The organism is Paenibacillus gallinarum, assembly GCF_014836635.1.
Lineage (GTDB): Bacteria > Bacillota > Bacilli > Paenibacillales > Paenibacillaceae > Paenibacillus > Paenibacillus gallinarum.
Genome location: NZ_JACSQL010000001.1, coordinates 516,425 through 574,095 on the forward strand (window position 1 = coordinate 516,425; position 57,671 = coordinate 574,095).

General features: G+C 41.8%; 55 protein-coding genes (2 of these 55 running past the window's edge). 37 read left to right on the forward strand and 18 right to left on the reverse strand.

Annotation, left to right across the window (positions count from 1 at the left end):
- Positions 1 to 30: the final stretch of a delta-lactam-biosynthetic de-N-acetylase gene (pdaA, locus tag H9647_RS02530; RefSeq protein WP_225229074.1), read on the forward strand. The gene continues 711 nt to the left of window position 1, outside the view; the window shows 30 of its 741 coding nt (coding positions 712-741); the start codon falls outside the window, past its left edge; the stop codon is at positions 28 to 30.
- A gap of 75 nt (positions 31 to 105) precedes the next feature.
- Here pdaA and H9647_RS02535 read toward each other — a convergent pair whose 3' ends face one another.
- A complete protein-coding gene (locus tag H9647_RS02535) occupies positions 106 to 954 on the reverse strand; it encodes a DegV family protein (protein WP_191797891.1) in 849 nt (282 codons plus the stop codon).
- Between the two features lie 94 nt (positions 955 to 1,048).
- Complete coding sequence (locus H9647_RS02540; RefSeq protein ID WP_191797893.1) at positions 1,049 to 1,477, reverse strand: hypothetical protein; 429 nt, start codon at positions 1,475 to 1,477, stop codon at positions 1,049 to 1,051.
- A gap of 190 nt (positions 1,478 to 1,667) precedes the next feature.
- On the opposite strand from H9647_RS02540, the gene H9647_RS02545 reads away from it, so the two are divergent.
- Positions 1,668 to 2,042, forward strand: a complete 375-nt coding sequence (locus H9647_RS02545; RefSeq protein ID WP_191797895.1) for a DUF423 domain-containing protein — start codon at positions 1,668 to 1,670, stop codon at positions 2,040 to 2,042.
- A gap of 42 nt (positions 2,043 to 2,084) precedes the next feature.
- Here the strand turns inward: H9647_RS02545 and H9647_RS02550 are convergent, their stop codons facing one another.
- The gene (locus H9647_RS02550; protein WP_191797897.1) at positions 2,085 to 2,576 is read right to left on the reverse strand and encodes a hypothetical protein; all 492 of its coding nucleotides are present in this window, start codon (positions 2,574 to 2,576) and stop codon (positions 2,085 to 2,087) included.
- A gap of 263 nt (positions 2,577 to 2,839) precedes the next feature.
- On the opposite strand from H9647_RS02550, the gene H9647_RS02555 reads away from it, so the two are divergent.
- The gene (locus tag H9647_RS02555; protein ID WP_191797899.1) at positions 2,840 to 3,142 is read left to right on the forward strand and encodes a YunC family protein; all 303 of its coding nucleotides are present in this window, start codon (positions 2,840 to 2,842) and stop codon (positions 3,140 to 3,142) included.
- Between the two features lie 200 nt (positions 3,143 to 3,342).
- On the opposite strand, the gene mtnA is transcribed toward H9647_RS02555, so the two are convergent.
- Positions 3,343 to 4,434 (reverse strand): S-methyl-5-thioribose-1-phosphate isomerase, encoded by a 1,092-nt coding sequence (mtnA, locus tag H9647_RS02560; protein ID WP_191797901.1) that lies wholly within the window; start codon positions 4,432 to 4,434, stop codon positions 3,343 to 3,345.
- Positions 4,431 to 5,654: an S-methyl-5-thioribose kinase gene (gene mtnK / locus H9647_RS02565; protein WP_191797903.1), complete on the reverse strand. Its 1,224-nt coding sequence runs from the start codon at positions 5,652 to 5,654 to the stop codon at positions 4,431 to 4,433. Before mtnK ends, mtnA begins: the two co-directional genes overlap by 4 nt.
- Positions 5,655 to 5,953: 299 nt before the next feature.
- On the opposite strand from mtnK, the gene H9647_RS02570 reads away from it, so the two are divergent.
- The 6 genes from H9647_RS02570 (at position 5,954) to sufB (ending at position 11,971) form a co-directional block, all read left to right on the forward strand.
- Positions 5,954 to 6,418, forward strand: a complete 465-nt coding sequence (locus H9647_RS02570) for a Dps family protein (RefSeq protein WP_191797905.1) — start codon at positions 5,954 to 5,956, stop codon at positions 6,416 to 6,418.
- A 383-nt stretch (positions 6,419 to 6,801) separates the two neighbouring features.
- Positions 6,802 to 7,584: a Fe-S cluster assembly ATPase SufC gene (sufC, locus tag H9647_RS02575; RefSeq protein WP_191797906.1), complete on the forward strand. Its 783-nt coding sequence runs from the start codon at positions 6,802 to 6,804 to the stop codon at positions 7,582 to 7,584.
- 26 nt (positions 7,585 to 7,610) lie between these two features.
- Entirely contained in the window at positions 7,611 to 8,912 is a 1,302-nt protein-coding gene (gene sufD, locus H9647_RS02580) for a Fe-S cluster assembly protein SufD (protein WP_191797908.1), read from the forward strand.
- On the forward strand, positions 8,909 to 10,132 hold the full coding sequence (locus tag H9647_RS02585; protein WP_191797910.1) for a cysteine desulfurase: 1,224 nt from the start codon (positions 8,909 to 8,911) through the stop codon (positions 10,130 to 10,132). The genes sufD and H9647_RS02585 overlap by 4 nt, the downstream gene beginning before the upstream one ends.
- The gene (gene sufU / locus H9647_RS02590; protein ID WP_160032916.1) at positions 10,122 to 10,553 is read left to right on the forward strand and encodes a Fe-S cluster assembly sulfur transfer protein SufU; all 432 of its coding nucleotides are present in this window, start codon (positions 10,122 to 10,124) and stop codon (positions 10,551 to 10,553) included. The genes H9647_RS02585 and sufU overlap by 11 nt, the downstream gene beginning before the upstream one ends.
- A gap of 20 nt (positions 10,554 to 10,573) precedes the next feature.
- Positions 10,574 to 11,971, forward strand: coding sequence for a Fe-S cluster assembly protein SufB (gene sufB, locus H9647_RS02595; RefSeq protein WP_191797912.1), 1,398 nt, complete (start codon positions 10,574 to 10,576; stop codon positions 11,969 to 11,971).
- Between the two features lie 237 nt (positions 11,972 to 12,208).
- Here sufB and H9647_RS02600 read toward each other — a convergent pair whose 3' ends face one another.
- From H9647_RS02600 to moaD, 4 genes are all read right to left on the reverse strand, one after another.
- Entirely contained in the window at positions 12,209 to 12,841 is a 633-nt protein-coding gene (locus tag H9647_RS02600; protein ID WP_191797914.1) for a DUF1648 domain-containing protein, read from the reverse strand.
- 46 nt (positions 12,842 to 12,887) lie between these two features.
- The gene (locus H9647_RS02605) at positions 12,888 to 13,145 is read right to left on the reverse strand and encodes an autorepressor SdpR family transcription factor (RefSeq protein ID WP_191798625.1); all 258 of its coding nucleotides are present in this window, start codon (positions 13,143 to 13,145) and stop codon (positions 12,888 to 12,890) included.
- A 243-nt stretch (positions 13,146 to 13,388) separates the two neighbouring features.
- The gene (locus tag H9647_RS02610) at positions 13,389 to 14,444 is read right to left on the reverse strand and encodes an HD-GYP domain-containing protein (protein WP_191797916.1); all 1,056 of its coding nucleotides are present in this window, start codon (positions 14,442 to 14,444) and stop codon (positions 13,389 to 13,391) included.
- Positions 14,445 to 14,529: 85 nt separating this feature from the next.
- The gene (gene moaD / locus H9647_RS02615; protein WP_191797918.1) at positions 14,530 to 15,261 is read right to left on the reverse strand and encodes a molybdopterin converting factor subunit 1; all 732 of its coding nucleotides are present in this window, start codon (positions 15,259 to 15,261) and stop codon (positions 14,530 to 14,532) included.
- Between the two features lie 132 nt (positions 15,262 to 15,393).
- On the opposite strand from moaD, the gene H9647_RS02620 reads away from it, so the two are divergent.
- The 3 genes from H9647_RS02620 (at position 15,394) to yfkAB (ending at position 19,254) form a co-directional block, all read left to right on the forward strand.
- Positions 15,394 to 16,842, forward strand: coding sequence for a bifunctional metallophosphatase/5'-nucleotidase (locus H9647_RS02620; protein ID WP_191797920.1), 1,449 nt, complete (start codon positions 15,394 to 15,396; stop codon positions 16,840 to 16,842).
- Between the two features lie 45 nt (positions 16,843 to 16,887).
- Positions 16,888 to 18,003: an HD-GYP domain-containing protein gene (locus H9647_RS02625; RefSeq protein ID WP_225229006.1), complete on the forward strand. Its 1,116-nt coding sequence runs from the start codon at positions 16,888 to 16,890 to the stop codon at positions 18,001 to 18,003.
- Positions 18,004 to 18,111: 108 nt separating this feature from the next.
- Positions 18,112 to 19,254, forward strand: coding sequence for a radical SAM/CxCxxxxC motif protein YfkAB (gene yfkAB, locus H9647_RS02630; protein ID WP_191797922.1), 1,143 nt, complete (start codon positions 18,112 to 18,114; stop codon positions 19,252 to 19,254).
- A 98-nt stretch (positions 19,255 to 19,352) separates the two neighbouring features.
- On the opposite strand, the gene H9647_RS02635 is transcribed toward yfkAB, so the two are convergent.
- Positions 19,353 to 22,013, reverse strand: coding sequence for a cation-translocating P-type ATPase (locus H9647_RS02635; protein WP_191797924.1), 2,661 nt, complete (start codon positions 22,011 to 22,013; stop codon positions 19,353 to 19,355).
- Positions 22,014 to 22,395: 382 nt separating this feature from the next.
- On the opposite strand from H9647_RS02635, the gene H9647_RS02640 reads away from it, so the two are divergent.
- A complete protein-coding gene (locus H9647_RS02640) occupies positions 22,396 to 23,082 on the forward strand; it encodes an HAD family hydrolase (protein ID WP_191797926.1) in 687 nt (228 codons plus the stop codon).
- A 141-nt stretch (positions 23,083 to 23,223) separates the two neighbouring features.
- Here the strand turns inward: H9647_RS02640 and H9647_RS02645 are convergent, their stop codons facing one another.
- The 5 genes from H9647_RS02645 to H9647_RS02665 form a co-directional block, all read right to left on the reverse strand.
- A complete protein-coding gene (locus H9647_RS02645) occupies positions 23,224 to 24,327 on the reverse strand; it encodes a YheC/YheD family endospore coat-associated protein (RefSeq protein ID WP_191797928.1) in 1,104 nt (367 codons plus the stop codon).
- Positions 24,328 to 24,343: 16 nt separating this feature from the next.
- Positions 24,344 to 25,453, reverse strand: a complete 1,110-nt coding sequence (locus H9647_RS02650; RefSeq protein ID WP_404822579.1) for a YheC/YheD family endospore coat-associated protein — start codon at positions 25,451 to 25,453, stop codon at positions 24,344 to 24,346.
- Positions 25,453 to 26,826 (reverse strand): YheC/YheD family endospore coat-associated protein, encoded by a 1,374-nt coding sequence (locus H9647_RS02655; RefSeq protein WP_191797930.1) that lies wholly within the window; start codon positions 26,824 to 26,826, stop codon positions 25,453 to 25,455. The genes H9647_RS02650 and H9647_RS02655 overlap by 1 nt, the downstream gene beginning before the upstream one ends.
- Positions 26,827 to 26,934: 108 nt before the next feature.
- A complete protein-coding gene (locus H9647_RS02660; RefSeq protein ID WP_191797932.1) occupies positions 26,935 to 28,050 on the reverse strand; it encodes a YheC/YheD family endospore coat-associated protein in 1,116 nt (371 codons plus the stop codon).
- 31 nt (positions 28,051 to 28,081) lie between these two features.
- Positions 28,082 to 29,449, reverse strand: a complete 1,368-nt coding sequence (locus tag H9647_RS02665; RefSeq protein WP_191797934.1) for a YheC/YheD family endospore coat-associated protein — start codon at positions 29,447 to 29,449, stop codon at positions 28,082 to 28,084.
- Positions 29,450 to 29,643: 194 nt separating this feature from the next.
- Here H9647_RS02665 and H9647_RS02670 point away from each other — a divergent pair, with 194 nt between their 5' ends.
- The 3 genes from H9647_RS02670 to H9647_RS02680 all read left to right on the forward strand — a co-directional run bounded on the left by H9647_RS02670 (position 29,644) and on the right by H9647_RS02680 (position 31,905).
- A complete protein-coding gene (locus tag H9647_RS02670; RefSeq protein ID WP_160032930.1) occupies positions 29,644 to 29,991 on the forward strand; it encodes a YlbF family regulator in 348 nt (115 codons plus the stop codon).
- A gap of 106 nt (positions 29,992 to 30,097) precedes the next feature.
- Positions 30,098 to 30,412, forward strand: a complete 315-nt coding sequence (locus tag H9647_RS02675; protein ID WP_191797936.1) for a hypothetical protein — start codon at positions 30,098 to 30,100, stop codon at positions 30,410 to 30,412.
- A 155-nt stretch (positions 30,413 to 30,567) separates the two neighbouring features.
- A complete protein-coding gene (locus H9647_RS02680; protein WP_191797938.1) occupies positions 30,568 to 31,905 on the forward strand; it encodes a DRTGG domain-containing protein in 1,338 nt (445 codons plus the stop codon).
- A 21-nt stretch (positions 31,906 to 31,926) separates the two neighbouring features.
- Here the strand turns inward: H9647_RS02680 and H9647_RS02685 are convergent, their stop codons facing one another.
- From H9647_RS02685 to H9647_RS02695, 3 genes are all read right to left on the reverse strand, one after another.
- Positions 31,927 to 32,238, reverse strand: a complete 312-nt coding sequence (locus H9647_RS02685) for a YtpI family protein (RefSeq protein ID WP_191797940.1) — start codon at positions 32,236 to 32,238, stop codon at positions 31,927 to 31,929.
- Between the two features lie 103 nt (positions 32,239 to 32,341).
- Positions 32,342 to 32,827, reverse strand: a complete 486-nt coding sequence (locus tag H9647_RS02690; RefSeq protein WP_191797941.1) for a hypothetical protein — start codon at positions 32,825 to 32,827, stop codon at positions 32,342 to 32,344.
- Positions 32,828 to 32,845: 18 nt separating this feature from the next.
- The gene (locus H9647_RS02695) at positions 32,846 to 33,172 is read right to left on the reverse strand and encodes a YtrH family sporulation protein (protein ID WP_191798628.1); all 327 of its coding nucleotides are present in this window, start codon (positions 33,170 to 33,172) and stop codon (positions 32,846 to 32,848) included.
- A gap of 154 nt (positions 33,173 to 33,326) precedes the next feature.
- Here H9647_RS02695 and H9647_RS02700 point away from each other — a divergent pair, with 154 nt between their 5' ends.
- The 21 genes from H9647_RS02700 to H9647_RS26110 form a co-directional block, all read left to right on the forward strand.
- Positions 33,327 to 37,034, forward strand: a complete 3,708-nt coding sequence (locus H9647_RS02700) for a DNA polymerase III subunit alpha (RefSeq protein ID WP_191797942.1) — start codon at positions 33,327 to 33,329, stop codon at positions 37,032 to 37,034.
- Between the two features lie 197 nt (positions 37,035 to 37,231).
- Entirely contained in the window at positions 37,232 to 37,723 is a 492-nt protein-coding gene (locus H9647_RS02705; RefSeq protein ID WP_191798629.1) for a phosphatidylglycerophosphatase A family protein, read from the forward strand.
- Between the two features lie 171 nt (positions 37,724 to 37,894).
- On the forward strand, positions 37,895 to 38,083 hold the full coding sequence (locus tag H9647_RS02710) for a glutamate decarboxylase (RefSeq protein WP_191797943.1): 189 nt from the start codon (positions 37,895 to 37,897) through the stop codon (positions 38,081 to 38,083).
- 211 nt (positions 38,084 to 38,294) lie between these two features.
- Entirely contained in the window at positions 38,295 to 39,185 is an 891-nt protein-coding gene (gene accD / locus H9647_RS02715) for an acetyl-CoA carboxylase, carboxyltransferase subunit beta (RefSeq protein ID WP_191797944.1), read from the forward strand.
- Position 39,186: 1 nt separating this feature from the next.
- Complete coding sequence (locus tag H9647_RS02720) at positions 39,187 to 40,152, forward strand: acetyl-CoA carboxylase carboxyltransferase subunit alpha (RefSeq protein WP_191797945.1); 966 nt, start codon at positions 39,187 to 39,189, stop codon at positions 40,150 to 40,152.
- Positions 40,153 to 40,292: 140 nt separating this feature from the next.
- Positions 40,293 to 41,708 (forward strand): pyruvate kinase, encoded by a 1,416-nt coding sequence (pyk, locus tag H9647_RS02725; RefSeq protein ID WP_191797946.1) that lies wholly within the window; start codon positions 40,293 to 40,295, stop codon positions 41,706 to 41,708.
- Between the two features lie 107 nt (positions 41,709 to 41,815).
- Positions 41,816 to 42,334, forward strand: coding sequence for an acyl-CoA thioesterase (locus tag H9647_RS02730; RefSeq protein WP_404822580.1), 519 nt, complete (start codon positions 41,816 to 41,818; stop codon positions 42,332 to 42,334).
- Between the two features lie 6 nt (positions 42,335 to 42,340).
- Positions 42,341 to 42,736, forward strand: coding sequence for an FxsA family protein (locus tag H9647_RS02735; RefSeq protein WP_191797949.1), 396 nt, complete (start codon positions 42,341 to 42,343; stop codon positions 42,734 to 42,736).
- 307 nt (positions 42,737 to 43,043) lie between these two features.
- On the forward strand, positions 43,044 to 44,156 hold the full coding sequence (citZ, locus tag H9647_RS02740; RefSeq protein ID WP_191797951.1) for a citrate synthase: 1,113 nt from the start codon (positions 43,044 to 43,046) through the stop codon (positions 44,154 to 44,156).
- 124 nt (positions 44,157 to 44,280) lie between these two features.
- Positions 44,281 to 45,576, forward strand: coding sequence for an NADP-dependent isocitrate dehydrogenase (gene icd / locus H9647_RS02745; protein WP_160032942.1), 1,296 nt, complete (start codon positions 44,281 to 44,283; stop codon positions 45,574 to 45,576).
- A 12-nt stretch (positions 45,577 to 45,588) separates the two neighbouring features.
- Positions 45,589 to 46,530: a malate dehydrogenase gene (gene mdh / locus H9647_RS02750; protein ID WP_191797953.1), complete on the forward strand. Its 942-nt coding sequence runs from the start codon at positions 45,589 to 45,591 to the stop codon at positions 46,528 to 46,530.
- A 210-nt stretch (positions 46,531 to 46,740) separates the two neighbouring features.
- A complete protein-coding gene (locus H9647_RS02755; protein WP_191797955.1) occupies positions 46,741 to 47,160 on the forward strand; it encodes a hypothetical protein in 420 nt (139 codons plus the stop codon).
- Between the two features lie 327 nt (positions 47,161 to 47,487).
- Positions 47,488 to 48,351: an SDR family oxidoreductase gene (locus H9647_RS02760; RefSeq protein WP_191797957.1), complete on the forward strand. Its 864-nt coding sequence runs from the start codon at positions 47,488 to 47,490 to the stop codon at positions 48,349 to 48,351.
- Positions 48,352 to 48,511: 160 nt separating this feature from the next.
- Positions 48,512 to 49,477 (forward strand): bile acid:sodium symporter family protein, encoded by a 966-nt coding sequence (locus H9647_RS02765; RefSeq protein ID WP_191797959.1) that lies wholly within the window; start codon positions 48,512 to 48,514, stop codon positions 49,475 to 49,477.
- Positions 49,478 to 49,524: 47 nt separating this feature from the next.
- Complete coding sequence (gene pnpS, locus H9647_RS02770) at positions 49,525 to 51,342, forward strand: two-component system histidine kinase PnpS (RefSeq protein ID WP_191797960.1); 1,818 nt, start codon at positions 49,525 to 49,527, stop codon at positions 51,340 to 51,342.
- Positions 51,343 to 51,448: 106 nt separating this feature from the next.
- Positions 51,449 to 52,180, forward strand: coding sequence for a response regulator transcription factor (locus H9647_RS02775; protein WP_191797962.1), 732 nt, complete (start codon positions 51,449 to 51,451; stop codon positions 52,178 to 52,180).
- Positions 52,181 to 52,454: 274 nt separating this feature from the next.
- Positions 52,455 to 53,213, forward strand: a complete 759-nt coding sequence (gene pstB, locus H9647_RS02780; RefSeq protein ID WP_191797963.1) for a phosphate ABC transporter ATP-binding protein PstB — start codon at positions 52,455 to 52,457, stop codon at positions 53,211 to 53,213.
- Between the two features lie 55 nt (positions 53,214 to 53,268).
- Complete coding sequence (phoU, locus tag H9647_RS02785) at positions 53,269 to 53,928, forward strand: phosphate signaling complex protein PhoU (protein WP_191797966.1); 660 nt, start codon at positions 53,269 to 53,271, stop codon at positions 53,926 to 53,928.
- 274 nt (positions 53,929 to 54,202) lie between these two features.
- Positions 54,203 to 55,360 carry an ABC transporter ATP-binding protein gene (locus H9647_RS02790; protein WP_191797968.1) on the forward strand — a complete coding sequence of 386 codons (1,158 nt, stop codon included), beginning with the start codon at positions 54,203 to 54,205 and terminating at the stop codon, positions 55,358 to 55,360.
- Positions 55,347 to 56,015, forward strand: a complete 669-nt coding sequence (locus H9647_RS02795) for an ABC transporter permease (protein ID WP_225229008.1) — start codon at positions 55,347 to 55,349, stop codon at positions 56,013 to 56,015. Before H9647_RS02790 ends, H9647_RS02795 begins: the two co-directional genes overlap by 14 nt.
- A gap of 82 nt (positions 56,016 to 56,097) precedes the next feature.
- A protein-coding gene (locus H9647_RS26110; RefSeq protein WP_318245248.1) for a glycine betaine ABC transporter substrate-binding protein crosses the window boundary here: on the forward strand, positions 56,098 to 57,671 show its 5' portion. 25 nt of this gene lie beyond the right edge of the window; only the first 1,574 of its 1,599 coding nucleotides appear in the window; its start codon is at positions 56,098 to 56,100; its stop codon lies beyond the right edge, outside the window.

Genomic DNA, 57,671 nt, shown 5'->3' on the forward strand with positions numbered 1-57,671 from the left:
TTGGACGAACTCAAAACAAAAACTTATTAACATTGATTCGTAGTTTCTTTAGGTTATCTCTAAATACAAAAAAAGAAGACCGTTTCCAAGGTCTTCTTTTTTGTCTTACGCTCTTACATAAACGAGTCCAATCGTTTTAGGTCCACAATGACTCGAAACAACACAACCTGCTGTAGCCATTTCAATATGTTTTGCTTTGGTCTTTTCGTGTAAAGTCTTCTGAATGACAATTGCATCTTCCTCGCACATCGAATGTACAACGATAATGGTATCATTATCCATTTCATTGACATTGCTAAGTGCATTATTCAGCATTTGGTCAATGGCTTTTTCACGTTTGCCTCTAACTTTATATGCGGGCGTCATCTTTCCACCAATCACCTTGATTACAGGCCTGATTTTGAGAAGACTGCCGATTAAATTTTGCATTCCTGAACAGCGGCCGCCCATATATAGATAATCAAGTGTATCAATGACAAACTCGATTTCTACTTTGGGTCTCATCTCAGTCAGTAGATCAACAATTTCAGTGACGGTTTTCCCTTGTTCCGCAGCTTGAACTGCTTTCATCACCAATACGCCAATTCCGGATGATAAATTAAGTGAATCAAACACAGTAACGCTACCATCTGGAAATTCGCTTGAAGCGATGAGTGCATTTTGATACGTAGAAGAAAGCTCAGATGAAAGGCTAATAAATAAAACATGATAGCCCTGATCTATGTAAGGACCAAAAGAAGCCATAAAATCAGCAGGAGAAGGTGCTGCCGTTTTTGGAAGGCGGCCTTCACGATCTACCCTTGCATACAACTGTTCGGGGCTAATTTCAACACCATCTTTTAACGATTCATCGCCAAACACGGCATAAAGTGGAACAATACCAACCTCATGTTGCTGGACCCAAGTCTTAGGTAAATCACTGGTGCTGTCCGCAAAAATTTTAATTCGCGACATCTTAATCCCCTTTTTAGAAAAAATTCATTTATAACATACTGTTCTATTATAATGCATATAGACATTTGTAGCAAAATGATACTTCATATCCCGATTAAATTAAACTTAGACTAAAAAAACCGATAATCACAAGTAATATGATCCCATGAATAACCATTCCGATAATCGGGAAAATTTTCTTTCGATTCTTAAGGGTTAGTCCAATAATTGATAAAATCATACCAATAAGATTAAGAAGTAACCCAATAAGTATTAGAACGCCGATTATCATTACATAAATACTCTCAAGTATTGCCTCAGAAGAAGGATTCTGCAAAATATCTTCTGCTGCTGCCGGTGCTAAGGCAAGAATAGCAATGTAGGTGATAAGAGATAGGATTCCCAGTATAAGAGAAGTTAGCCCTGGACCCGAATGTCTCAGAGGGGTTACGGGAGGTTGAAAGGTTCCATAAGGATTATTTACTTCGATTACCTCTTCATTTTTAGTGTTATTCATTTCATGAACCGGCTCAATTTTATCCATTTCCATACTCCTTATATTTTGTTTTCTCACTTACTTTTTCATAATTCTTTCAAAAATGCAAGAGAAAGGAGTGGTTAAGTAACGGTTCTGAATGTTGCAGTTTAGTGACAAACCTCACTTTAGATAGCGTAGGGGAAACCAATTGAGGTAAGATAATAGAAAGACAACAGGAACAAGGAGTGAAATGGAAGTGGCAAAAAAATGGATAGGCATCGGTTCAATTCTAGTCATGCTTTCTGTTATGATTGGTGCATTTGGTGCACATATGCTAGAACCTATCATTGGTGAGGACAAGATTTCAGTATATGAAACAGGTGTTCAGTATCACATGATCCATGCACTCGGTATCATTTTAATTGGAATTATTATGAAAGTTTTCGGTGAAGCTAAGTTACTTGTCTGGTCAGCTAGGTTATTATTCATTGGTATTATATTATTCTCTGGAAGTTTATATGCGCTTAGTATAAGTGGTCTTGGTCCATTAGGAGCCATAACACCTCTCGGCGGTGTATGTTTTATTGCTGGCTGGATCTGTTTAGCGACTACCGCTTTTAAGAAAGAATAAAAGAAACGGCTTCTCTCTATTGCTGAGAGAAGCCGTTTGCTTTTACACGTATTTTTCGATTTCGGAAGTATGAATAGAGTACACCTGTTTCTCGTCAACGTGATAAATGCTTACTAATTTGGTTCCTTGATCATAATTTAATATACGACAGGGGATGCTTTTTTGTTGTCCCTTATTGTCTCTAATATGGATCCGGATGAGTCTGCCTGCTTGCATCGCAGAATTGATCCACTCGTCAGAAGGACACGTGGAAGCAGGTATAGAATACGGTTGAGTTGCCGCCTTGGATTGCGGTTTATCTGCCATTCTCATGGCTCTAGGATTCGATGAAGGGTACTCATGTAAAGCTTCTTTGATTCTTGCACCCAGCTCGATGCCGGACTGTATTCGGAAGTCACTGATTCCTTCCGGTTCATTAAGAATCTCAAGCAAAGTTTGCAAGGCAAGGGCATTAGTACGGCTATGAATCATGATATCTACATTAAATAAAAAAGCTTGTTCATGATTTATGTTTGATGATATGGACTTGTTCATGTTTTTAATTACCCCACACTGCAGATTTCTGTTACAATTTTTGGATATGTATTTTCTTAACTATATCATTAAAATGCAAGGATGAATAGTACATTAGACGTATGAGATCACAAAAAACGAATAGTAAGATATCGAATTTGGGAGTTTTATAGGTTGTAGGACATGCTTGATCAATAAATTGGTGCTCCGCTACTGTCCACACCGTTTATAAGACCTAGGAATATGATGTCGAGACGTAAAAGCGAAGGGGGTGTTTTACGCAAATGGTAACATTAGAACCGGTTCAAGTTGGAGAATATACCCTTACTGCAGTGGAAGTGAAGTTACCTAAAACAACGCTCATTACTGTTTCGACATCTAAGGGATATATTATGTGCGGAGCGCTCGATGTAGGATTACTTAATGACCGATTAGGGCAACGACAGATTATTGCAGCTAGAGCAGTAGGGGTTAAAACCATTGCAGAACTGCTGGCAGCACCAATGGAATCTGTTACACATGAAGCTGAGAGGTTAGGAATCGTTCCTGGTATGACGGGAGTAGAAGCCCTGATTAAAATGATGTGAGTGTAAGCAGCAGAGTCTCATAACACTTTAAAAAAACAAAGCAGCCCCTTCAAACAAGGGGCTGCTTATCAATAGAATTCGACGTTAACAGAGTGTATCAAATTCATAATTCAATAACGAATAGCGATGAATTTGAAACTATATAGACAAACTAAATCGTTTTGATCTATACATTCTCTTGATTAAAGCTACTCTAGCTATTATGAAATTGATTCAGAGTACAAAGCTTTTAAATTTTGGTCGAAAGGAGCGCGGACGATTCCTTTTTCCGTAATAATAGCTGTTACATAATCGTTTGGTGTCACATCAAAAGCGGGATTAAATACTTTGATTCCTTGGGGTGCAGTTCGCTTGCCAAATCCTTCAGTCACTTCTTCCGGTGCGCGCTCTTCAATTGGGATATGTGCGCCTGTTGGCGTATTAAGGTCAATAGTTGACATCGGACAAGCGACATAAAATGGAATCCCATGTGCTTTAGCGAGAACAGCGACACTATAAGTACCAATCTTATTCGCAACATCCCCATTAGCGGCCACACGGTCTGTACCTACAATAACGGCTTGGATCCAGCCTTTAGACATCACCATTCCAGCCATATTGTCGGTAATGAGTGTTACATTAATTCCGGCTTGTTGCAGTTCAAATGCCGTTAAACGAGCACCTTGGAGAACGGGCCGCGTCTCATCTGCAAAAATTTTAAGGTGAATTCCTTGTTCTTTGGCAAGATACATAGGAGCTGTAGCGGTGCCGTATTTTGCTGTTGCTAATCCGCCTGCGTTACAGTGAGTAAGGACTCCCATTCCATCTTCAAATAAAGGCAGAGCATGTTCACCGATCTGTCTGCATACTTCCTCATCCTCTGCACGGATTGCAATGGCTTCTTGAGCTAGACCTTCATTCAATGCAGAGATAGAGAGTTGATTCGAATCTTCGCTGAGCTGTACAGCTGCTCCATACATACGGTCAAGCGCCCAAAATAGATTAACCGCCGTAGGTCTTGACGTCGCGAGATAATCGCATACTTCCTTCACTTTTTCAAGCCATCCTGCCCTATCCTCCTTCTGATACTGCGCAGCACCAAGCACAACGCCAAAGGCTGCCGCGATACCGATAGCCGGAGCGCCGCGTACCTTCATGGAATGTATGGAATCCCAAATCTCTTCCGGAGTATAGAGGTCTAGCATAACAATGGATTCTGGGAGTAGTCTCTGATCGAGAAGCTCAAGGTAACTTCCTCTCCAGTTAAGTGAAATTAATGGATTAAACTCTGTATTCGTGCTGGAATTGCTCATCGTTGTCCTACCTTTCCTTTGCTAGCGTCTATAACGAGATTCATAAAATCCGTAATGGATGTAATTTTGCGGTGATTTTTCACCAAGTTCTTGCCTATAGAGAGTGCTTTACGTTCAGCTTGTTCTCTTATTGTCTCGTCGTTGATGGTATCGATGTCCGCTACATGAGCAAGTCCGACAATCCGGCGAATCATTTTGCTTCCTGCATATCCGGCGCTATCCTGAAGGAGTTTAGCTACATAGAACTCCTGGTAACCTTTCGTACGAGCCATATAGTCCTGAACATCTTGATCCCATAGTTCGCAGAAACTGCGTTCAAACTCGGTCCATACATTCTGAACCATAAGGAGCAGTTCCTCTTCACGCGCAGAGACAGCAGCTTCACCTCTAACCCATCCGGGTACAGAAACATAGTGTAGAAGCAGGTTTGCAAGAATTGCACCGATATCAAAGCCTATGGGGCCATAATAAGCGAATTCCGGGTCGATTACTTTTGTAGATTCTGGTGTGATAAAAATACTTCCTGTATGAAGATCCCCGTGAAGCAGGGCTTGGGCTTGAGTGAGAAACTTTTCTCGTAAAATCGCAATTTCCAAATGTAACTCGTGATCCGTGCGAAGCGCTTCTGCTTCATCCTCAATGGAAGGAGAATAATTGTTTCGTTCAGAGAAACGATAAGGCTCTTCAAAAATAAGATCTTCCGTAATTTTACATTGGTCTGGGTTTACGAATTTCTTGACTTTTTCTTTCTTAAGAGATTGATCCATAGCTAGATCGGACGTATAAAAAAGCGTCCGTGCCATAAATTCTCCAATATGTTTGGAAAACAGAGGATAATGGTTTCCTTCAATTAATCCTTTTCTCATGATGACATGATCGCTTAGATCTTCCATGATGGTTAGGGCAAGTTCATCATCATAATAATATACTTGCGGAACAGAGCCAGGGCAGATTCTATACTCTTCCTGCAGGATCTCACGTTCAATTCTTGCGCGGTCTAGCGATAGGGGCCATGATTCACCAACAATTTTGGCATAAGGCAAAGCTTGTTTAACGATCACACTGTTGCGGGAATTCGTATCTGTAATATGAAAAACGAGATTCAGATTACCGTCACCAATTTCCTGGCAAGTCAGTTCACTGTTTGCGTCAAATAAATCCAGTACGGTTCGAGACAATTGCATTGCTTCATCAAGAGTTAAAGGATGATATGAAGACAAGGTAGGCACCTCCGCTAAAGTATATGATAAAGAATAAACCCAACTTCTTTACTTGGTATATCAGTATATCGGATTACTCTTCAATTTTGTAGCATTTTTTTGGAACAATTATCCGATTAGGGAAACTATTTATATTAGAGGTCAGTAGAGAGATTTGTTTCATTAACTAGGCTAAAGGGTAAATTTAAAATAGCAGCGAAGAGAGGAACATTAACATCTGATCTTCACCAAATAGAAGGATTTCTGATCTACATAAGATTGGAAAGTTACATTAAACTCAATAAAAGGATGGGATATTAATGGCTAAATCAACCAATAAAACACAGACTAAAGCAGGGGTAGAACAAATTCTGAACCGTCAGGTTGCGAACCTGAACGTGATGTATGTGAAAATTCATAACTATCACTGGTATGTTAAGGGTCCAAACTTCTTTTCACTTCATGTAAAATTTGAAGAATTGTATAATGCAGTTACTCTTCAAATGGATGAAATTGCGGAACGTCTCCTTACTATTAAAGGTAGCCCTGCCGCAACAATGAAAGAATATCTTGAGATTGCTTCCATTCAAGAAGCAGCTGGCGGCGAAGATACAAAAACAATGGTGCAAAATATTATCGAAGATTTTGCTACCTTGTCCGAAGAGTATGCTGAGGGCATAGAAGCAGCAGACGAAGCAGGCGATCAGCCTACAGCAGACATGCTAACTGGATTCCAAGCAGAGCTTGAGAAACATATGTGGATGCTTCGTTCTTATCTTGCTTAATTATAAAGGAAAAATAAAGATTACAAAAAGGCTGACCTTATAAGGTCAGCCTTTTTGGTTAACGATGAAGGAATCATAATGAAATTGTGAAAAAAGCCAATCTCATTTGATTCGGTACCCTATTTAATATAGAATTCATATGTATCAGTGGTTGCAGTGTAGTATTGCTGTCATGTTATGCAGAGTTTTAGTGGGAGAAGGGTATTTTGTTTCCGCAGTCTGTAAACTTTTTAACATAAATGACTTGAGAATCATTGAGAATCAGTTTAGAATTATTATAAAGTGATGCTTTGAAAGCGAAACTGGAAATCAAGGGGCGACCCTATTTAGATAAACAATATGATTTCGACTATGAAATTATTTTATTGGAGGTTAAGGCACATATGGCTACAAATTTCGTCATTGAAGGACTTAAAGCAGAAATAGAAGGTAAGGAAATTCTGAAAGGAATTAACCTTAGCATGAAGGGTGGAGAAATCCACGCAATTATGGGTCCTAACGGTACAGGTAAAAGTACTTTAGCTTCCGCACTTATGGGCCACCCGAAATATGAAGTTACTAGCGGTTCGGTAACATTGAACGGTGAAGATGTACTTGAAATGGAAGTTGATGAGCGTGCACGTGCAGGAATGTTCTTGGCTATGCAGTACCCAAGTGAGATTGCCGGTGTAACAAACTCTGACTTCTTGCGTAGTGCGATTAATGCACGTCGTGAAGAAGGTAGCGAAATTTCTCTAATCAAATTCATTCGTCAAATGGAAGGTAAAATGAAAGAACTCGAGATGAATCCTGAGTTTGCTCATCGTTACCTGAACGAAGGCTTCTCCGGCGGCGAGAAGAAACGTAATGAAATTTTGCAAATGATGTTGCTTGATCCAACTCTTGTTATTCTTGATGAAATTGACTCCGGTCTTGATATCGATGCACTTCGCATTGTAGCAAATGGGGTAAATGCAATGAAGAGTGAAGATCGCGGATTCCTCATTATCACTCACTACCAACGTTTGCTTAACTACGTTAAACCTGATTTTGTTCACGTTATGATGCAAGGTCGTATCGTAAAATCTGGTGGTCCTGAACTTGCTGAACGTTTGGAAGCGGAAGGTTATGACTGGATTAAAGAAGAACTTGGTATTGAAGATGAAACTGTAGGACAAGAAGCGTAAAGATTAACGGAGGAGGACAAAAGCAAATGACAACACAAACCATTCTTCCGGTTGATTCCGTAGCGCTTCGTGCGTTATCCGAAAGCAAAAATGAGCCGGCTTGGCTCACAGATCAGCGCCAAGCTGCGCTTGAACTTGCTGGTAGCCTTGAGCTTCCGAAACTGGAAAAAACAAAAATTGAACGTTGGAATATTTCTGCATACGGACAATATAAAGCAGCTAACGCAATCTCTTTAGGAGAGGCTCCTGAAACAATTCACTCTTTGATCAGAGAAGAAGAAGACGGAACTTTGCTGATTCAGCGTAATTCCGGTGTTGTGTATAGCAATCTTTCCAAAGAGTTAGCAGATCAAGGTGTTATCTTCACGGATCTGGAAACAGCGGTACGTGAACATGAGGATCTTGTTAAAAAACATCTTCATACAGCAGTGAAATCAGATGAACACCAGCTTGCTGCGCTTCATTCTGCAATCTGGAACGGAGGGGTATTCCTCTACGTTCCTCGTAATGTGGTTCTCGACAAACCGGTTCAGGCCATTATGTTGTCTGACGATGGTACTGCAACGTTTGCACCACATATTCTGATTATTGCCGATACAAACAGTGAGGTAACCTATGTAGATAATTATGTATCTGGACAACTAGATGCAGAAGTATCTCATATTGGGGTAGCCGAAGTATTTGTAAAAGCAGGTGCAAAAGTTCGTTTTGCAACGGTTCACCAGTTTGGTGACCAAGTGACGGATGTTTCCTTCCGCCGCGCTGTTGTAGAGAACGATGGTTCCATTGAGTGGATCGTGGGAGAGATGAACATTGGCAATACGGCAAGTGATACGCTTTCTGTACTAAAAGGCAATGGTTCAACATCCGATCAAAAAACAATTGCTGTAGGTGCTGGTTCTCAAAAATTGAATTACACCACACAAGCGAAACACTTTGGCAAGAGTTCTTCAAGTCAGATGATTACTCGCGCTGTTATGAGAGAAGAAGCGACAGCAATCATCAATGGTATTACCAAAATTGAAAAGGGTGCAACCAAAGCCGATGGTCAGCAGACAGAACGTGTTCTTATGCTTAGCCCTAAAGCACGTGGAGATGCGAATCCAATTCTCCTCATTGATGAAGATGATGTTACAGCGGGTCACGCTGCCTCTGTAGGTCAAGTGAATCCAGAACAAATTTTCTATTTAATGTCACGCGGTATTTCCCGTACGGATGCGGAAAGATTGGTTATTTACGGATTTTTGGCTCCTGTTATTTCTGATATTCCAATGAAAGAATTGCAAGTTCAACTGCAATCTCTCGTTGAAAGGAAATTAGGACAATGAACGCCGAAGAGATTCGGAAACAATTTCCCATCTTAGGTCAAGAGATCAATGGGCATCCGTTGGTATATTTAGATAGTGCAGCGACTTCCCAGAAGCCGATTGCTGTTATAGAAGCCGTAAAACATTATTATGAGTGGGAGAACTCAAACGTGCACCGCGGAGTTCATACACTGGGCAGCCGTGCCACAGATGCGTATGAAGGTGCCCGTCAAAAAGTAGCCAAATTCATCAATGCAAGACGTACACAAGAGATTATTTTCACGAGAGGTACAACAACGGCATTAAATCTTGTTGCATCCTCTTATGGTCCTTCTGTACTTTCTGAAGGTGATGAAATTGTGATTACTCCTATGGAACACCATAGTAATCTGATTCCTTGGCAGCAACTTGCTTTACGAACAGGTGCTGTTCTAAAATATATTCCGCTTCAGCCAGATGGTAGTGTGTCATTGGCTGATGCAGAATCAACCATTACGCCAAAAACCAAAATCGTATCCATGGCATATGTATCTAATGTCCTTGGTGTAATCAACCCTGTGAAAGAGATCGCTGAGATTGCTCATCGTCATGGCGCTGTTATGGTCATCGATGGGGCTCAGAGTACTCCGCACATGAAAGTTGATGTTCAAGATTTAGACTGTGATTTCTATGCTTTGTCTGGACACAAGATGTGTGGTCCGACCGGTATCGGTGCACTTTATGGCAAGAAGGCGCTGCTTGAGTCCATGGAGCCGGTCGAATTTGGCGGCGAAATGATTGATGATGTTGGATTATATGAATCCACATGGAAAGAACTCCCTTGGAAATTCGAAGGAGGAACTCCGATCATTGCTGGCGCAGTAGGTCTCGGTGCTGCTATTGATTTCCTTGAGGAAATTGGCATGGACGAGATTGAAAGACATGAAAGTGTTTTAGCGAATTATGCTATGGATCGGTTATCTGAGATTGAAGGAATTACCATTTACGGTCCTAAGAAACGTCACGTAGGACTGGCGACGTTTAATCTAGAGGGTGTTCATCCTCATGATGTAGCGACCGTACTTGATGCAAGCGGAGTAGCGATCCGTGCAGGGCATCACTGCTGTCAGCCGCTTATGCGCTGGCTGGAAGTAGGTTCCACTGCACGAGCTAGCTTTTATCTATATAATACTGAGCAAGACGTTGACCGTCTTGTCAGCGCCTTAATCCAGACAAAGGAGTATTTTAGTGATGCAACTTGACGATCTGTATCGGCGCGTAATCATGGACCACTATAAAAATCCGCGAAATCGGGGTACTTTTGCTGATGACGCAGTCACAGTAAATTTAAATAATCCGACTTGCGGTGACCGGATTTCATTGCAGCTAAAAGTTAAAGACGGAATTGTCGAGGATGCAAAGTATTCAGGAGATGGCTGCTCAATCAGTATGTCTTCTGCTTCCATGATGACTGAGGCTGTTAAAGGCAAATCGATGGAAGAAGCTTTGAACTTGGCAGAACGTTTCTCCTCCTTGATGCAAGGAGAGGAACAAGAATTTGACGAATACGAAGATATTGAAGCCCTATCCGGTGTAAATAAATTCCCGGCGCGTATCAAGTGTGCAACCCTTGCATGGAATGCACTGCGTAAAGGGATTGATGAGGATCACAAATCACAATAACGATAGGGAGGTAGACCCCGATGGCTAAAAAAGCTCCAGAAATGGAAGAATATAAATATGGTTTTCGTGACGAACACCAATCCATTTTTAAAACGGGTAAAGGTCTGACTGAAGAGGTAGTAAGAGAAATTTCCCGTATTAAAGAAGAACCTGAATGGATGCTTGAGTTCCGTCTGAAGTCTCTGAAACAATTTTACAAAATGGATATGCCAAAATGGGGTGGAGATCTTGATGGTCTCGACTTCGACGAAATCCAATACTATGTAAGACCTTCTGAGAGACAAGGTAAGACATGGGAAGAAGTACCAACGGAAATCAAAGAAACATTCGATAAATTGGGTATTCCTGAAGCAGAGCAAAAGTTCCTTGCTGGTGTATCTGCTCAGTATGAGTCTGAGGTTGTATATCACAACATGCAGAAAGAACTTGAAGATCAAGGTGTAATCTTCATGGATACAGATACTGCGCTCAGAGAACATCCGGAAATTTTGAGAGAGTACTTCGCTACGATTATTCCTCCAGCGGACAACAAATTTGCAGCACTTAATAGTGCGGTATGGTCTGGCGGAAGCTTTATCTATGTACCTAAAGGTGTAAAATGTGAAGTGCCGCTTCAAGCCTACTTCCGGATTAACTCCGAAAATATGGGTCAATTTGAGCGTACACTGATCATTGCTGATGAAGATAGCTTCGTTCACTATGTAGAAGGCTGTACAGCTCCTGTATACAGCACGAATTCCCTGCATAGTGCAGTGGTTGAGATCATTGCGAAGAAGAACGCTCGCGTTCGTTATACAACGATCCAAAACTGGGCACCAAACATTTATAACCTGGTTACAAAACGTGCGGTTGCTGAAGAAAATGCAACGATGGAATGGGTCGATGGTAACATTGGTTCCAAACTGACGATGAAATATCCAGCTGTTATTCTGAAAGGCCGCGGTGCAAAAGGTTCTGTACTCTCCATTGCGGTTGCAGGTAAAGAGCAGCATCAGGATGCAGGGGCTAAAATGATTCACCTTGCACCAGATACAACTTCTACGATCGTATCGAAATCCATTAGTAAACATGGTGGTAAAGTAACGTATCGTGGGCTTGCCTCATTTGGACGTAACGCAGAAGGTGCTAAATCCAACATCAAGTGTGATACACTGATTCTGGATAATGAGTCCACTTCGGATACGATTCCTTACAATGAGATCATGAACGACAACATTACTTTGGAACACGAAGCAACTGTGTCCAAAGTATCTGAAGAGCAGCTTTTCTATCTGATGAGCCGTGGTTTGTCAGAAGCAGAAGCTACACAAATGATCGTAATGGGCTTCATCGAGCCATTCACGAAAGAACTTCCAATGGAATATGCGGTAGAGATGAACCGTCTCATCAAATTTGAGATGGAAGGTTCTATCGGTTAATTAGTTATAGAAGAACTTTAGAGACTTTTGAAATTACGTGCTACATTTGTAGCCGATTTAAAAAGCATTTTCAAATAAAGAAGACGAACTTTTTAAAGTTCGTCTTCTTCTTTTTTTATAAGTTTATTGAAAATGTTTTCACATCTTTGATGTCTTGAGTTTCTAACACCACTTTTTGATCATTCGCAATTAGAATCGTGGGGAATTCTTTTACACCTATTCTTTTAGATGCAGAGATTACGATACGCTACCGTTTTTATTTGTAAGATAAAACAAGTAAGACCCGATATAACAAATGGCAACACCACTAGCAAATATGCTAATGTTATACACTTGCATGGAACCACCGATGATATTCATCACAAAGGTAAGGATCCCAGCCAGAATAAAGACGGCAGAAGCCAGTTGATGCGTTTTTTTCCACACGGTTTCGTTAGATAAGGTCCAGCGATTGGCAAAACCAAAACGATATCCTTTTCTAGCTCGATATAAATAGTTACCAACAATGATAAAGATAATGCTTACGGTCATATTTCCAAGCATATAGAAATTAAAATGGTAACCTAACCCGTATAAAATCATCGCAATTTGGATTCCGAGCAGAATAAAAAGTGAAATTTTATAAATCAATGTGACTTCTAGAAGGTTTGCGCTGTGAACAAGACGCTTAGAGTTTTCACGGGTGAGCAGAAGTAGAAGCATGGTACCTGGAACGATGGCTAAGGCAATAAACTTAGGGGCAGTATTCGTAGGCGTATTGTCTGCTCCGAATTGAATAGCTAATGTTTCAGGCAAGAAGGGATAGGCGAATAAACCTAGGGCGATCGTTATACAGATGAATACGAGTGAAAAGAGATTCTTTTTTATCATTAGATTCAAACTCCTCTCATTAAAAATAAACACCGTATAATTCATTTTATTCCTTGTTAAATTTGAGGGCCCAGTACATAATCTCTTGAATCATCGTTGTGTTCAGAGAGTAGTGGATGAATTGTCCCTTTTTTTCAGCGAAAATTAAATCGGCTTGATTTAAAATGCTTAAGTGATGCGAAATGCTTGGTTTTGTCATATGGAAATGGTCTGCAATTTCTCCCGCGGTCATATTTTCTTTTCTCAATAATTCAAGAATCTTCATTCGCGTAGGATCTGACAAAGCTTTAAATGTGTTAAACATGGATTTCACCAACATATCTATATTTAGATAATTTTCTAAATATATAATAACAGTTAATTTCATTAAATGGAAGTAGATACCATAATGTATGAACCTACTATAAGTATGAACATAAAAAAAGGAAAAGGCCGAGGAAAGATTCCTCAGCCTTTTTGTTATCTTTACCTGCTTGGTTAGATATCGCATGTAATACAGTCATAGTAACTTGATAGGGCTCTTATGTATAGGTTCTAGTTCATACTGTTAAATATAAATTTCTACAATTGCGATATAACGATGCTTCGCAAGATCAATAAACCCGTGAGGGCTTTTTACAAGAGGTCTGAAATAATCGTTTGGATTGTTCAGTACAATAAGTCCCGTATCACCGGTAGTGAGCAGTACTTTTTTACCAATAAAATTGGGCAACAAATGTTTGATAAAGCTCTGAGTTACTTCTGCATTCAATTGACCAAAGCTAAGACCGTATAGCTCGCATAGGACAGAGATATACTCTTGTTTGGACTGATAAACGCGATTGGTAGTCATGGCGCTGTAAACGTCTGCTACAGCCGCTATACGCGAATAAGGATGGATGTCATCCTTGCGCAGCCCATAGGGGTATCCGCTTCCATCCTCACGTTCATGATGCTGAAGTGCAGGGAGGGCGAGCAGTTCATTTCCTGTAGAGGCAAGAATAATGTCATGTCCTTGCTTTGCGTGTTTTTTCATGACACGAAATTCTTCGGGACTGAGTTTCCCAGGTTTATGTAATAGTTCTTGTGGGACTACTGATTTCCCGATATCAATGAGATAACCTGCTTTAGAGATGTTATAACAGTCCTCTTCTGAATAACCGAGCCAAGAGGCCATATAATACGTGAGAATGCCTACTTGGACGGAATGGTTATATGTATACTCATCATCCCGGTCTAAAAGAAGAAGTAGTGAGACAACATCCTTCTGCTCGACAAGTTGCTCTGTCATCGGTTGAAGCAGTTCATCAACCTGATTCATGGCAATGGTTCCAGAGTTCATCGCTTGCTTGAAAATGGTTGCTGTTCCTGCCATCGTTGTATCGAACAGCGGAACGAGCTTCATTAGTGATTCCCCAGGGGACGAAGTGACAACAGGAGCAGGGAAAACGGGCAGCTGTACACTATCTGCGATGTCTACATAATCAATACCATGCAATTTAAGTCTATTAATATCAGAATCGTTAAGGAGAGAGCCTGCTGGCATCAGCTGCACACCGGAATGATTAAATGCATCATTTTCCAGTAACTGACCGGGCTTAAGATCGGTGACATGTAATCTCAAACAAATAAACCACCTTTAAGCATTGAATTTAAAAATATCATAACAAGAAAAAAATGGTATGACAATGACTTGTTAAAGGAAACAGTCATGTTTTAGGGTTCCAGGGTCCGGTCTGATGACCCTTCCACTCGGATCCATCTGCCCATACTTCTTTTTTCCATATTGGCACAATTTCTTTTAGACGTTCAATGGCATATCTGCTTGCATCATAGCAATCGGCTCGGTGGGGGGAAGAAACTGCTATGACTACACTGATCTCTGCAATTCCTACTTTACCCAGTCGATGGGAGATGGCGCACCGCGTTCCAGGCCAGCGCTGATCTATTTCTTGTCCTATCGTTTGCATCATAGATAAAGCCATAGGAATATAAGCCTCATATTCAAGAAGAATGGTCCGCTGATCCCCCGTCATTTCTCTTGTGGTGCCAACAAAGGATAGGGCAGCTCCATGATTAGGAGTAATGACTTTATCTGTTACTTGCTCCACAGACAGCGGAGAATATCCAATTGTATATAACCCGTCTGAGGTCGTGTGGATCTCTTCATTGTCAGCAGAACCAGAGGAGGTTCCGTCTCCACCAGAAACAGGCGGGATGAGGGCAATTTCATCTTCTGCATTCAGAGAGGCGTGTGAGGGGGCGTATTCTTGGTTTATTGCAATAATCGCACTCTGAATTAACCCCGCAGCATCTGGATATTGATGAATAAGTTCTTCTTTTACTTGCCCTGCTGTTGTAGATTCTGCTAACGTAAGTTCGACTCTGGATTTGCCGATTCTTTCGGCTATTCCTGCAAATAATAAAACGGTTATTTTCATTTTTTCACCTCATTTTTGTTCAAGAAACCCTTTTAATATATCATATCGTACATAAAAATGTTATGCTTATCTATTAGAGGAAACAGGAAATAAGGACTAGGCTGTACCATTTTTCCGGAGGAGAGAACGAAGATGAACGATTCACACAAACAAATACTCACCATTCTTCACACGAATGATATCCATAGTCATTTTGAACATATGGGCTCGCTCGCAGCGATGATTCATGAAACTAAAGAACAATCTTCATCCGGAGAAGAAGTGCTCGTCCTTGATATAGGAGATCATATGGACCGGATGGCCGCCGAGACAGAAGGCACGATGGGCGGTGCAAATATTGATATCATTAATATAACAGGCTATGATGCAGTTACGATCGGGAATAATGAAGGATTAACGTTTACAACAGATATTCTTGATCAAGCATATGCAGGAATTTTATGTCCTGTCGTATGTGGGAATCTTCTATTAAAAAGTACAGGCAAACCTCCATTGTGGATGGAACCTTATCATATAATGAATAAAGGCGGGATTCGAATTGGACTCCTCGGAGCTACTGCTCCATTTAACGCTTTTTATGAACTGTTAGGACTCGAAGCACTTGATCCGATCGAAACATTACGAAGTCAGGTTACCGAGATAAGGGATCAGGTTGATATTGTGATTGTGTTGTCTCACTTAGGTATTATGATGGATGAGAGAATAGCCGAAATAATAGAAGGGATCGATGTGATTCTAGGAGGACATACACATCATGTGCTTAAAGAACCGCTGATGATAAATGGTACCGTGGTTTGCGGCGCCGGAAAGTATGGTCAGTATTTGGGGAAAGTAACCCTCGAACGTCATCCTGAACAGGAGCGTTTTTCTTTGGTTTCTGGCGGATGTTATCCGGTAAATGAGATGCTTTTAGATGAAAATGTAACAGCGGCCATCCTTGCTCATCGTGAGCAGGCTGAGATTAAACTCAGCCGGACCGTAGCGATTACTGACAGAGATCTCCCTATTTCTTGGGATGAAGAGTCCCCATTTGGTAATATATTAGCTCAGGCGGTTAGACATTTCACAGAGGCAGATCTCTCGGTTATCAATGCAGGTCAGCTATTAGGGGCGCTTCCGGCAGGAAATGTTACGGAGGGTATGTTACATTCTTTATGTCCATCTCCCATCAATGCGTGTACAATTCAGTTAAAAGGGGCAGATTTGCGCAGAGCGCTGGAACAAAGTCTGCTTCCTGAATATAGAGAGTTAGTGTTCAAAGGATTTGGTTTTCGAGGATATCAAATGGGCTGTCTGTGTCTCGATGGTGCTGAAGTGTATTATGATGATTCGCTGCCGCCTTATCATAAGATCACGGAGATCCGTGTTCAAGGATCGGTTCTTAGCGACGAGCAGTTTTATAAAGTAGGAACGCTTGATATGTTTACATTTAATATTGGTTATGAAAGTCTTTCTTTAGGTTCCGACCTATCCTATCGATTACCTGAGTTTATTAGAGATTTGCTCGGTATGGAGCTGCGAAGACCGGAGTCGTTAGAAGAAAGTTCGTTAGCCCGTTGGCATCCGAACTTATCGAAGTAAAGGAACTGTTAAAGAGCATTTTAATGTAGGCAGGAGAGGGTGACCTTGCGTCTTGTACCCATTGCTATGCTTGAGCTCGGTATGAAACTCGGCAAGCGAATATATAATGATGAGGGTATTGTTTTACTCAGTGAACAAGTTGTACTGAACTCCCATCTGATCAAGCGAATCTCTCAGTTGGGTATTAGTTATGTATATATTCAGGACCCTTTAACGGAAGATTTGGAATTTCCTGCTGTATTACGAGAAGAAACTAGGATCAGAGCGATGAAAGAGATCAAAGAAGAGTTCTCTATTCTATCAAGCGGTAAAATGAAAAATAAATATCCTTATTTAGGGAAAAAATTTACTGGTGTGATGGAGCTTATTCTTGAAGATATTAGTTCTCAGCCCAGTGTCATGATTATGATGACGGGAATGCATACCATGGATCACACTTTATATGAGCATTCACTTAATGTATGTATTAATTCTTTGATTCTTGGTAAAGCACTTGGTTATGACCATAGTAAACTGATGGAGATCGGTCTTGGTGCGATGTTGCATGATATTGGCAAGACTCAAATACCTCCTCATATTTTGCAAAAGCCAGGAAAGCTAACTCATGAGGAATATGAAATCGTAAAGAATCATACGTTATATGGATTCAAACTTTTAAAAGATGAACCTGGTATCCCTTTATTATCGGCACATTGTGCACTTCAGCACCATGAACGAATGGATGGTCAAGGTTACCCTCAGGGGCTAAAAGGATCAGATATTCACGAATATGCCAAATTGCTTGCACTCACAGACTCTTATGATGCGATGACCACGAATCGTGTCTATCAGAATGCTTTGCTGCCTCATCAAGCAGTAGAAATGCTGTTCGCGGGTACAGGAACACTCTATGATCAGCATATCTTGGAGGTTTTTAGGGATTATGTAGCTATTTATCCGGTGGGTCTTACCGTAGAGCTTATCACCGGGGACACTGCAGTCGTTGTTCGTATTCATCCTCAAGCACCGCATCGTCCCGTTGTTCGAGTTATTAAAGATTCGGAAGGCAGGCAGCTACATGCTCCTTATGATCTCGATTTAATGGAACATTTATCCGTTATGATTACGGGTGTGGGCGGGGAGGCAGTTATGATGACTTCGGAAGTGCCTCAGTTTACATAACGGGGTGTTTTTTGTTCGGAAACATACTTGATATGCGAAATTAATCATTAATAATGTATTGGATTGCTTGATGCTATCCGTTTATTTTAGGAAGTAAGGTGAATTAAAATGAGTTTATTAAATCATGAATCGAATTCGTTACAAGTTATCTCTCCGTCTTATGATCCTTGGGATCCTATTATGTCACTGCGAAAATATGGGCAGCATAAGCTGACAAGTGTTGAGATGACAGTAACTCACTTGTGTAATATGCGCTGTGAACATTGTGCCGTAGGAGACATGCTTGTTATGAAAGAGGCACCTGCACTGCCTGTTTCTGAGATGATCAAGGCACTCGATCAGGTGGAACATCTTGAGACGATTAGTTTGACAGGCGGGGAACCAAGTTTTCTCGAAAAAACGGTAGATGAAATGATTGTACCGCTGTTGAAATACGCGAGAGAACGGGGAATAAGATCCCAGATTAACTCTAACCTGACGCTTGATCTGAGTCGTTATGAGAAAATGCTGCCTTATCTTGATGTTATGCATATTTCCTTTAATTATCTAAGCGCTAAGGATTTGCATGAGGTAGGATTTACAAACAGTCCTCGGCCAGTAAATTATGAAGTAGCAGCAAGAATGTACGATAAAATGATGGAGAATTCTTTGAAACTCAGTGAGCAAGGAATGTTTATATCAGCCGAATCCATGATTAATTATCGCACGCATGATAAATTAGCTGGTATTCATCGTTTAATCGGACAGATGGGGGCAAAACGTCATGAAGTGCACCCGATGTATGCGTCTAATTTTGCCGCTTCACTGCCGGTGCTTTCCTTAGATGACATGCGAGCCAGTATTCATGGACTGCTGGATGCTAGAGACAAAGACATGTGGATGTTGTTTGGAACCCTTCCATTCTACGCTTGTAATGGGGGAGAGGAAGATCGCAAGCTAATTTCTAGATTGCATAAAGAGCCAAATGTAACGGTTCGTAACGATCCGGATGGTCGCAATCGGGTTAATGTGAACATGTTTACCGGTAATGTGTATGTGACGGATTTTGCAGATATCCCTGCCTTTGGCAACATTAAAAATAAGAAGCTTGATGATATTTTTGAAGAATGGACGACAAATCATCCACTCAATCAGACCGTAAACTGTTTTTGTGACGCTGCTCAGTGCTGTGGTCCTAACCTGCTTGTAGCAGATATGTATTATAAGGATGTAGATTTCAAAACTAGAAAAGCACTCACTGATATGATGTAACTTAAGTAAACATAAGTGTTATCAGCAGGTAAAAAGAATTGTAATAAAGGAGAGGCAGTCACGTCATATACGTGACTGCCTCTTTTTAGATTCATTCGTTAGGAAGTGATCTTATCATCTTTACGCATGCTTACTCGAATAAATTTAATTACTTCCATCAGCAGAACGGAGCCGAGGGCAAGTCCACCGGCAATAAGGAACTCATTCCATCCAAACGTTGCTGGAATGGAGAAGATACCGCGCACACCAGGAAGCAAAGTAATACCATAAAGAACGAAACAGAGTAGGACGGCTCCAATAACATACTTATTGGACAAGAAGCCAACCTGGAAAATGGTTTGCTGATTGGATCGTGCTGCAAAGGTCTGCAGGGTACGTGCCAAAATCAGCGTTGTAAAGGCCATGGCCACACTCATCTCCGGCGAATGTTGAAGCCCAATATACTGGGAGATAATAACGGCGATCCCGATAAGGAGACCTCTGGTAATCACTGCTGTGAGCGTTCCGCCGGCAAAGATACCTTCGTTAATATCACGCGGCTTCCGCGACATCACATTCGGTTCTGCTTTTTCCATCCCGAGTGCGATGGCAGGAAGCGAGTCATTCGCCAAATTGATGAACAAGAGCTGAATCGCTGTAAATGGATTAATCCAGTCCACAATCAAGGCGAAGAGAATCGCTATAATTGCACCTAAATTTCCCGCGAACAGATAAGCGATCGCTTTCTTGATGTTATCAAATACAGTACGACCTACTTCAACGGCGTTAACAATGGAAACGAAATTATCATCCGTCAGAATCATGGCCGACGCATCTTTAGCTACGTCCGTACCACTACCCATTGCAACCCCAATATCCGCTTGTTTCAATGCAGGAGCATCGTTAACTCCGTCACCCGTCATTGCGGTGATTTGGCCTTTTTTCTGCCAAGCACGAACAATTCGAATTTTATTCTCTGGTGAAACACGGGCATAGACGGAGATTTGTTCTAACTTTTGATCAAGTTCTTGTTCAGACATGGCATCAAGTTCTTGACCTGTTACCGCAATATCTCCCTCACTCATGAGTCCGATATCCCGTCCAATAGCCTGAGCTGTTGTCTTATGGTCGCCTGTAATCATTACCGTACGGATTCCTGCTTTTTTGGATTCCACAATCGAGTCAAAGACTTCTTCGCGCGGTGGATCGATCATCGCGGTAAGACCGACCAGAACAAGGTCATACTCGTCACTTACATCGATCTCCGTCGTTTCATTTGGAATGTGTTTATAAGCATATGCAAGGACACGAAGTGCTCGCTTAGAGAACTCTTCATTTTGATGACGGAACTGTTCGATCATTTCGTCTTTGAGCGGTTGTTCTTCACCGTGGATGAAGACACGATTACAACGACTGAATAGTACGTCCGGTCCGCCTTTGGTCAAAATTGTTTTCTGTCCATCAAACGTATGGATGGTCGACATCAGTTTTCGATCCGAGTCGAAAGGAATTTCTGCTTCCCGCGGGAATTGGTCCCGAATTTCTCGGTAATGTTTGTTTTTTCTATTACTGAACGCAATAAGCGCAGTCTCCGTCGGATCGCCGAGTTCTTTTCCTTCTTCATTGATATGAGAATCGTTACAAAGTACAGCAATGTGCAAGAGTCTTCGTTCTGCAGCGGTTAACGTATCTGGATCATCCGGAAATTCTTCTTTGGTTCCTTCAGGCAGATAATAATCGACCACGGTCATTCGGTTTTGTGTCAGTGTACCGGTTTTATCTGTACAAATTACACTTGTTGAACCTAGAGACTCAACCGCAGGAAGCTTACGAATAATCGCATGCTGTTTTGCCATTTTATTCGTTCCCACGGAAAGAACAATCGTCACAATGGATGATAGAGCTTCCGGGATGGCAGCAACGGCAACAGCAACAGCGAACATAAGAGCATTCAGGATCGATGCAGTCATATCTACTGAATTATTGTTAAAGTAAATACGCGCTGCTTCTACTCCGAAAATAATAACGGACAGGATGAGAATGAATATCCCTAGTTTTTTACTGAATTTGTCTAATTTACGCTGGAGTGGTGTTTGTTTGGATTCTGCACTTTCAATCAGGCCTGCAATCTTGCCGATCTCTGTTTTTTCTCCAGTAGCCGTTATGACAATCGTTCCTCGGCCATAAACGGTAAGCGCACCACTAAATACCATATTGAGACGATCACCAATAGCAACTTCACCTTCTATAGGATCGGTATGCTTCTCAACAGCTTCCGATTCACCGGTCAGCATACCTTCATTTACCTTAAGGCTACCGGATTCAATGATACGTCCGTCTGCCGGCACATTGTCTCCTGCCTCGAGCAGCACAATGTCGCCGGGAACAAGTTCTCTGGCAGGTATCGTTATACGTGCTCCATCTCGAATGACTTTCGCTTCAGGAGCAGAGAGGTTACGCAGGGCATCAAGTGAACTTTCTGCTTTTCTTGTTTGCACAACACTAACGATGGCGTTAAGAACAAGTACAAGAAAAATGATTAAAGATTCAATATATTGCCCAAGGAAAAGCTGAACAGCAGCTGCAATGAGAAGCACAATGACCATAGGGTCTTTAAAGTTTTCTAAGAAAAGTTTCCATATTGGATCTTTGGCTTTCGCTTTCAGTTCATTATAACCTTCTGAATCCAGTCGTTTTTGTGCTTCTGTACTGGAAATTCCCTGTTCTGAACTATTTAGTTTGCTGAGAACTTCTTCTTTACTTTGTTGATAGTAATTCAATTCGAATTTCCCTCCCTTGTTATTCTGGCTGTCGAAGATTTAAACCAGGCTTGCATTCTCTTTTGCCTTATGTATATTTCAAGCATCAGCAAAAGAAAGTTATTATCTCTCTCCAGTGTAATTTCTCCACACCCTCCTCTTGTTATGCTTGAATCATAAATACTCTGTTCATTACCCGCTTAAATAAGAGCAGACACCGGATTTCTGAAGATAAATATATATCTTTTGTGAAGCGAATCCATTTTAAATGAGTTATGAAATGGATTCATTCAATTTATATTTTACATAACTCAGGTTTACATGACTGTTAAAAAATGCGTATCATAGATAGAGAACGATATAAACTTCGAATTATTTTGGATACGGAAAGGATGCTGCAATAATGAATCGATTGGTTACCCTCAAAAAGCCGGAGGCCATGATTTTTGATATGGACGGTACTCTTTTTCAAACAGAATCACTTCTCATCCCAGTATATCACCGACTGTTTGATATCTTGAGGGAGGAAGGCCATCATGAGGGTCCAACTCCGCCAGAAGAACTTATGCTTGGATGTCTCGGGATGTTACTTCCGGATATATGGAATAAAGTAATTCCGAATGCGACGGATGAGGCAAAGGCTCGTGCAGATGAGCTTCTTCTGCAGCTTGAACTAGAAGATTTAAAAGCAGGATCTGGAGTCCTTTATCCAGGAGTAAAAGAAACACTTCAAGAGCTTCATAAGAAGGGTGTCAAACTTTTTGTAGCAAGTAATGGACTAGAACATTATGTAAAAGGAGTAGCGGAAATTCACGAGATTACCGAATGGTTTGACGATCTGTATAGTGCAGGTGAATTCAGCACTGCTTCAAAAGTAGATCTAGTGAAGCTGCTTCTAGATAAATATGAGATTACAAACGCGTGGATGGTAGGAGATCGTTCTTCCGATGTAGAAGCGGGGGTTCAGAATGGTCAGACCGTTATTGGCTGTGCCTATGCTGGGTTTGGTAAGGAAGATGAACTGAAGGGTTCAAGTGCATTCATAAATGATTTCTCGGAGCTGCTCGAACTGTATAACAAAGCCGAATAGATCACCGGTAATACCTATTTAGAGTCCTCATAACATAAATAAAACAAGCCGCAAGGTTATATACTTCCCACATGGAGTAAGTGAATGCTCCAGTGGACAGATATAACATATGCGGCTTGTTTTTGGCATATCTTTATAGAGTTATTTATTCTTTTGTTTATAGAGCCACAGCGAATATTCGAGAGGTTTTATAATGGCCTGACGATAGACCTCATCTTGACCAATCTCAATAAATACTTCACGTGCCGGTTTAGGATTAACCTCAATAAGATAGATGCGGCCATTCTTATCAATAGCCAGATCAAGAGCCAATTCACATAAATCTCCGTAGGTTTTCTCAAGGTATTGAGCAATCTCAATACCGAACTCTTCTGCCGTTTCTCGAACCTCATTTCGTTTTTCCGGAAGTGATATCCATCGCGATAAAAGTTCGTTCATCTCCGCAGCCCTGCCACCGCCATGCAGATTGGAAGTTACACTTCGCTCTGCGCCAATTCGTCCTGCGCAGCCGGTACATTCCCACTGCCCATGTTTATTCTTCTGCACGAGCATACGGTAATCATGAACACGACCATTAGGAAGTTTTAATTGAACCCCTTCTTGGATAATATACCGAGTTCCCATATCTTCAGATGGCAGTAACGTGGATATATTCTCTGTTTGAATCTTTCTTGGAGTGATGATACGTCTCTGCTGATCCCGTCCTTGTACAAGTAAGATGTTAGTGTCTCTTGAGCTGCGCTCGATACGTAAAATTCCGCGCCCGCCCGTGCCGTTAATCGGTTTCAGGTAAAGAAGTTTGTGTTTTTTTAGCATTGATTTGACATCAGCCGTGCTTCCATACAGTTTAGTATCGAGTAAGAAGGGGCGAAAGAGTGCTTTTTTATTCAACACTTGATGCAGGGTCCACTTATTACGAAGCGGACGATTTAGGAATAGAAGATGAGCATATTTTTTGCGAAAACGAAGCAGTTCCTGAAATCGTTCTCCCCGCTGAATCCGGCAGCGATCAAAGATGAGGTCCGGAAAAGAACGCCATTTGCGTATCCAGCGATTCTGCTCAGGCAGATACATTAGGGCATGAATCAGTTCTTTGCTGGAATTTACATCGGAGGGAGTGAATACATACACGTCAATGCCCAGCTTTTGGCCTTCTTCAATCATCTTCTCATACACTTTTTTCTCTTCAAGATGCTTTTTATCGTTAAGATACAGAGTGAGTATGCCTAGGACAGGTGACGGCATAAAAGGATCACCTTCTCTAATTTTCTATTTGTTTCGCTAAATAGGTGCAGTAATGAATAATTCGCTCCAGTGACCGCTTACGTATTAAAGGTTCATCGAATTTCATCGGTTTTGCATTCGCTTCAAAGAAACAGATGCCTCCGCTCGGGTTAACACCGAGATCCATGGACATCTCACCGAGTCTATGACCTGCTGCCTTTTCCACTTGTTTTGCAATAGTGATGGCAGTCTCTTTCACATGATTCATAATTTGGCTTGCTCCTTCTGAACCGAATACTTCAGACAGCAGTTCAAACGGATCCTCTATGCTGCCACCGCGGGGAACATGGGTTGTAATACTTTTAAGTCCTGCAAGTCTAGCTCCAATTCCCGAGAGACTCCATAATCCTTTACTGTTCTTTTGGACCAGTACGCGAAGATCAAAAGGCCGGCCTTTATAGGTGGCGAGTTTGATTCCTTGCTGAATGATATACTTGCAATCTTCCGTTTCTAATTGGACTCTGTTCCAAAGTTTTTGAAGGGTAGCTGCCTTGTACGTCACACTTTTTTTGTTATCTTGAATCCGAAGTATAAAGGGCAGTTTTTCTTTCTTCTGAAAGGTAAGCCGCATAATTCCTTTGCCTGCTTTCCCGTTTTCCGGCTTTAAATAAACATAAGGATATTGCTCGAGTACTTTTCCTAATCCACGCCTGGTTCGAAGTTTTTTGGTATAAGGGATAAAATCACGGGTAGACTTCACTTTACTGAGCCATTCAAACAGATCCCATTTATTAAAAAAATAAGGATTGAACAGAGTAATGCCCGGATGATCCAGACACTCCTGTATCTTTTTCTTTACCAATGGATCCTGTTCATCTTCCCGCTGAGGAATACGGTTATAGATCACCTGAGGAAGGGGGAACAGGTCTTGGACCCATTCCTTTACGTGTGCATCATAGCGGTATCCTTTAATTTCTCGAGAAGACAGCTTCAGGTCGCGGACGGTTACGATGTACACGGAACATCCAAGCTCTTCACCGGTGTTAATAATGTCGCGAAAATTGTTGCGGTTTCCCCGAAAGAGAAGCTTCTTGTCATGCATGGTCAGAATCGCAATAGTAGGCTTTGTGTCCCGGCTCTCACCAATCACAAATCTTCCCTCTGATGGAACTGACTTAGATATAAACAGTGGTCTACTATGTGTTCCACCGATGCTTTCCCCTCTGTTCTGAGCTGAGGGTGACGGAAGATCGATCGCCCCGGTTTTGCGTTCGCTTCGAACATCCATACGTGTTCCTCCTGATCAATGCCAAGGTCAAATCCAATTTCACCAAGAACGTGCTTATGATGAAACTCAATGGCCTCCGCAAGTTTAATAGCGACATCTTTTGTTTTTTGCAAAACTTCAGATGACCTGCTGCCAAATGTTTTGGTGAGCGCTTGTTCTGGTGTCATTAAAGAACCGCCGTTTTTTATGTGGGTGGTAATGGAGCCTTTTCCGGCTTTTTTAGCCCCGATCCCCACGACGACCCATTTGTTGTTTCCGTTCTTGTGCATGTGAAATCGAAAATCGATAGGGCAGCGGTCAATTTCTATGAGTCTGATTCCTTGCTGTGCAACATAGTCATGAGACACCGAGCCAAGTTTTGATTTTAACATTCGGGCAAGACTTTTAAATGTCTTAAAGCGCAGAAGAACATTACCACCCGCTTTACGATAACGGCAAAAATATCCGCGACTCGGCAAATAGGTCAATCGATAGATACCTTGACCCAGGCTTCCGGAAGAAGGTTTATAATACACAATCTGATGTTTTTCTAACATTTCATTGATAAGCTCCATGCTTGGATTAAGATGGGACTCGGGTACATAACCATTGACGGTTTGATCATCTTCGAGAAGTTTGTAAATATCGGATTTATTAAAAAAACTCCAGTTGAAAAAAGGGATGTTTCTACGTTCAAAGCGATCTCGGAGCTGGTTTGTAGAATGCGAGAAATCAGATCTTCTGCTTGGCAAACGATTGTAGATCACATCAGGGAGCGGTACACGCTTTCTGACAAATCCTCCAGAGCTGTTAAGGAAATACCCGTATACCGTTTCGCTGCCCCAGTCAATATCTCGCGGTGTAAAACCAAAAGTGTATGATTTCTGATTACCTTCTCTGAGTAACTGCTTCACAAAGCCGGTTCTTGAACCAAAGGGTTTGGTAGCTGATAGAGGGCCGTCAGATAAAATCCCGATCAGTGGTCCGAGATGAACTTCATCGCCTTCGACGTTTTTAACAAGGATGCCGCCTGTCGTTGGTACCTGAATCGCACTGCGCACACCACTTGAAAGATAGATATGTTTTCCGCTTTTCTTCATTGGCTTTAGATTTACTTGAATCCGATTTTTACCCAGCCGGATATGAATGTTCTTTTTACCGGATAATTGAAAATTTTTAATGAGTGCATTAGATAGATAAATGATTTTCTCCGGCCGCTTCGTAAAATGCAAATTGCATAATGTCAGGCTCATTTATTTTTATCCTCCTATCCCAAAAACGCAAAGGATTATTGATGTGTATAATTACAGAACTGGCAGTTTGCTTTGGAGGGATTTATTCCATTCTTATTTGTGGTTACTCTAATGAATAGGTGATCCTTGTGAACGGAGCAGTAGATAACGAGCATACTCTAGCGGCCGATTACAAGCTTTATTTATACTCTCGGAATCACCGGACAGAAGGAAGGCAGCGCGCCCCGGTTTAGAGTTCACTTCAAGAATCCATAGATGACCGCTTCGGTCGATTCCGTAATCAATACCCAGCTCGCTGAGCCTTCCATAGCGGCTTTCTAGAATACCCGGGATGAGAGCAGATAGCGTTGCTGCTTGTGCGAAAAGGAGAGCGGTAGTTTCTTTCCCGAATTCTTGCTCAAGGAAGGAGTGGGCATTCTTTGCTGTTCCGCCACCGTGAAGATTGGAGGTAAGACTATCTGCTGTGCCTTCCCGAATAATTAGCCCGCTAAGATCCCATTGTCCAGAGCCATTTTTTTGTACCAAAGCTCTAAGATCGAATGGTTTCATATCTTTATTCGTAAGCGGCAAAAATGGCTGGATAATATAAGGTTTGGCAATGAGAATACGATGTAGCTGTGCAAGGCCGGAAGAGAGATGGGGGAATCGTTTCTCGAAGCTCCGATTGTACCGATTTCGTCCCTGAATATAGAGAGTTTGCTCCGATGAAATCCACTGTGCCCTCACGGTGCTTTTGCCATGTGATCCTGCTTGCGGTTTCAGAAAAACGCCATCCGGATGTTTTTTTAGCCATGTTTTCAACTGGTCCTTAGAGGTGTAAAGTTCGGTTTCCGGTAAATGTTTATGCAGTATTTCATATGATTTCAGCGTCTGATAAACATGCCATTTGCCTGGCAGTGCTCTGGAGAGAAACCGGATTTTGCGGGAAGTAGATTTGCTTGCCTGGCGCAATCTGCGCCGGAATATTCCGGGAACTGGAGTGAGACAACGGTCGTAAATCAGATCAGGCAAATCAATCGTTTCCTGAGTCCAGTTCTCATTTACATAGCGATATCCATGATATTTCCCATTAGGTGCAGATCCTTTAGGAGTAATAACGACGACTTCCATATCAAATTTATTACTTTCCTGACATAACCTCTGGCAGAAGACTTCATCCGCAAAAGGAGGTGAACCTTCTCGTTCATTAACGAGAACTCCGAGAGTACCGAGTGTACCTTGCATATCTCATGTTCCTCCTTTCTGATGTATGGATTTAGAAGCCTGCCAAATAGGCAGAATATTCAAGCATAGCTTTCACAGAAGGGCGTATCTTGTTATCCGAAAGCGGTGTATTATCATTTTTGGAAGGTTTGGAATTCACCTCAATAAGCCAAATGTTCCCTGATGTATCCATAGCAAGATCAATACCGAGTTCTCCAAAATGAGCTGGAATGGTTTCTTCAATGGCTACAGCAATTTCAAGAGCTGCTCGGCGCATTTGCGCAAGGGCATTTTTTTTGACTTCCGGAGGGAGTGGAGTTTTATTTACCGCCTCTTTTAACGTACTAAGTGAGCCGCCTCTAGCCAGATTCGACACAAAATGGCTTCCTCCGGCGATCCGCGCCACAATAGAGGTAACCTTCCACTTTCCTGTGTTATTCTTCTGGACTAAGGCTCTGAAGTCTACGGGTTTTTTTCCAATATCAATAAGCGTAATCCCTTGTTGGATTTGGAATTTTGTTGTTTTCATCTTTCCTGATAAACCTGTGAAAAGTTTGGCGAGAGTAGGATAAGCTTGTTTCTGTACCCCGCCTACTAAGGTGGCATGAGTCAGGTATGAGCCGTCCGTTTGCCGTGAAATCCGAATAATACCTTTGCCAAGACTGCCCCGTACAGGTTTTAGAAATACAACGGGGTGAGCCAAACACATACTTTTAAATCTAGAGAAGGACTTAAGTAAGTGTGATTCAGGCAAATATCGTTTTAGTCCAGCATTTGTTTTTAACGCTTCGAATACTTCATGCTTATCGAGAAATTTCTCATTATACATCTGTGTCCCGTACAGGGATTTTACTTCCTTCACAAAATGCTGTACGCTAGGTTTATTCTCAAGTTTGCGTGAAGTAAGCCGATTATTGATGACGTCGGCTACTGGCATGACTGTTTTTTTCCAGCCATCGTCGTAAATCCAGCCTTCGATTTGCCCAGTTACCGTTTCGATGTGACTTGGAGTAATGAAATACACATACGCACCCTGTTTTTGACACGCACCGACCAGTTCTCTACAGAACATGGTGATTGAACCAAAAGGTTTTTCAAGCTGATCCGGGTGGTCTCTGCTGATTAGAACACTAATGAGCGGACCAATACGTAGTGTACGGCTGTCGGCATGATAACGAATTTGAAGGACAGAACGGTGAATGAGACCCAGTTTCTTAGCTAAGGATGGACTCATTCGCATCCCTTCGTATTTTGGGACGGAAAGAACGGTTACTTCCTGATTGAAACTTCCGAATGCGAGGATTAACGGACGTCCAGTGGGGATTTTCCATTGCTTGAGAAATTTATCCCCGAGCATCACGACGTCATCCTGCAGAAGGCCAGATCCGCTTATTTGGATCGCTACTTTTTTCTTTGACATCGTGGATCTCCTTCCAGGGGGCAAACAAGATGTCTGTTTTAGGGTGGAATGGGTAATAGAACAATGCATGTGATTCATCATATGAGGACATATATCCCTTGGTGATTGACCTACTTTTTAAAATTGTTTTTAACTTGCCTGAAATCTAACCTAGAAATGAAGTATTATTTAAAATCAGCTGGGAGGAATTAATAATGAATGTTCATGACAAAGCTAACGAACTTGCAAAAGCACTGAAAGAAAGCGAAGAAGTACAGGAAATTACAGCAGCTATGAAATTGGTGGATGCAGATCCAGATAGCAAACGTATGCTCGAAGACTTCCGCAGACGCCAAAACGAAATTCAACAGCGTATGATGTCAGGTGATATGCCAGCTCAAGAAGAGATGGAACAAATGGAAAAATCATTTGAAGTTCTCAGTCTGAATCTAAATATCCGCAGACTATTTGAAGCAGAACGCCGTTTGAGTGTGATCATTGAAGATGTGAACAAAATTATTATGGAAAGTCTGCAACATCTATATGGCGGACCTGCAAATTAGTAGGATCTACTCTCTGTTTTCTCACGCTTACTAATTTGTCCACATATTTACCACTTCTCATTCATAGAGTAGATATATAGATTCATGAGAAAGAGGAGTGAGAAATATGGTAGGTAAGTTAAAATTATCGAAGGCAAAACATATTTTCTACATGCTTATTGCCGGTGGAATGACATTGTATGCCTTACCTAATCTTTCGTTTACCGGATGGAGTGCTGCATTCAGCGCTACTTGGTTAGCTTTTGCCCTTCTCGTTATTGGTGCCAATCTACACTTTATTCTTGGTGTAGACGAAGAGAAGAGAAAAGCACTTGACCGGGTACGCAAATCTAAACTTCGTCAGTGGGAACTGAAGTGGACGGAAGATAAGGAGCGTGGGAAGACGGTAAAGATTGTTCCTGCTAAGGAGCGTTCACAGTGAATCTTTCACGAGCGAGGGCTGTTCTGTAAGCTAGAAATGGCTTCAGAACAGCCTTTTTTGTGTTTCTATTTAAAGCCTAATTTTGGTTATTTTATGTAGTTCGTGATATAATAAGTACAGACTAGTACAGTTCGGAAAAAAAGGGGTGTAACAGATTGGAAGGGAACGAAGAAACGGTTACGAAGCATGTGCAGCTTCTTGAATACATAAGACAACTAAAAATCGGAACAAAAATATCAGTTCGTGGATTGGCAAAAGAACTTGGTGTAAGTGAGGGAACGGCATACCGGGCTGTAAAGGAAGCAGAAAATGCGGGACTTGTTGTTACGAGAGAAAGAGTTGGAACGATAAGAGTAGAGAAAAGACTGCGCGGTGCTTCTGAACAGTTGACGTTTGGAGATGTAGTAGAGATTGTGGAAGGATATGTTCTGGGAGGCAGAGAGGGGCTTTCTAAGCCACTCCATAAGTATGTTATCGGTGCAATGAAAGAAGAAGCAATGGCCAAATACATTGATGCAGACAGCTTGCTCATCGTAGGAAATCGGGACAATGCCCATTTGCTGGCTTTGAATCAGGGGGCTGGGGTGCTGATTACAGGAGGATTCGAGACGAGTGCAGAGGTGATCCAGCTTGCGAATGAGCTGAGCCTTCCTATTATCTCATCCCGACATGACACCTTTACAGTAGCATCTATGATCAATAGGGCTATTTTTGATCGGCTGATTAAGAAAAAGATTATGCTTGTTGAAGATATCGTAGGAGATAAGCCCAGATCCTATTATCTTAAACTTAGCAGTACGGTTTCCGATTTCAGCAGACTTGTCTTGGAAACAGGCGAGCTCCGTTTTCCCGTTATAGATGAATGGAATCGGGTCATCGGGATTATTACTCGCAAAGATGTCATCGAACTCGATCAGAACGAGGCGATAGAGAAATGTGTGGTTCGTAAGCCAGTTACAGCAACCCTCAAAACTTCTCTCGCTTCTGCGGCTCAGTTAATGGCTTCGGAGGGCATTGATTATTTACCTATAGTGGACCGGAATCGGAAGCTGATCACCTCCGTCAAGCGAAGAGAAGTGCTGGATGCCATGCGAGAAGCGCAGAAACAACCCCAGCTTGGTGAAACGTTCGATCATTTGATTTGGAATGGTTTTGTAGAAGAGCGCGGACCCGAAGGAGAGACTAGATTTAATGGGATTGTAATTCCCCAGATGGCTACGGATTTAGGGACGATATCGGAAGGTGTGCTTGTCAACCTAATGACGCAGGCAGGTTATAAAGCTGCTCAGGAAAAGACAGGCAGTGATCACGTATTGGAGAATATTACGACTTATTTTGTCCGGCCTGTACAGATTGAAGACAAGATTAGTATTGTGCCGAGAGTTCTTGAAATCAGCAGACTTAACTGTAAATTGGATATTGATATTATCCATGAAGATAATAAGTTAATCTGTAAAGCAATCATGACCCTTCAAGCGATTGACAGGGTGTAAAATATAGCGAAAAGTCCAACCTTATACAGGGGACTTTTCGCTTTTTTGATTCGCATAGTAACTGCGGTTACGAATACCGGAAAATACATGGAATGCACCTAGAACGAGAAAGAGAGCTTCTATGATGACAGCAACCGTAGACCCCTGAAACATGAACATCTGGATACATGCCAGTACGATCAGCATGATGCCCATCCAAATATTACTGATCGCTTGTAAAATGCCTCTTTGTTGCAGATTACGTGATCGTCTGCTGCGAACGCTTGAAATACCAGCAGTGATTGTAGAGATGAGTAACAGTGCGAATAGAACGTATCTAATGATATCTAGCATGATTGGTAAGACAGCTCCTTTTGGGAAAAATATACATGTTGTCTTCATTGTATCATGAATTTCCTCAATATATTGAAAAAATTCCCATGGGATTTAGGCTTCCTTACCGAAATAAGGGCGTGATTTCGACCCATACTTGAAGCACACCTTCCATAACAAGCATGGTTGTAATTTTGACAGAGTAGGGCTTCTCTCTCACGGTGTATGTTTTTTTATCCATCATAATTCGGGTCATTTTACTATACTCATCGATGTTGTATACATCTCTGCCCCGCAGCACCTCAAGTTCATCACCTAACAGTTGTATAATCTCCTTCACAGAAACCGAGTCGGGGATCTTGTCTGATTCTTCTGCACGAACGTTAATTTCTTTGATTACAGTTTGTCGTTTACTGTATTTTTTTAAGTTTTTTATATCTTCTATATACTGTTCTTCTTGAATTTTTAAATCTTTGTTTTCAAGCCACAGCTCATTGTAACTTGCGTGAAACACTGCATTATAGACAACGCAACCGATAATCATACCCAGCACAAAGACACCGGATAATTGTATAAAAGGACGTAAAAGATAGGTTGGCGGTACACGCATGGAACGTTTACCTCCTTCCTAGTTTCGTGTGGTACATATCCATTTGACTAACTCTGTCCCCATATGAGCACCTAAAAAAGCAAAAATGAGATACAAAATCTGTTTAATTGCCGGAGATAAGTTCCCATCCAGCATATTGCTTTCTATGACACGCATGGGATCAATCGTTCCACCGACAGCGGCGGCCAGGGCCCAAATTTTTATTCTGCCTGCAACATCCAGCATCGTCTGAGTAGGAGGCTGAAGGGAAACGACAGCACCAACTCCACCGAGCATTGCCCCGCCGAGTACGATGCCAAACGCAATAAAGAAATCGAGGATAATCTTAGACATGAAACTCATAATGTGGTCAGGCTCCTTTCTGTCCTCCTTCGTTTAATACTAGAAAGGAAGGACATAGCTTGCTTGTACTCTATTCTATGGGCGGAGCCTACCTTGTTATGATAAAATAGAAAAGATAAAATACGTGAAATATGATTAAGGGAAGGATGTAACGGTCATGAGTTCATTTGTGCATTTACATGTTCATAGCGAATACAGCCTGCTTGACGGTGCTGCACGGATTGTAGAGCTCGTGGACAAGGCAGCGAACGACGGGATGAAGGCTCTTGCTTTAACAGACCACGGGGTCATGTACGGAGCAATCCCTTTTTATAAAGCATGTGTAGCAAAAGGAATCAAGCCAATTATCGGCTGTGAAGCTTATATAACAGCAGGTTCTCGTCATGAACGGGGAAACCGCAAAGATCAACCCATTTATCACTTGATATTGCTTGCTCAGAATCATATCGGTTACCAAAACCTAATGAAACTTTGCTCGATTGGTCATTTGGAAGGGTTTCATTATAAGCCTCGAATCGATATGGAGAGCCTCGCGCAATACAATGAAGGAATCATCTGTTTAAGTGCGTGTCTTGGAGGAGAAATTCCACAGCATTTACTAATGGGACGTATAGATGAAGCTAGAGAGGCTGCTATTCGTTATAAAACGATATTTGGAGACCGCTTTTATCTTGAACTGCAAGATCACGGTCTCGCTGAACAGAAACGAGTGAATCCTGAACTCATTCGTCTATCAAAAGAGCTGGATATTCCGCTCGTTGCAACGAACGATGCTCATTATCTGTCTGAAGAGGATGCGGAAGTTCAGGACGTACTCATTTGTATTGGTACGGGTAAGACCGTGGATGATGAAGACCGACTTCGTATCCCCTCAAGCCAGCTTTATTTAAAGAGCAGTGAACAGATGCAAAGTCTGTTCCCGCACGTACCAGAAGCTATTGAAAATACAGTACGGATCGCTGACCGTACCGACTTGAAACTTGAGTTTGGGAACTATATTCTGCCGGCCTATAGACCGATACCAGAAGGACTCACACCAGGCGAATATCTTAAACAGCTGTGTGAAGAAGGACTTAGATCACGTTATGAGGACACAAGTAAGTGGAACAGTGATGAAGGGAAAAAGGAACTATTTGACCGGCTCTATTATGAGCTTGGTGTTATTGAAGAAATGGGGTTCTCTGACTATTTCTTAATTGTCTGGGATTTTATTGCCTATGCACATCAAGAGGGCATTGCAACCGGGCCAGGACGGGGTTCCTCAGCGGGAAGCCTTGTCGCCTATGTTTTACGCATTACGAATGTCGATCCGATAAAATATCGGCTTCTTTTTGAGCGATTCCTAAATCCCGAGCGAATTACGATGCCCGATATCGACATTGACTTCAGCGATGAGCGAAGAGATGAAGTCATCGACTATGTTTCCAGAAAATATGGCCGTGAGCATGTCGCACAGATTATTACCTTTGGAACGCTGGCTGCGAGGGCAGCAGTAAGGGATGTAGGAAGAGTACTCAGCATTCCGTATGCAGAAGTTGATAAAGCAGCAAAACTGATTCCCGGTCAGATTGGCATGAATATTGCCAAGGCACTCGAACTTACTCCTGAACTCAAAGCACTCTATGAAACCAAGCCAAAAACAAGAGAACTGCTGGATATGGCGAAAAAAGTAGAAGGCATGCCAAGACATGCTTCGACACATGCGGCTGGTGTTGTCATATCGAGAGATCCGCTGACAGATGTGGTTCCTCTTCAGGAAGGCAGCGAAGGGGCCGCTCTGACGCAGTACTCTATGGAAAACCTGGAGTCAATTGGTTTGCTCAAGATGGACTTTTTGGGACTAAGAACGTTGTCTATTATTGAACGCTGCCTGTGCTGGGTTAGTGAACAGGAAGGTAAGGCACCAGATTTTCGGTATATCTCTGATGATGATCCTAAGACTTACGAAATGCTAGGAAGTGGGGATACTACGGGCATTTTCCAATTGGAATCTGCAGGAATTCGGAGGGTACTGAAAGATCTAAAACCTTCTGTTTTTGAAGATATTATCTCGGTACTTGCTCTATATCGTCCGGGTCCAATGGAATTTATTCCTAAGTATATTCAAGGTAAGCATGGACTCATTGAAGTGGAGTATCCGCATAAAGATCTCATCCCTATTCTAGAAGATACGTACGGTATTATCGTATATCAGGAACAGATCATGCAGATTGCTTCAAGCATGGCCGGATTCTCACTTGGAGAAGCAGATTTGCTACGCAGAGCCGTGTCCAAGAAAAAGAGAGAAGTGCTTAATCGTGAACGAGAACACTTTGTTAAAGGAAGTGCGGCGCAAGGATATAGCAAGGAAGAAGCGGATCAAGTCTATGACATGATTGTTCGTTTTGCTAACTACGGATTCCCGCGTGCGCATGCGGCTGCCTATGGAATTTTGGCATTTCAAACCGCGTATTTAAAAGCACATTATCCTGCACCATTTATGGCTTCCATGTTAACTGCGGTCATGGGAAATCACCGGAAAGTAGCGGAATATGTCGTTGAATGCAGACGAATGGGCATCCCGATTCTACCGCCTGATGTGAATGAGAGCGGAATTTTATTCACTCCAGTCGTAGGACGTAACGAAAACTCTCTGGGAGAGAACTCGGCAAAAGAGGAAAACTCGCAGGGGTGTATCCGATTTGGGCTGGCTGCCATTAAAAATGTCGGAACACAAGCAATGGAGAGTATTCTTGCTGTTCGCAGTAAAGATGGACCATTTGAAAGTTTGCTTGATTTTTGCAGAAGAGTAGACCTCAGGGTCTGCAACAAACGTGTGATTGAATCGCTGATTCAGGCAGGTGCTTTTGACCAGCTTCCAGGCCACCGCGCACAGCTGCTTGCCATGCTCGATGAAGTGGTGGAAGCAGCACTAAAATGGCGGAAAGAACGAGAAGACTTACAGATTCAACTCTTTGATTTTGTAGAAACGCCAAATTGGGAGATTGAGTATCCGAATATACCTGAACATAGCATGTCGCAGCAACTTGAACTCGAGCGTGAACTGCTTGGGCTTTACCTTTCTGGACACCCGCTTGACCATTATAGTGAAGTTTTAGAGGCAGAAGAAGCAAGTAAGTTGATGGAACTTCCAGATGCCGAAGATGAGTCGGTGGTCGTAACAGCAGGCATGGTGGTTTCGGTCAAACAGATTACTACCAAACAAGGAAAATCGATGGCATTTATGGAGCTTGAGGATCAGATCGAGCGGACAGAAGTGGTTCTTTTCCCAGAAGTATGGCGGAAAAACGAGCAGCTGATTGACAAAGGTGTATTACTTGCGATTCGTGCCAAAGTACAGCTTCAGGATGAAGGATTTAAGCTTCTTGCTGACGAAATAGCTCCTTTATCAGGTGAGAACTTACATCGCCTTGCCTTACAAAAGCAGCGAAGCACAGGGCGGCAGGATAAAAAATATGGTTCTTCTGTTCAGAAGAAGACAACCCCGTCTCCTTTTCCACAACGAAATTCTGAAGCAACGAACAGTGCTAGAGTGAATACAGCGCCTAGTGGTGCTTCTCATGCTTCTCACAAAGCGAAAGGGGCAGCTAAGGCGGGATTAGGTAACGAGTCAACACCTAAACCTAATGTGCGTGTAAAACAGCGGGTGTATATGAAGATAACATCAGCAGCGGAAAAGTCAGGTGTCCTTACAAAACTGAAGGCTGTATTACAGCAACATCCGGGACCCGTAACAACCGTCTTATTCTATGAGGAGCACAGGTCCTACAGAGCGTTAAGCGAAGCTTATAGTATTAAACCTTCTCCAGAACTGATTGCCGGGCTTGAAGAAATTCTTGGTAAGGGAACTGTCGTAGTGAAGTAACTACTCTTGATGGAAGCAATGGGAAGGTCTTGTGATGATTCATTTTACGTACTTTTTATGAACAATTTCCATCCCGGCTGCATACACTTAGAAACACCAAACATTTGGTGCATTTTTAAGTAGATGGTTTGCTCTCACTTTGTTGCGAGTTTTTCAAAATGAGACAATTACGCCTACAGGGATGGGGGAATCAGCGGATGTCATATGAGATTGTGGAAGCGATGCTGAAACAACGAGGTGTGACGATTGAATCGATTGCAGAGATCGTTTTCACCCTTCAGAAGAAGTTTCACCCGGAACTGAAAGAAGAAGAGTGTGTGGAGAGTGTTCGTGCGGTTCTATGTAAACGGGAAGTTCAGTATACACTTTACACGGGAATTGCACTGGATGAGCTCGCTGAGAAAAAACTGTTACCTCAGCCTCTTCAGGCACTACTCGAAGCTGATGAGCCCCTTTATGGTGTGGACGAGACTCTAGCACTTGGTATTACCAGTGTATACGGAATGATTGGGCTAACGAGTTTTGGCTATTTAGATAAAGAGAAGATGGGGATCATTGAAACACTGAATGACAAAAATTCAGGAGTTCATGTTTTTTTGGATGATTTAGTTGCAGGTCTTGCCGCTGCGGCATCTGCAAGAATTGCTCATAAAAATATCAGCGCCAAAAATTATCCTTTTAATCCATAAATAAAGGTTTATCTTAAGTGAAAATAGGCGAAAACAATAGTTACATGAATAGGATAAAACGACACATGAATCATTCTGCCTCCAAGCCTTTCTTGCGGAAAAAAAGAGAGGTATGTTATCATTAAGCCATTATGCGAGCTTTGATCATAAGGCTTAGGGGGCGGAAATGGCATGTGGACGGTGATATATATTGCACCGACAGCAAAAATTGCTGACAGACTAAAAACTCGGCTTGCGGATGAAGGATTTCTAGTACAGACCCGTCCCATCAGTTTATCCAAGCAACAGTATGAAATTCTCGTTCCCTCCGGTGAGTTAGAAGAGGTTCAGGAAGTACTGAATTCCATCTTGCATTCCTAAATGAAGCAATGGAGTTCTATTCTTGTTTGCGGACCTATTTTATGCGGCAGGGAATTTAAAGGAAAGAGCGAACGACTCCCTTGTCTGTGTGTGTCTGTCTCCTCTTTTTTTTGCGTATAGGCACTTTTTATGTTTGCCCATGCTATGTTGTTAATGGCTGGTCATATCTAGACTAGCAAGCCATCAAATTTACGGCTGAAGAGGTGTAGTTGTGTTCAAAGATATATTCCAGAAAAAGCGGAAATACGCGACCATACCTTCAGAGCGAACAGGGCAGAATGATGCTCCTGAAGGAGTGGACCGCCCAAGACGTGAGATCCCGGAAGGGCTCATGAACAAGTGCAGCAAATGCGGCACGATTCAATATAGCAAAGAGCTTGAGAAGAATCTGAAAGTTTGTCCTTCATGCGGCTATCATATGCGTTTAAATGCAATGGAACGTATCAAGATGACACTTGATGAAGGCTTTATCGAATATGATTCGGATATGGTTTCAGTGGATCCATTAGAGTTCCCAGGATACAAATCAAAGCTTGAACAACAAACCATGAAATCAGGTCTGAAGGATGCTGTAGTCACTGGTGAAGGTACCATAGATGGCCATCCTGTAGTGGTCTGTGTAATGAGTTTTGACTTTTTTTCGGGAAGCATGGGTTCTGTGGTTGGTGAAAAAATCACCCGCGCTATAGAGAAAGCGACTGAGAAAAAATGGCCTCTCATTATCTTCTCCACATCCGGAGGAGCTAGAATGCAGGAGAGCATCTTAAGTTTAATGCAGATGGCCAAAACAAGCAGTGCTCTTGCCAGATTGGACGAGCAGGGGGGGCTGTACATCTCTGTAATTACTGATCCGACTACAGGTGGTGTATCTGCCAGCTTTGCTATGCTTGGTGATATTAATATTGCGGAACCAGGCGCTATCTTCGGATTCGCTGGCCGAATTGTAATTGAGCAAACCATTCGTCAAAAGTTGCCAGATGATTTTCAAACTGCTGAATTTAACTTGCAGCATGGACAGCTGGACATGGTAGTACATCGTAAAGATTTACGCACTACTCTAGCCAAATTACTAGATATGCACGAAGTGAAGGGAGAGGTGTAAGTTGGCGGGAGAGTTGCCACATGAAGCGCCCCTTACGGAGATGCGCAAGAAGATTGAAGAGCTTCAGCAGTTCGGTCTTGAAAAAGGAATTGACTTTACAGAAGAAGTAAACCGATTAGAAGAGCGTTATGCCAAGCTTGAAGAAGAAGTATATTCTTCCATCACGGCTCCTCAGAAAATGCATATCGCAAGGCACCATCAGCGTCCGACCTCACTAGATCTTATAACGCTTATATTTTCCGATTTCATGGAGCTTCATGGCGATCGCCTGTTTGGTGATGATCTAGCAGTAGTAGGGGGTCTTGCTAAACTTGGAGGTAGACCAGTAACGGTTATTGGTCAGCAACGAGGCAAAGATACCAAAGATAACATTGCACGATTTTTCGGAAGCGCTCATCCAGAAGGGTTTCGAAAAGCACTTCGTTTGATGCGTCAAGCGGACAAGTTTGGCCGTCCGATCATCACGTTTATTGATACTAAAGGTGCTTATCCTGGTAAAACAGCGGAAGAAAGAGGACAGTCAGAAGCTATCGCTCGTAACTTAATTGAAATGGCGAAGCTGTCTGTACCTGTCATTTGTGTCGTAATTGGTGAAGGTGGAAGCGGCGGAGCATTAGCGATGGCCGTAGGGAACCGTGTACTTATGCTGGAGCATGCCATTTATTCTGTGATTTCGCCAAACGGCGCGGCTTCTATCTTGTGGAAAGATGCCACGAAGGCAGATCAAGCAGCAGAAGCTATGAAGATTACAGCACAGGATCTAATAGAGATGGAAGTTATTGAAGATATCGTTCCTGAACCTAAGGGCGGGGCTCATCTTGATTATGAAGCGACAGCCAAGTCAATTAGACTAATGATTGAACAGCATCTTTCCGAGTTAATAAGTATGACAGGGGAAGAACTTCGTCGAGATCGCTACAATAAATTCCGCAAAATTGGAAAATTTCAAGAGAATTTAAAAAAATAAAAGAGACTCTTTTAGAAGATTCTTCTTTCGGCAAAGATTAATATGACAAAGTTCCTATACAAATGACGAAATTTGTAGTAGATTTAATTGTTGGAAAAGGATATATAAAGAGAGTCTTGAAAACGGAGGAAACTACAAAAATGCGCAAAACAAAAATTGTATGTACCATTGGTCCTTCCAGTGAATCGTTGGAGAACACAAAAAAGTTGATCATGGCTGGTATGAATGTGGCACGTCTAAACTTCTCCCACGGTGATTATGAAGAGCATGGAGCACGTATTAAAACGATTCGTCAGGCTTCTGAAGAATTGAACAAGACTGTTGCAATCTTGCTTGACACCAAAGGTCCTGAGATTCGTACAGGTAAACTTGAAGTAGAACCAATTGAACTAGTTCAAGATGAGTTTGTAACCCTTACAACCGAAGAAATCCTTGGTAACAAAGATCGTATTTCTGTTACTTATGAAGCTTTGCCAGGAGATGTATCTCCAGGATCAACAATTTTGATTGATGACGGTTTGATCGGTTTGACAGTAGTGGAAGTAAATGGTACAGAAATTAAATGCCGTATCGTTAACGGCGGTACGATTAAGAGCAAAAAAGGCGTAAACGTACCAGGAGTTAACATTTCCCTGCCAGGTATTACCGAGAAAGACGCTAACGATATCATTTTCGGAATCGAGCAAGGTATCGATTTTGTTGCGGCTTCCTTCGTACGTAAAGCAAGTGACGTACTTGAAATTCGCGAATTGCTTGAAAAGCATAACGCTGGCCATATCCACATTATCTCCAAAATTGAAAACCAACAAGGTGTTGATAACCTTGATGAAATTCTTGAAGTTTCAGATGGTTTAATGGTTGCTCGTGGTGATCTTGGTGTAGAAATTCCTGCAGAAGAGGTACCTCTTGTGCAAAAACGCATGATTGAGAAATGTAACATTGCTGGTAAACCAGTAATTACAGCAACTCAAATGCTGGATTCTATGCAGCGTAACCCTCGTCCAACTCGTGCAGAAGCGAGTGACGTTGCGAACGCAATCTTTGACGGTACAGATGCAATCATGTTGTCTGGTGAGACAGCAGCAGGGAAATACCCAGTGGAGTCAGTTCTGACAATGGCTCGTATTGCAGAAAAAGCAGAATCTGCTTTGAACTACAAAGAACTTTATAAAAAACAACGCAGTGCTCAAGAAATCACAGTAACTGAGGCGATCAGCCAATCTGTTGCGATCAGTGCGTATGAACTACATGCAAAAGCGATTCTTACTTCAACGGAATCTGGTCATACTGCTCGTATGGTTTCCAAATACCGTCCTGAAGCTCCAATCGTAGCTGTAACAAATGAAGACCGTACGATGCGTAAGCTGGCTTTGACTTGGGGCGTAACTCCAGTTAAAGGTAATCCTTGTGATACTACGGACGGATTGTTTGCAAATGCTGTAGAAGGCGGCAAAAAATCCGGTATTGTAGAAGAAGGCGATCTTGTTGTTATTACAGCAGGTATTCCACTTGGACGCTCTGGTTCTACTAACCTCATTAAAATCGATCATATCTAATCATATTAATTAAAATAAAAACGACAAAAAGCAATGGGGCCAATGGGTCCCATTGCTTTTTTCACAGGAATGAACCTTTGTAAAGGGAGTGAAAACCTATGAGTCCGATTAAGGATAGGGACGAACAAGAGAAAAGTGCGTGGTTCGGTGCTTGTTTTCGCGTGCGTTATCAGGAAAGTGACCAAATGGGCGTTGTGTACCATGCCAATTATGTGAATTGGTTTGAGATCGGCAGAACGGAGATGATTCGTAGTCTTGGACTCACTTATCGCAGTATGGAAGAAGCAGGGGTACTGTTACCTGTAATCGGTCTTGATCTGAAATACAAAAAACCTGCCAAATATGATGATTATGTCACCGTTTGGACTCGAATCAATCAAATGAGCAGTGTTCGGCTTACTTATGAGTATGAAGTGCGGAGAGATGAGAACTTGTCATTAACAGGGCAAAGCCCGATCTCCTTAGGACCTATCACCTCATCTGCGGAGCTTCCAGGTGAACTTCTTGTTACCGGCACTACACAGCATGCATGGGTAAACGGTGATTTTCGGCCTGTTAGACTTGATAAAAGTTTTCCGAAGCTGTACGATGCATTAAGTAAGGCTTTAAGGCTTGGAAGGGAGTAACCGTACATGCGAAATTGGATGTGGGCTGCGCTTTTAATCATTCCCGGTGTGGAATTGTTTGGATTTATATGGGTAAGTGAAAGAATCGGCGCTGGATCCACGATTTTGTTGATTGTTTTAACATCGCTGATCGGGATAGCGATGATGCAATTTGAAGGCCGTAAAGTAATGCAGGACACCCGAAGAGAAATGCAAAATGGCCAGGTGCCTGGCCGTAAGATGCTAGATGGCCTCTGTGTATTTGTAGGGGGCATGCTACTTGTCATTCCAGGGTTTATAACTGATATTATTGGCTTTACTCTTCTCTTTCCGCTAACAAGACCATTATATCGAATCTTTTTATTAAAATGGTTGGAGAAGAAATTGAAAGAAGGAAAAATTAGAATTCATCGGCGATTCTGATTATTTATAGGAGCAGGAAGAATATTTTCTTCCTGCTCCTTTTTATGGTAGGAAAATATGTACATAGCGATCCTTATTTGTCAATGAAAGTGATTACAAAAAAATACTTATGCCTGTGAAAGAAATCTTTGATATCCTTTGAAACCTTCAAATTGTTCACATCATCGACAAAATCCAGTATGATGATGGAAGTGATACTTTTACACATGATGTCTGTAGAGTCTGAAATTTCTTACGAATCTTTAATAATGTAACTGTTTTCATTTTTAATTAGAACTCTATTTTGTAACAAAAGGAGAGGTGTAAAATGACAGCTACCAAAGGACTTGAAGGCATTGTGGCGACAACTTCCTCAATCAGTTCCATTGTTGACGGCGTCCTCACTTATCGTGGGTATGATATTGATGATTTAGCTTCAAATGCTTGCTTTGAAGAAGTTGCTTATCTGCTCTGGTTTGGCAAACTGCCGAACAGGATTGAACTGGATAATCTAAAACAGAAGCTAAGTGAATATGCACCCATTCCTGATGCCCTTATTTCTCAAATTAAATTATATCCCAAAAAACAAAACACAATGGCGGCTCTTCGTTCTGCCATTTCAGCGTTGGCTCTCTATGATGAGAATGCAGAAGACGATTCTCAAGAAGCAAATGAGATCAAAGCCGTGAAATTGCAAGCTCAGCTTCCAACCATCGTTGCAGCGATTGCCCGAATTCGTGAAGGAAACGAACCGGTAGCGCCTAAACAGGGTGTATCCATTGCCGAGAATTTCCTGTATATGCTGACGGGTGAAGAACCGTCGGAAACATCTGTAAAAGCGCTTGATCAAGCACTTGTACTTCACGCAGATCATGAACTTAATGCCTCAACCTTTGCTGGACGAGTGACGGTAGCTACGTTATCCGATATTTATTCTGGTGTAACTTCCGCTATTGGAGCGCTTAAAGGCCCACTTCACGGAGGAGCCAATGAAGCGGTAATGAAGATGCTGAGTGAGATCGGTTCAGTAGATAAGCTAGAATCCTATATTCAAGATAAACTGGATAACCGTGAGAAAATCATGGGTTTTGGACATCGAGTTTACAAAAACGGCGACCCGCGTGCAAAACATCTGCAAAAAATGTCTCTTGAACTTGGAGAGCAAAAAGGGAATACCGATCTATATGAGATGTCAGTTCAGATTGAAGAGTTGATTACCTCACAAAAAGGTCTGAAACCAAATGTTGATTTCTATTCAGCCTCTGTCTATACGCAGCTTGGTATTAATAGAGAATTGTTCACACCGATTTTTGCAATCAGTCGTGTATCTGGGTGGACAGCTCATATCTTGGAACAGCTTTCTGATAACCGGATTATTCGTCCTCGGGCAGAGTATACCGGTCCTACGAATCAAAAGTATATCCCGATTGAGCGTCGCTAATCCCTAGAAACATGTATAATAAAAGAAGGCGCCCTTGGCAATAGTTTCCGTGAAGGAGATTTTTGCTGGGCCCTTCTATGCCCGTGTAATACTGTAGATTCACAAAACAAGGAGGAAATACATTATGCCAAACTTTGAAAAATTCGTACTCCCTACAGAAGGCGAGCAAATTACGATTGATAATGGACAACTTCAAGTTCCTAATAACCCGATTATTCCTTTCATTGAAGGGGACGGAACAGGCCGCGATATTTGGAAAGCATCCAAGCGTGTACTAGATGCGGCTGTTGAGAAAGCATATAACGGCGAAAAGAAAATTGCTTGGTATGAAGTTTTTGCTGGTGAAAAAGCATTTAATACATACGGTGAGTGGCTTCCTGCGGATACACTTGAAGCAATCCGTGAGTATATTGTAGCGATTAAAGGACCACTTACTACACCAATCGGTGGCGGAATTCGTTCACTAAACGTAGCACTTCGTCAAGAACTTGATCTGTATGTGTGCTTGCGTCCTGTACGTTATTTCGATGGTGTACCTTCTCCGGTAAAACGTCCTGAACTTGTTGACATGGTCATTTTCCGTGAAAATACAGAAGACATCTATGCAGGGATTGAATACCAAGAAGGTTCAGAAGAAGTGAAAAAAGTAATCCAATTCTTGCAACAAGAAATGGGCGCTAACAAAATTCGCTTCCCTGAAACTTCTGGTATCGGCATCAAACCTGTTTCTTCCGAAGGATCCAAGCGTCTTGTACGTGCAGCTGTTGAGTATGCGATTACTCATGGACGTAAGAGCGTTACCCTTGTACACAAAGGTAATATCATGAAGTTTACTGAGGGTGCTTTCAAAAACTGGGGTTATGAAGTGGCTGAAGCTGAATTCGGCGATAAAGTATTCACTTGGGCTCAGTATGATGAAATCAAAGAAAAAGAAGGTACGGATGCAGCGAATGCCGCTCAAAAAGCAGCAGAAGATGCAGGTAAAATCATTATTAAAGATGCGATTGCGGATATTGCCCTTCAACAAGTGTTGACTCGTCCATCAGAATTTGATGTGATTGCAACGCTTAACTTGAACGGTGACTACCTGTCTGATGCTCTTGCTGCACAAGTAGGCGGAATCGGTATTGCGCCGGGAGCGAACATCAACTATGTAACAGGACATGCAATCTTTGAAGCAACACACGGTACTGCTCCTAAATATGCAGACAAAGACTTGGTTAACCCAGGGTCCGTGATTTTGTCCGGCGTAATGCTTCTTGAACATTTGGGATGGCAGGAAGCGGCTGACCTGATCTATAAAGGTATGGGAACTTCCATCAATAACAAAACGGTAACTTACGATTTTGCACGTTTGATGGATGGCGCTACAGAAGTAAAATGTTCCGAATTTGCTAATGAAATTATTAAAAACCTATAAGGAGCGAATCTATTGACAATTCAGCGTAAAAAAATTACTGTCGTTGGAGCCGGGTTTACCGGAGCTACTACCGCACTTATGATAGCTCAGAAAGAACTTGGTGACGTTGTTCTTGTTGACATTCCTCAACTTGAGAACCCAACGAAGGGAAAAGCGCTTGATATGCTCGAAGCAAGCCCAATTCAAGGTTTTGATAGTAACATCGTTGGTACTTCAGACTACGAAGATGCAGCTGATTCGGATATTGTTATTATCACTGCAGGAATTGCTCGGAAACCAGGAATGAGTCGTGATGATCTGGTGAACACCAATGCAGGGATTGTCAAATCGGTTTGTGAAAATATTAAGAGATATTGTCCTGATTCCATCGTTATTATATTAAGCAACCCAGTGGATGCGATGACTTATGCTGCATACCATGCACTTGGTTTTCCAAAGAACCGTGTTATTGGGCAATCTGGTGTGCTGGATACTGCTCGCTACTGCACTTTTATCTCTCAAGAACTGAATGTCTCTGTTGAGGATGTTCGCGGCTTCGTACTTGGCGGTCATGGAGACGATATGGTACCTCTCGTACGTTACTCTAGTGTGGGCGGTATTCCTATCGACTCACTGATCTCAAAAGATCGGATTGAATCGATCGTACAGCGAACTCGTGTTGGCGGTGGAGAAATCGTGAATTTGCTTGGTAACGGAAGTGCCTATTATGCTCCTGCTGCCTCCCTTGTACAGATGACGGAAGCTATTCTCAAGGATAAAAAAAGGATTATTCCAGTCATTGCTTATCTTGAGGGGGAATATGGTTACCATGATTTATTTCTTGGTGTTCCTACGATCCTCGGTGGTAATGGTATCGAGAGAATATTTGAGCTGGATCTTACGACAGAGGAAAAAGCAGCTCTTGATCAATCGGCTGAATCTGTGCGTAATGTCATGTCTGTCGTAACGGTATAGCAGTTATTTTAATTATAAAATGAATAAACAGTGAATGAATGATAAGGAAATCCTGTAAATGAGCAGGGTTTCCTTTTCTTTATGCTTAATAATCAGTATAATTTGAGAGATAGGAATAAAGTCATTCATTAATAGTCCATGGATTGATTCCGGCTTTATTTCTACGGGTAAGATCATAATAGAATAGTAGGAAAGGAGTGAATGGAAAAGATGGGTTCAATTTTTTATTTTGTACACATACTCGGTGCAGTCTCAGTAGGTTATTATCTATTACTTCCTTTCGTGGTTAGTGCACTAATGAAACTAGCAGCACCAGCTCAAGAGGGAAGTATCGCGGCTGTCAGAACATTTAATCGTGTCGCTCAATACGGTTTGATTATTCAGTTTATTACCGGTGGATACATCATGAGCAAAGGATCTTACGCTGTTTCCTGGATGATCCTGGTTGTTGTGATCTTCATCGCAATGCTTGCGATTGGTGGAATTATGGGTAAATCACTTCGTCTTGGTATTGCAGGTATTCAAGAAAAACGAGATATCAGTGCAGAAAAAAATAAACTGTGTATGTTCAGTATTATTTTAGCTGTATTGTTGCTCGTAATGCTTGGAATCATGGTCTACCCTTGGTAGAAACTAGGTAAGAATACATATCGATATAAAGTATTCATTAACCCTATGCATTTTTAAGTAAGGCAGAATTATTCGCAAGTAATATGCGAAATGTTCTGTCTTTTTTTTGTTTTTTCATAAAAAAAGTTTCGACTTTTCTTTTCATAGAGTGAGGCAAGAAAGTTTCATTAAGCAGAGGACGGGTAAAATCATAACGAAGAGGATTGTTGTTAATCTACTGTTACGTTACAAAGAATGACGTATAAGGACAGCAAGATTAGCCATCCTATAACTTGATTATGAAAATACGTGATAGAACATTCTAGAAAAGGAAGGGAGAACGAGATCATGTCAGAGAATCAAAACAAAACGTTACCTCCACAACAACAAAGCAAACAGCCAGGGATTGAATCGGAAATGACCCCAAGACCGAAGTACAAGGGAGAATCCTACAAAGCAGCAGGGAAATTGAAAGGAAAGTCAGCTCTAATTACGGGCGGAGACAGCGGTATTGGACGTGCTGTGGCCGTAGCGTACGCAAAAGAAGGTGCAAATGTATCGATCGTCTATTTAGATGAACATAACGATGCAGAGGAGACTAAGAAGTGTGTAGAGCAAGAAGGTGTGAAGTGTGTTCTGATACCAGGTGATATTCGGGATTCCGCGTTCTGTAGCGAAGCGATCAAACAAACAGTAGATGAATTAGGCGGGCTGGACATCCTAGTGAACAACGCAGCTGAACAGCATCCACAGCAGAACTTTGAAGACATTACGGATGAGCAACTGGAAAAAACGTTCCGTACGAATATATTCAGTATGTTCTATATGACAAGAGCAGCAATGCCTCATTTAAAAAGCGGTAGTGCTGTCATTAATACGACTTCCATTACGGCTTACCGAGGTAGTGAAAATCTAATTGATTACTCTGCTACCAAAGGAGCCATTACTGCTTTCACACGTTCCTTGTCCATGCATTTGGCCGATAAAGGAATCAGAGTAAACGCGGTAGCACCGGGCCCGATCTGGACTCCGCTCATTCCTTCTACTTTTGATGAAAAGAAAGTAAGTGAATTCGGAGCAACACAGCCAATGAAACGTCCAGGTGAACCAGAAGAACTCGCACCGGCATATGTATATCTTGCATCCAGTGATTCTTCTTACGTGAGTGGACAAGTCATCCATGTAAATGGCGGAGAAGTAGTAAACGGTTAATGAATCAGCAATAACATATATATCAGGTCTCATACGGACTTTAATCCGGATGAGACCTTTTTTACATTTAATTGATAAAATTTACATAACGATCGAAGAACGCCGTTTAATGTGTGGTATGATCAATTTGATAGAATCACGGAAAGGAATCGGATAATATATGGGATCTTGGTCACTTCGATTTGCAGCCTGGTTTGAGAAGTATATGTTTGCTATTATTCCATTCACCCTAATTTTAGGGATGATTTATTCTGAACTTTTTTTACCATTTGTTTCTTGGGTTCCCTATTTATTTGGCTTTGTTACCTTTGTCATGGCTTTGGGATGCGGTCTTACTCATTTGAAAAATGTAGTGTACAAACCGATGCCTGTATTTATTACGCTGCTTTTAGCTCATGTACTGACACCGCTTATTGCTTTTGCGCTTGGAGCAGCTCTGTTTGGTCCAGATTCCGACTATACGGTGGGATTGGTTTTATTCTCGATTATTCCTTTAGGTGTTTCTTCGGTATTATGGGTCGGCATGTCTTATGGAAGTGTACCCTTAATGCTGGCCATGGTAGTTGTAGATTCAGCACTTAGCCCGCTAGTTGTGCCAGGTTTGATCGAACTCTTTTTTGGAGCAGACATTAAATTTGACACGGTTTCACTTATGAAGGATCTTCTGCTAATTATCGTAGTTCCTACCGTTCTTGGCGTAACCATCTACGAAATTTCAAAAGGAAAATTCAAAGCATGGTCTGCCCCAGTTACTTTGCCTATTTCAAAAATATTCTTTGCTGCAGTCGTACTTCTAAATGCGGCAGCCATCGCTCCTCATATGAGAACATTGGAAACAAGTGTTATTCTCGCTTCTATTGCCGTCGTATTGTTAGTTGCGTTATGCTATTGTATTGGATTTGCAGGCTCTTATCTTATGAGAAATGTTTCCCGGGAAATAAGGGTGACGATGTCTTATGCAGCTGGAATGCGTAATATCTCACTCGGCCTTGTTCTTGCGATGGGTTATTTTTCGCCGCAAACAGCGATTCCGGTTGTTCTAGGGATTATGATTCAGCAGCCGCTTGCAACACTGCATCATGCACTACTGCAACGTTTCTTGCCAATTCAAAAAGAAGAAATGTAAAATATAATGTTAATAATAACAGTATAAAGGATGAGTAAATAACGCATATGAAGACTTTTCGTTTTCGGCTTACAGCCATTATGATGACGCTGATCTTTATTTCTGTCTTAGCGGCAGGTGTGGCTCTGGGTCAAGTATTCAAAGAAGTACATATTAATGCCCTTGAAGAAAATATGGTGCGCGAGATTAAACTGCTGAAGATCCATTTTCCTTTTATGAAGACTCAAGGTGATTTGGAGACGGTAACCAAATATTATACAGAAAAAGCGAAAGAACTTGAGGATCTCACTGATTCAAGAACGACGTTTATCCTCAGAGATGGTACCGTGATTGGTGATTCGGAGCATAGTGCAACAAAAATGGATAACCATCTAAACCGTGAGGAAATTACATCCATTACCGCAGGAACTACTTCCTACGGACATGCTATTCGAACGAGTGAAACGCTTGGCCAAAAGATGCTATATATTGCGCTTCCCGTAACTTCATCAGATGGGAACTTTGATGGATATATCAGGCTTTCCATGAGCTTGAAAGCAGTAGACGAAGGACTAGGCCGAGGCTGGTTCCTTATGTTTGTCACCCTTATTATTTTGTTTGCATTAGTGGCATTTGTTTGCTATCGAGTCGGAAAAAGCCTTACGAGTCCGATCGAACACATTACGAAGGTAGCGAATCAAATATCCCTGCTGGATTATGATGCAAGAGTTAGATTTAATCGTGATGATGAGATTGGACAACTCGGCAAAGCGATTAACGGCATGGCAGACAGCCTGCAGACCCAGCTGAAAATGATCCGTGATAGTGAAGATTTGGTTCAGAGTGTAATGAGCAATATGACAGGCGGTATTATTATGATTGATGCCACGCAAAATATCGCTGTGCTCAATAAAGAAAGTGAGCGTATGCTTGGTGTTGATCAGCGTCGTGTGATGGGAAGACCCTATCATGAACTCAAAAAACGACATTATGAGTTAACGAAAATCATTGAATCTTCCATAGATCATAGAGATCGTATACACGAAGAAGTACGTTTATATAAACCTGAAGAATTACTTGTAGGTTTAGACGGTGTTCCAATGTTCGAGAATGATGGAAGTTATCGAGGAATGCTATTTTTACTTCAGGATATCACAGCTATTCGGCGTCTAGAAAATATGCGAAGTGAATTTGTAGCTAATGTATCTCATGAACTGAAGACACCTGTAGCAGCAGTCAAAGGTTTTGCAGAAACACTTCTTAGCGGAGGAGTAAAGGATGAGGAAACTGTACGATCCTTTTTGCAAATAATATATGATGAAGGTGACCGATTGAACCGCCTGATTGGTGACATATTGGAATTATCAAAAATAGAATCCAGACGGTCCAACCTTGATTGCTCTCCGGTTCATCTTCATTCATTCTTTGATATGGTGACCGGAACGTTAAGCAATGTAGCTGAGAAGAAACAGATTCGTCTTCTTGTAGACGTACCTAATGAATTATTTATGGAAGCTGATGAGGATAAACTGAAACAGATCTTTTTAAATCTAATTAGTAATGGGATTAACTATACTCTTGAGGGTGGACAGGTTAAAATTCAGGCCTCCATTGACAAGGATGAAGGAGAAGAGAAAGTTGTTTTCCAAATTAGTGATACGGGGATTGGTATACCAAAAGCCGACTTACCGAGGGTGTTTGAGCGTTTTTACCGAGTAGATAAAGGAAGATCTCGTAATTCCGGCGGCACAGGTCTTGGACTATCCATTGTTAAACATTTGGTAGAACTGCATCAAGGAACGTTAATGGTGGAGAGCGAGCTGGGTACGGGAACGACATTTACTGTTGTCTTGCCGCTTCTTCAGGAACATACGGATGAGGAATAGGTTATCAAATAGATAGCAGATAATATAGACTGTCATATTTTACACCACGATAACAAAGTAATGATATTATGAACTGAATGAACAAGAGATGAAAGCAGGGGATACCATGGCACAGCGATTATTAGTTATTGAAGATGAGCCTACACTAGCAAGATTACTCTCCTATAACTTGACCCAAGAAGGTCATGATGTAACAGTAGAAGATCACGGTACATCCGGTTACGAAAGAGCTTCTTCTCAGGAGTTTGATCTAATACTGCTCGATATTATGCTCCCTGGAATGAATGGACTCGAGATCCTCAGTAAACTTAGAAGTACAGGGGTAAAAACCCCTGTCATTATTCTCACTGCTAAGAATGGAGAAAATGAAGTCGTTCAAGGACTAAAACTGGGTGCAGATGATTATATAACAAAACCATTTGGGGTCTCGGAACTACTCGCTAGGGTGGATGCGGTACTGCGCAGGGTATCTGGTATGGAGGAACAGCCCACACCTGCTGAAGAGGACGGATCAAGAATTGTTTTAGGGGAACTTGAGATTTATCCGAAGAAGTATGAAGTGACGCTGAGCGGACAACCCATACAGCTTCGTCCGAAAGAGTTTGAAGTGCTTTTATATTTAGCTAAAAAGCCTGGTGTTGTACTAACAAGAGATGATTTGATGAATGCGGTCTGGGGATTCGATTATATAGGAGGGCAACGCACCGTAGATGTTCATGTTAGCTCTCTGCGCAAAAAACTGGAGCTGGATCCCGAAACGGTTCATATTGACTCCATACGTGGTGTGGGATACAAGCTTGTAGCAGGCAAACGAAAGACAGTTTCACAGCTCCGGTGATCCTTTACCTAGAATCATTAATTGTCATTCGAGACAAGATAAGGAGAGGATTGCCCTGGCTGACAAAGAGCCCTTGAAATCAGTGAGTCTGCTTTTCGAGACTGAGAATAGGCGATTAGCGGACTTTTCTGATTTACATTTTACATAGCGTTAACAATTGTTTATATAGCCTTTACAATGAGACGTTACAATGATGTAGAGCTTTTATTTTGTGAGGTTTGTTTTTCGTATGACAAGTTGATCCTCACTATGCAGTAAAGGAGATAAACCAGGGATGAACAGCACGATGATAAATATTAAAAACCTGAATCTATATTATGAATCTTTTCATGCGTTAAAGAATGTAAATCTTGAGATTCCCAAAAATACAGTAACTGCTTTTATCGGTCCTTCGGGCTGCGGTAAATCTACTCTTCTTCGTACACTCAACCGTATGAATGACATGATTAGCGGTACGAGAATTGAAGGGAAAGTAGAGATTGATGGACAAGATATTTATGGTGAGAACCTGCCGATTGAGACCCTTCGTAAACGGGTAGGTATGGTGTTTCAACAACCCAATCCGTTTCCTAAGACGATATATGATAACATCGCTTATGGTCCACGCCTTCATGGAACAACGGATAAAAAAGTGCTTGATGAAATTGTTGAACAAAGTCTGCGCCGATCTGCACTGTGGGATGAAGTGAAAGATTACTTGAAACGCTCGGCAATGAGTCTGTCAGGAGGACAACAACAGCGCTTATGTATTGCTCGTGCTTTAGCAGTTCAACCTGAAGTGCTGCTTATGGATGAAGCAACATCAGCTCTCGATCCGATCTCTACCCTCAAAATTGAGGAACTTGTACAAGAGTTAAGAGATCATTACACGATCGTCATGGTTACACATAATATGCATCAAGCTGCTCGTGTATCAGGAAAAACAGTCTTTTTCCTGAATGGGGAAGTGGTAGAAGCGGCGGAAACGAACGAAATTTTCTCCAATCCACAAGACCCTAGAACAGAAGATTATGTGTCTGGACGTTTTGGTTAACAGATTGTACGAATAAAATAGCTACACTTCATTTACATGAGGAGGAACAGCAAGGATGATTCGTAGAAAAGGATTTGACCGGGAATTAAATCAGCTTCGAGATTTATTACTTAAGATGGCGGAACACGTAAATACAGCTTTGGTAGATGCCATCAACAGTTTAAAGTCAGGTGACCTCAAACTTGCGCAGAAGGTTGTATCGAAAGATATCCAGCTGAATGCAATGGAAGAAGAGATCATGGAACTTGGAACGAAGCTAATTATCACACAACAGCCTGTCGCTAAAGATCTAAGAAGAATTATCGTAGCTTTCAAAATCTCAAGTGACCTAGAACGAATGGGTGATCTTGCACTGGATGTTGCCAAAGTGACGCTGCGTATGGAAGGTCAGAAACTAATCAAGCCTCTTATCGATATCCCTCGGATGGGGGAGATTGTTAAGCTTATGATTGATGAATCCATTAACTCGTATCTTGATGAGAATGCAGATTTGGCTTACAAAATGGCAAAGACGGATGATGAAGTGGATGAACTGTACAGTCATATGATAACAGACCTATATGCGCTCATGGTGGATCACCCGCAAGACGCTTCCCAGGCTATGCTTCTTATGATGGTGGGTCGCTATATCGAACGAATTGGTGATCATGCAACGAATATTGGTGAGAGTGCTGTATATTTAGTTACAGGTAAACGTCCTGATCTGAATCAATAAAGAGGACGAAAAACATAGGAATGCGTAGTAATATATGGGTTTTTAGACCCTTAAAATGACAGAATTATTCTTGAATTTCTATCTTTTTAGGAATTTTCGGGTAATTCTGTTTCTTTATGTGTAATAGTGGGTAATTATACTCTGTCAGATAAGCAACTCACCTAGCAAATTTCGTGAAGATAGTGAAATGAGCCGCTGTTGACACCGGCTCTTTTTTCTATATGCTGGGAGTTTTTTAGGCGTAGGAACGAAATATGACAGGGGGAAACGATTCATGATTGAATTTAAAGGTGTTAAGAAAGTGTATGATGATGGTTTCGAAGCGTTAAAAGGCATTGATCTTACGATTAAACAAGGGGAAATTACGGTGTTCATTGGTCCTTCTGGTTGTGGTAAAACAACAACGATGCGAATGATCAACCGTTTGAATGTTCCTTCTCATGGTCAAATTTTGATTAACGGGAAAGATATTTCGAAAACAGATGCAGTAGATCTCAGAAGAAGCATAGGTTATGTCATTCAAAGTGTGGGTTTGTTCCCGAATATGACAATCGCTAAAAACGTAGGTGTAGTACCGCGTCTACTGAAATGGGATAAAGCAAAAATCGATGCACGTGTAGATGAACTCCTTAATCAAGTCAGACTTGCACCCGAGACATTTGGGAATCGATATCCTTCCGAACTAAGTGGTGGACAACAACAGCGGATCGGTGTAATTCGTGCACTAGCAGCAGACCCCGATATTATTTTGCTGGATGAACCTTTTAGTGCACTGGATCCAATTAGCAGAGAAGAACTGCAAGATGAGTTAATTCGACTTCAAACAGAAGTGAAGAAAACCATCGTTTTCGTTACGCATGATATGGATGAAGCGATCAAACTTGCTGATACCATTGTGCTTATGAAAGGTGGACAAATAGAACAAGTAGGAACACCGGATCAGATTTTACGTCACCCAGCAAGTGAATTCGTAGAAAGCTTTATTGGAAAAGATCGCTTGCTGTCAGAAGACATTACCGAATTCCCGAATGTCGAGGAAGTAATGATTAACAATCCAGCTACTGCGTTTCCATCCAGAGGGATTGCAGAAGCGATTACGATTTTACAAAGACGTAAAGTAGACTCTTTGCTGGTTGTGGATAAAAATAGACGTTTGCTTGGTAACGTAACGATCTATCAGTTAATCAAACATTATCGTGAAGAAGATAAGAAAATAGTCGATGTTATGAACCCTGTAGAGCACGTACTTTATAGAGGAGATTCGGTTACCACTGCGCTTACGATACTGAATGAGAATCAGCTTTCTAATCTACCTGTAATTGATGAAGATGGGCTTTTCCTTGGTCTCATCACGAGAGGTAGTGTGGTAAGGCTGCTCGCAGACGTCTACACTCCAGAACCAGAGGAGGCAGAAGTGAATGCAGGTATTTGAATCGATAAAAAGTTTCTTTGTTTTCATAGGTGAACGTTACCCAGATATTCTTAGCGCAGCGGGTCAGCATGCTTTAATCGCAGCAATTGCTACCATTCTAGGTATTGTTGTTGCCATACCTGTAGCGATTATGATCTCAAGTTCAGAAATTAAATGGGTCAATTCCCTAGTATTTAGTGTTGCCAATCTATTTCAGACCATCCCAAGTTTAGCACTTCTTGCTCTTATGATTCCTTTATTCGGGATTGGTATGACACCGGCAATCGTTGCATTATTTCTATATTCATTGTTGCCGCTTTTACGAAATACATATGCTGGACTACAGGCAGTTGACCCTGCACTGAGAGATGCATCGAAGGGCATGGGCTACAGTAGACTTCAAAGTTTATTTCAAATCGAGCTGCCTTTGGCGGTTCCGTACATTATGTCAGGTATTAGAATAACGACAGTCTATATCATTAGTTGGACTACTCTCGCTGGACTTATTGGAGCTGGTGGACTCGGACAGTTAATTATGTCGGGACTTGGCGTAAACAAGACCGAACTTATTGTAGCAGGCGCACTGTCAGCCATCCTTTTTGCATTGCTTGCTGACTTGTTACTTGGAGCACTAGAGAAAGCAATTAGACCGAACCAAAATAGTGCAAAGGCGTAGGTTTCCTAATTGTCTGAAGAAATCATATGAGATGTGAAGATAAAGTCTCATAAGCTACTAAGGAAAGAGGGAGATCGTACAAATGAGAGTTATAAAACAAAGATCGTTGAAAATCACGCGCACATTGGTTCTATTCATGCTCATTCTGTCTATTTTTTCAGTAAGTTTGTCTGGCAAGGCAGAAGCTGCTGACCGGGTGAAAATTGGAACGCAAACCTTTACAGAATCCAAGGTGCTTGCTGAGATATATAAAGCATTAATTGAAGATCGCACCGATCTAAGTGTAGATGTAACGACAGACCTAGCTTCTTCTAGTCTAGTGCTAAGGGCGCTTAGCACAGGCGAAATGGATATGGGAAGTGTATATTCAGGAGAAATTTTTAACGGTTATTTTGAAGTTGAGGAAACAAGGGATCGAGATGAAGTACTCCGTCAGGCTCAGGAAGGTTTTGATAAGCTATGGAATCTGAAATGGTATGATTCGCTAGGCTACGAGAACACGTATACATTAGCGGTCAAACAAGAAGTGGCAGATGAATACGGTCTTAGCAAGATGTCTGATTTAAAGGATCATGCAGGAGATATGAGAATTGGAGTGGATACAACTTGGCTTGAACGTCCAACGGATGGATATCCGGCCTTTACAAAGGAGTATGGTTTTACTTTTGCTCAGACCTCTCCGATGGAAATCTCACTCGTATATTCAGCTGTTGCTGACAACATTGTAGATGTTGTTCTAGCTTATACTACAGATCCAGGTCTTAAAGAATTTAACCTTGTGACCCTTGAGGATGATAAACAATTCTTCCCTCCATTCGATGCTTCAACGGTTGTTCGTAAAGAGCTGATTGAAGAGCATCCTGAACTGGATGAAGTGCTTTCTTCTCTTGTGGGAACGATTGATGCAGATACGATGACAGAGTTAAGTTATCAAGTAGATGTAGAAAAAATGGAACCGCGAACCGTCGCGATGAAGTATTTGGTCGATCTTGGATTACTTGATGAATCTAAGCTTCCTGCATCAGCGATGCATCCAGATGCGAATTCTTTCATGAAATTTTATTATTATGTTACTGAAAATGCATCTTATTTACTTCATTTAACATGGGTTCATATTCTAATGGTGCTTTGCGGGTTGGGACTTTCTTTAGTTATTGGGATTCCGCTCGGTATTCTTAGTGCTCGTTTTGAAAAAACAGGAAGAGTCATCATGTTCTTTACGAACATTATTCAAGTACTTCCAAGTATGGCACTGCTCGTTCTGCTCATGGTTATGTTTGGTCTCGGATTCAAGAGTGTCGTTATTGGCTTATTCCTTTACTCTTTAAATCCTGTCGTGCGTAACACTTATGTTGGTCTGAAGGAAGTAAGTCCTGCACTACAGGATGCAGGAAAAGGGATGGGGATGAGCCGTTTCCAACTGCTGTGGAAAGTGGAAATGCCTTTATCCATTCCATTCCTCATGGCAGGCTTACGTGTAGCTGCGGTCATCGCAATTGGTGTGGCTGCACTCGCACCGATTATCGGGGGAGATGGACTTGGCCGCGAAATCTATGCGGGTCTTAATCAGCGGCATAATATCAAAATACTAGCGGGTGCCATTCCTGCTGCGTTACTTGCCATCCTGGCAGATATCCTTCTAGGAAGACTGGCAGA

Excerpts from the sequence above, each read along its gene's own strand:
- H9647_RS02535 (WP_191797891.1), bottom strand. The coding sequence starts at position 954 with ATGTCGCGAATTAAAATTTTTGCGGACAGCACCAGTGATTTACCTAAG.
- H9647_RS02540 (WP_191797893.1), bottom strand. The coding sequence starts at position 1,477 with ATGGATAAAATTGAGCCGGTTCATGAAATGAATAACACTAAAAATGAA.
- H9647_RS02550 (WP_191797897.1), bottom strand. The coding sequence starts at position 2,576 with ATGAACAAGTCCATATCATCAAACATAAATCATGAACAAGCTTTTTTA.
- H9647_RS02555 (WP_191797899.1), top strand. The coding sequence starts at position 2,840 with ATGGTAACATTAGAACCGGTTCAAGTTGGAGAATATACCCTTACTGCA.
- mtnA (WP_191797901.1), bottom strand. The coding sequence starts at position 4,434 with ATGAGCAATTCCAGCACGAATACAGAGTTTAATCCATTAATTTCACTT.
- H9647_RS02570 (WP_191797905.1), top strand. The coding sequence starts at position 5,954 with ATGGCTAAATCAACCAATAAAACACAGACTAAAGCAGGGGTAGAACAA.
- sufC (WP_191797906.1), top strand. The coding sequence starts at position 6,802 with ATGGCTACAAATTTCGTCATTGAAGGACTTAAAGCAGAAATAGAAGGT.
- sufD (WP_191797908.1), top strand. The coding sequence starts at position 7,611 with ATGACAACACAAACCATTCTTCCGGTTGATTCCGTAGCGCTTCGTGCG.
- H9647_RS02585 (WP_191797910.1), top strand. The coding sequence starts at position 8,909 with ATGAACGCCGAAGAGATTCGGAAACAATTTCCCATCTTAGGTCAAGAG.
- sufU (WP_160032916.1), top strand. The coding sequence starts at position 10,122 with ATGCAACTTGACGATCTGTATCGGCGCGTAATCATGGACCACTATAAA.
- sufB (WP_191797912.1), top strand. The coding sequence starts at position 10,574 with ATGGCTAAAAAAGCTCCAGAAATGGAAGAATATAAATATGGTTTTCGT.
- H9647_RS02600 (WP_191797914.1), bottom strand. The coding sequence starts at position 12,841 with ATGATAAAAAAGAATCTCTTTTCACTCGTATTCATCTGTATAACGATC.
- H9647_RS02605 (WP_191798625.1), bottom strand. The coding sequence starts at position 13,145 with ATGTTTAACACATTTAAAGCTTTGTCAGATCCTACGCGAATGAAGATT.
- moaD (WP_191797918.1), bottom strand. The coding sequence starts at position 15,261 with ATGAAAATAACCGTTTTATTATTTGCAGGAATAGCCGAAAGAATCGGC.
- H9647_RS02620 (WP_191797920.1), top strand. The coding sequence starts at position 15,394 with ATGAACGATTCACACAAACAAATACTCACCATTCTTCACACGAATGAT.
- yfkAB (WP_191797922.1), top strand. The coding sequence starts at position 18,112 with ATGAGTTTATTAAATCATGAATCGAATTCGTTACAAGTTATCTCTCCG.
- H9647_RS02640 (WP_191797926.1), top strand. The coding sequence starts at position 22,396 with ATGAATCGATTGGTTACCCTCAAAAAGCCGGAGGCCATGATTTTTGAT.
- H9647_RS02645 (WP_191797928.1), bottom strand. The coding sequence starts at position 24,327 with ATGCCGTCACCTGTCCTAGGCATACTCACTCTGTATCTTAACGATAAA.
- H9647_RS02655 (WP_191797930.1), bottom strand. The coding sequence starts at position 26,826 with ATGAGCCTGACATTATGCAATTTGCATTTTACGAAGCGGCCGGAGAAA.
- H9647_RS02660 (WP_191797932.1), bottom strand. The coding sequence starts at position 28,050 with ATGCAAGGTACACTCGGTACTCTCGGAGTTCTCGTTAATGAACGAGAA.
- H9647_RS02665 (WP_191797934.1), bottom strand. The coding sequence starts at position 29,449 with ATGTCAAAGAAAAAAGTAGCGATCCAAATAAGCGGATCTGGCCTTCTG.
- H9647_RS02670 (WP_160032930.1), top strand. The coding sequence starts at position 29,644 with ATGAATGTTCATGACAAAGCTAACGAACTTGCAAAAGCACTGAAAGAA.
- H9647_RS02675 (WP_191797936.1), top strand. The coding sequence starts at position 30,098 with ATGGTAGGTAAGTTAAAATTATCGAAGGCAAAACATATTTTCTACATG.
- H9647_RS02685 (WP_191797940.1), bottom strand. The coding sequence starts at position 32,238 with ATGCTAGATATCATTAGATACGTTCTATTCGCACTGTTACTCATCTCT.
- H9647_RS02690 (WP_191797941.1), bottom strand. The coding sequence starts at position 32,827 with ATGCGTGTACCGCCAACCTATCTTTTACGTCCTTTTATACAATTATCC.
- H9647_RS02700 (WP_191797942.1), top strand. The coding sequence starts at position 33,327 with ATGAGTTCATTTGTGCATTTACATGTTCATAGCGAATACAGCCTGCTT.
- H9647_RS02705 (WP_191798629.1), top strand. The coding sequence starts at position 37,232 with ATGTCATATGAGATTGTGGAAGCGATGCTGAAACAACGAGGTGTGACG.
- H9647_RS02710 (WP_191797943.1), top strand. The coding sequence starts at position 37,895 with ATGTGGACGGTGATATATATTGCACCGACAGCAAAAATTGCTGACAGA.
- pyk (WP_191797946.1), top strand. The coding sequence starts at position 40,293 with ATGCGCAAAACAAAAATTGTATGTACCATTGGTCCTTCCAGTGAATCG.
- H9647_RS02735 (WP_191797949.1), top strand. The coding sequence starts at position 42,341 with ATGCGAAATTGGATGTGGGCTGCGCTTTTAATCATTCCCGGTGTGGAA.
- citZ (WP_191797951.1), top strand. The coding sequence starts at position 43,044 with ATGACAGCTACCAAAGGACTTGAAGGCATTGTGGCGACAACTTCCTCA.
- icd (WP_160032942.1), top strand. The coding sequence starts at position 44,281 with ATGCCAAACTTTGAAAAATTCGTACTCCCTACAGAAGGCGAGCAAATT.
- H9647_RS02755 (WP_191797955.1), top strand. The coding sequence starts at position 46,741 with ATGGGTTCAATTTTTTATTTTGTACACATACTCGGTGCAGTCTCAGTA.
- H9647_RS02760 (WP_191797957.1), top strand. The coding sequence starts at position 47,488 with ATGTCAGAGAATCAAAACAAAACGTTACCTCCACAACAACAAAGCAAA.
- H9647_RS02765 (WP_191797959.1), top strand. The coding sequence starts at position 48,512 with ATGGGATCTTGGTCACTTCGATTTGCAGCCTGGTTTGAGAAGTATATG.
- pnpS (WP_191797960.1), top strand. The coding sequence starts at position 49,525 with ATGAAGACTTTTCGTTTTCGGCTTACAGCCATTATGATGACGCTGATC.
- H9647_RS02775 (WP_191797962.1), top strand. The coding sequence starts at position 51,449 with ATGGCACAGCGATTATTAGTTATTGAAGATGAGCCTACACTAGCAAGA.
- pstB (WP_191797963.1), top strand. The coding sequence starts at position 52,455 with ATGAACAGCACGATGATAAATATTAAAAACCTGAATCTATATTATGAA.
- phoU (WP_191797966.1), top strand. The coding sequence starts at position 53,269 with ATGATTCGTAGAAAAGGATTTGACCGGGAATTAAATCAGCTTCGAGAT.
- H9647_RS02790 (WP_191797968.1), top strand. The coding sequence starts at position 54,203 with ATGATTGAATTTAAAGGTGTTAAGAAAGTGTATGATGATGGTTTCGAA.
- H9647_RS02795 (WP_225229008.1), top strand. The coding sequence starts at position 55,347 with ATGCAGGTATTTGAATCGATAAAAAGTTTCTTTGTTTTCATAGGTGAA.